57 protein-coding genes (2 of these 57 cut by a window edge) are annotated in these 57,671 nt (G+C 37.8%); 26 read left to right on the top strand and 31 right to left on the bottom strand.

Annotated elements, in window-relative coordinates; all coding sequences use genetic code 11:
• The 3 genes from J2Z26_RS18870 to speE all read right to left on the bottom strand — a co-directional run.
• Positions 1-233, bottom strand: the 5' portion of a protein-coding gene (locus J2Z26_RS18870) for a YwiB family protein (protein WP_319638029.1). It extends 214 nt beyond the left edge of the window; 233 of the gene's 447 nt are visible here — the first part of the coding sequence; its start codon is at positions 231-233; its stop codon lies beyond the left edge, outside the window.
• A gap of 657 nt (positions 234-890) precedes the next feature.
• A complete protein-coding gene (gene speB / locus J2Z26_RS18865) occupies positions 891-1,763 on the bottom strand; it encodes an agmatinase (RefSeq protein ID WP_193535201.1) in 873 nt (290 codons plus the stop codon).
• 64 nt (positions 1,764-1,827) lie between these two features.
• The gene (gene speE, locus J2Z26_RS18860) at positions 1,828-2,655 is read right to left on the bottom strand and encodes a spermidine synthase (protein WP_193535200.1); all 828 of its coding nucleotides are present in this window, start codon (positions 2,653-2,655) and stop codon (positions 1,828-1,830) included.
• Positions 2,656-3,168: 513 nt separating this feature from the next.
• On the opposite strand from speE, the gene J2Z26_RS18855 reads away from it, so the two are divergent.
• Positions 3,169-5,241: a transglycosylase domain-containing protein gene (locus J2Z26_RS18855; protein WP_193535199.1), complete on the top strand. Its 2,073-nt coding sequence runs from the start codon at positions 3,169-3,171 to the stop codon at positions 5,239-5,241.
• 304 nt (positions 5,242-5,545) lie between these two features.
• Here the strand turns inward: J2Z26_RS18855 and J2Z26_RS18850 are convergent, their stop codons facing one another.
• Together J2Z26_RS18850 and J2Z26_RS18845 are read right to left on the bottom strand one after the other, a co-directional pair.
• Positions 5,546-6,064, bottom strand: coding sequence for a YwhD family protein (locus J2Z26_RS18850; RefSeq protein WP_193535198.1), 519 nt, complete (start codon positions 6,062-6,064; stop codon positions 5,546-5,548).
• A 48-nt stretch (positions 6,065-6,112) separates the two neighbouring features.
• Complete coding sequence (locus J2Z26_RS18845; protein ID WP_193535197.1) at positions 6,113-6,784, bottom strand: site-2 protease family protein; 672 nt, start codon at positions 6,782-6,784, stop codon at positions 6,113-6,115.
• Between the two features lie 132 nt (positions 6,785-6,916).
• Between J2Z26_RS18845 and J2Z26_RS18840 the strand changes: the two genes are divergently transcribed.
• Both J2Z26_RS18840 and J2Z26_RS18835 read left to right on the top strand, forming a co-directional pair.
• Positions 6,917-7,102: a 2-hydroxymuconate tautomerase gene (locus tag J2Z26_RS18840; protein WP_193470774.1), complete on the top strand. Its 186-nt coding sequence runs from the start codon at positions 6,917-6,919 to the stop codon at positions 7,100-7,102.
• A 366-nt stretch (positions 7,103-7,468) separates the two neighbouring features.
• Positions 7,469-8,779 (top strand): NCS2 family permease, encoded by a 1,311-nt coding sequence (locus tag J2Z26_RS18835; protein ID WP_193535196.1) that lies wholly within the window; start codon positions 7,469-7,471, stop codon positions 8,777-8,779.
• A 119-nt stretch (positions 8,780-8,898) separates the two neighbouring features.
• Here the strand turns inward: J2Z26_RS18835 and J2Z26_RS18830 are convergent, their stop codons facing one another.
• From J2Z26_RS18830 to J2Z26_RS18820, 3 genes are all read right to left on the bottom strand, one after another.
• Complete coding sequence (locus J2Z26_RS18830) at positions 8,899-9,411, bottom strand: YwgA family protein (RefSeq protein WP_193535195.1); 513 nt, start codon at positions 9,409-9,411, stop codon at positions 8,899-8,901.
• A 55-nt stretch (positions 9,412-9,466) separates the two neighbouring features.
• Complete coding sequence (locus J2Z26_RS18825) at positions 9,467-10,768, bottom strand: HD domain-containing protein (RefSeq protein WP_193535194.1); 1,302 nt, start codon at positions 10,766-10,768, stop codon at positions 9,467-9,469.
• 188 nt (positions 10,769-10,956) lie between these two features.
• Positions 10,957-11,184: a YuzB family protein gene (locus tag J2Z26_RS18820; protein WP_193535193.1), complete on the bottom strand. Its 228-nt coding sequence runs from the start codon at positions 11,182-11,184 to the stop codon at positions 10,957-10,959.
• 345 nt (positions 11,185-11,529) lie between these two features.
• Here J2Z26_RS18820 and J2Z26_RS18815 point away from each other — a divergent pair, with 345 nt between their 5' ends.
• Positions 11,530-12,234 (top strand): RsfA family transcriptional regulator, encoded by a 705-nt coding sequence (locus J2Z26_RS18815; RefSeq protein ID WP_227413656.1) that lies wholly within the window; start codon positions 11,530-11,532, stop codon positions 12,232-12,234.
• Positions 12,235-12,465: 231 nt separating this feature from the next.
• Here the strand turns inward: J2Z26_RS18815 and lipL are convergent, their stop codons facing one another.
• A complete protein-coding gene (gene lipL, locus J2Z26_RS18810) occupies positions 12,466-13,305 on the bottom strand; it encodes an octanoyl-[GcvH]:protein N-octanoyltransferase (protein WP_193535192.1) in 840 nt (279 codons plus the stop codon).
• A gap of 116 nt (positions 13,306-13,421) precedes the next feature.
• Positions 13,422-14,393 carry a phosphate acetyltransferase gene (gene pta / locus J2Z26_RS18805; protein ID WP_193535191.1) on the bottom strand — a complete coding sequence of 324 codons (972 nt, stop codon included), beginning with the start codon at positions 14,391-14,393 and terminating at the stop codon, positions 13,422-13,424.
• Positions 14,394-14,659: 266 nt separating this feature from the next.
• Here pta and hemQ point away from each other — a divergent pair, with 266 nt between their 5' ends.
• From hemQ to gerQ, 3 genes are all read left to right on the top strand, one after another.
• Positions 14,660-15,403, top strand: coding sequence for a hydrogen peroxide-dependent heme synthase (gene hemQ / locus J2Z26_RS18800; protein ID WP_193535190.1), 744 nt, complete (start codon positions 14,660-14,662; stop codon positions 15,401-15,403).
• 234 nt (positions 15,404-15,637) lie between these two features.
• Positions 15,638-16,069, top strand: coding sequence for a cell wall hydrolase (locus tag J2Z26_RS18795; protein ID WP_193535189.1), 432 nt, complete (start codon positions 15,638-15,640; stop codon positions 16,067-16,069).
• 71 nt (positions 16,070-16,140) lie between these two features.
• The gene (gene gerQ, locus J2Z26_RS18790) at positions 16,141-16,623 is read left to right on the top strand and encodes a spore coat protein GerQ (protein WP_227413655.1); all 483 of its coding nucleotides are present in this window, start codon (positions 16,141-16,143) and stop codon (positions 16,621-16,623) included.
• 223 nt (positions 16,624-16,846) lie between these two features.
• Here the strand turns inward: gerQ and J2Z26_RS18785 are convergent, their stop codons facing one another.
• On the bottom strand, positions 16,847-17,218 hold the full coding sequence (locus J2Z26_RS18785) for a DUF423 domain-containing protein (protein WP_193535188.1): 372 nt from the start codon (positions 17,216-17,218) through the stop codon (positions 16,847-16,849).
• 119 nt (positions 17,219-17,337) lie between these two features.
• On the opposite strand from J2Z26_RS18785, the gene pxpB reads away from it, so the two are divergent.
• The 3 genes from pxpB to J2Z26_RS18770 are packed head-to-tail and all read left to right on the top strand — an operon-like array spanning position 17,338 to position 19,767.
• Positions 17,338-18,075, top strand: coding sequence for a 5-oxoprolinase subunit PxpB (pxpB, locus tag J2Z26_RS18780; RefSeq protein ID WP_193535187.1), 738 nt, complete (start codon positions 17,338-17,340; stop codon positions 18,073-18,075).
• A complete protein-coding gene (locus J2Z26_RS18775) occupies positions 18,062-18,820 on the top strand; it encodes a 5-oxoprolinase subunit PxpA (RefSeq protein WP_193535186.1) in 759 nt (252 codons plus the stop codon). The genes pxpB and J2Z26_RS18775 overlap by 14 nt, the downstream gene beginning before the upstream one ends.
• 5 nt (positions 18,821-18,825) lie before the next feature.
• Entirely contained in the window at positions 18,826-19,767 is a 942-nt protein-coding gene (locus J2Z26_RS18770) for a 5-oxoprolinase subunit C family protein (protein WP_193535185.1), read from the top strand.
• 24 nt (positions 19,768-19,791) lie between these two features.
• Here the strand turns inward: J2Z26_RS18770 and J2Z26_RS18765 are convergent, their stop codons facing one another.
• Positions 19,792-20,094, bottom strand: a complete 303-nt coding sequence (locus J2Z26_RS18765; protein WP_193535184.1) for a hypothetical protein — start codon at positions 20,092-20,094, stop codon at positions 19,792-19,794.
• A gap of 44 nt (positions 20,095-20,138) precedes the next feature.
• Between J2Z26_RS18765 and J2Z26_RS18760 the strand changes: the two genes are divergently transcribed.
• A complete protein-coding gene (locus J2Z26_RS18760; protein WP_209794413.1) occupies positions 20,139-20,345 on the top strand; it encodes a hypothetical protein in 207 nt (68 codons plus the stop codon).
• On the opposite strand, the gene J2Z26_RS18755 is transcribed toward J2Z26_RS18760, so the two are convergent.
• Positions 20,342-20,596 (bottom strand): YwdI family protein, encoded by a 255-nt coding sequence (locus J2Z26_RS18755; protein WP_193535183.1) that lies wholly within the window; start codon positions 20,594-20,596, stop codon positions 20,342-20,344. The genes J2Z26_RS18760 and J2Z26_RS18755 overlap by 4 nt on opposite strands.
• Before the next feature lie 339 nt (positions 20,597-20,935).
• On the opposite strand from J2Z26_RS18755, the gene J2Z26_RS18750 reads away from it, so the two are divergent.
• Entirely contained in the window at positions 20,936-22,189 is a 1,254-nt protein-coding gene (locus tag J2Z26_RS18750; RefSeq protein ID WP_193535182.1) for an erythromycin esterase family protein, read from the top strand.
• Between the two features lie 417 nt (positions 22,190-22,606).
• On the opposite strand, the gene J2Z26_RS18745 is transcribed toward J2Z26_RS18750, so the two are convergent.
• Genes J2Z26_RS18745 through J2Z26_RS18735 form a run of 3 tightly spaced genes read right to left on the bottom strand, consistent with a single transcriptional unit; the run spans position 22,607 to position 24,471 of the window.
• Complete coding sequence (locus J2Z26_RS18745) at positions 22,607-23,545, bottom strand: 3-hydroxyacyl-CoA dehydrogenase family protein (RefSeq protein WP_193535181.1); 939 nt, start codon at positions 23,543-23,545, stop codon at positions 22,607-22,609.
• Positions 23,546-23,547: 2 nt separating this feature from the next.
• A complete protein-coding gene (locus J2Z26_RS18740) occupies positions 23,548-23,991 on the bottom strand; it encodes a GNAT family N-acetyltransferase (protein ID WP_319638031.1) in 444 nt (147 codons plus the stop codon).
• 33 nt (positions 23,992-24,024) lie between these two features.
• Complete coding sequence (locus J2Z26_RS18735; RefSeq protein WP_193535180.1) at positions 24,025-24,471, bottom strand: GNAT family N-acetyltransferase; 447 nt, start codon at positions 24,469-24,471, stop codon at positions 24,025-24,027.
• Positions 24,472-24,645: 174 nt separating this feature from the next.
• Here J2Z26_RS18735 and J2Z26_RS18730 point away from each other — a divergent pair, with 174 nt between their 5' ends.
• From J2Z26_RS18730 to pflA, 3 genes are all read left to right on the top strand, one after another.
• The gene (locus J2Z26_RS18730; protein WP_193535179.1) at positions 24,646-26,196 is read left to right on the top strand and encodes a gluzincin family metallopeptidase; all 1,551 of its coding nucleotides are present in this window, start codon (positions 24,646-24,648) and stop codon (positions 26,194-26,196) included.
• A 190-nt stretch (positions 26,197-26,386) separates the two neighbouring features.
• Positions 26,387-28,612: a formate C-acetyltransferase gene (gene pflB / locus J2Z26_RS18725; RefSeq protein WP_193535178.1), complete on the top strand. Its 2,226-nt coding sequence runs from the start codon at positions 26,387-26,389 to the stop codon at positions 28,610-28,612.
• Positions 28,613-28,715: 103 nt separating this feature from the next.
• On the top strand, positions 28,716-29,438 hold the full coding sequence (gene pflA, locus J2Z26_RS18720) for a pyruvate formate-lyase-activating protein (RefSeq protein WP_193535177.1): 723 nt from the start codon (positions 28,716-28,718) through the stop codon (positions 29,436-29,438).
• 135 nt (positions 29,439-29,573) lie between these two features.
• Here pflA and J2Z26_RS18715 read toward each other — a convergent pair whose 3' ends face one another.
• Positions 29,574-29,846 (bottom strand): HU family DNA-binding protein, encoded by a 273-nt coding sequence (locus J2Z26_RS18715; RefSeq protein ID WP_193470794.1) that lies wholly within the window; start codon positions 29,844-29,846, stop codon positions 29,574-29,576.
• A gap of 270 nt (positions 29,847-30,116) precedes the next feature.
• Between J2Z26_RS18715 and J2Z26_RS18710 the strand changes: the two genes are divergently transcribed.
• Together J2Z26_RS18710 and J2Z26_RS18705 are read left to right on the top strand one after the other, a co-directional pair.
• The gene (locus J2Z26_RS18710; protein ID WP_193535274.1) at positions 30,117-30,389 is read left to right on the top strand and encodes an alpha/beta-type small acid-soluble spore protein; all 273 of its coding nucleotides are present in this window, start codon (positions 30,117-30,119) and stop codon (positions 30,387-30,389) included.
• Between the two features lie 130 nt (positions 30,390-30,519).
• Positions 30,520-32,013 carry a glycine betaine uptake BCCT transporter gene (locus tag J2Z26_RS18705; protein ID WP_193535275.1) on the top strand — a complete coding sequence of 498 codons (1,494 nt, stop codon included), beginning with the start codon at positions 30,520-30,522 and terminating at the stop codon, positions 32,011-32,013.
• Between the two features lie 44 nt (positions 32,014-32,057).
• Here J2Z26_RS18705 and J2Z26_RS18700 read toward each other — a convergent pair whose 3' ends face one another.
• Complete coding sequence (locus tag J2Z26_RS18700; RefSeq protein WP_193535276.1) at positions 32,058-32,510, bottom strand: GNAT family N-acetyltransferase; 453 nt, start codon at positions 32,508-32,510, stop codon at positions 32,058-32,060.
• A 122-nt stretch (positions 32,511-32,632) separates the two neighbouring features.
• On the opposite strand from J2Z26_RS18700, the gene J2Z26_RS18695 reads away from it, so the two are divergent.
• Positions 32,633-32,782: a hypothetical protein gene (locus J2Z26_RS18695; protein ID WP_193535277.1), complete on the top strand. Its 150-nt coding sequence runs from the start codon at positions 32,633-32,635 to the stop codon at positions 32,780-32,782.
• 34 nt (positions 32,783-32,816) lie between these two features.
• On the opposite strand, the gene J2Z26_RS18690 is transcribed toward J2Z26_RS18695, so the two are convergent.
• The 6 genes from J2Z26_RS18690 to J2Z26_RS18665 form a co-directional block, all read right to left on the bottom strand.
• Positions 32,817-33,608 (bottom strand): GNAT family N-acetyltransferase, encoded by a 792-nt coding sequence (locus J2Z26_RS18690; protein ID WP_193535278.1) that lies wholly within the window; start codon positions 33,606-33,608, stop codon positions 32,817-32,819.
• Between the two features lie 24 nt (positions 33,609-33,632).
• Positions 33,633-34,115 carry a DinB family protein gene (locus J2Z26_RS18685; RefSeq protein ID WP_193535279.1) on the bottom strand — a complete coding sequence of 161 codons (483 nt, stop codon included), beginning with the start codon at positions 34,113-34,115 and terminating at the stop codon, positions 33,633-33,635.
• Between the two features lie 105 nt (positions 34,116-34,220).
• Positions 34,221-36,416, bottom strand: coding sequence for a DNA topoisomerase III (locus tag J2Z26_RS18680; protein ID WP_193535280.1), 2,196 nt, complete (start codon positions 36,414-36,416; stop codon positions 34,221-34,223).
• Positions 36,417-36,505: 89 nt separating this feature from the next.
• Complete coding sequence (locus J2Z26_RS18675; RefSeq protein ID WP_193535281.1) at positions 36,506-37,963, bottom strand: DEAD/DEAH box helicase; 1,458 nt, start codon at positions 37,961-37,963, stop codon at positions 36,506-36,508.
• 157 nt (positions 37,964-38,120) lie between these two features.
• The gene (locus J2Z26_RS18670; RefSeq protein WP_193535282.1) at positions 38,121-39,968 is read right to left on the bottom strand and encodes a diguanylate cyclase; all 1,848 of its coding nucleotides are present in this window, start codon (positions 39,966-39,968) and stop codon (positions 38,121-38,123) included.
• A 21-nt stretch (positions 39,969-39,989) separates the two neighbouring features.
• Positions 39,990-40,397 (bottom strand): hypothetical protein, encoded by a 408-nt coding sequence (locus J2Z26_RS18665; protein WP_193535284.1) that lies wholly within the window; start codon positions 40,395-40,397, stop codon positions 39,990-39,992.
• Positions 40,398-40,601: 204 nt separating this feature from the next.
• On the opposite strand from J2Z26_RS18665, the gene J2Z26_RS18660 reads away from it, so the two are divergent.
• Positions 40,602-42,131: an FAD-dependent oxidoreductase gene (locus tag J2Z26_RS18660; RefSeq protein ID WP_193535285.1), complete on the top strand. Its 1,530-nt coding sequence runs from the start codon at positions 40,602-40,604 to the stop codon at positions 42,129-42,131.
• A 59-nt stretch (positions 42,132-42,190) separates the two neighbouring features.
• On the opposite strand, the gene J2Z26_RS18655 is transcribed toward J2Z26_RS18660, so the two are convergent.
• The 5 genes from J2Z26_RS18655 to J2Z26_RS18635 all read right to left on the bottom strand — a co-directional run bounded on the left by J2Z26_RS18655 (position 42,191) and on the right by J2Z26_RS18635 (position 46,764).
• Complete coding sequence (locus J2Z26_RS18655) at positions 42,191-43,858, bottom strand: glycoside hydrolase family 13 protein (protein WP_193535287.1); 1,668 nt, start codon at positions 43,856-43,858, stop codon at positions 42,191-42,193.
• 267 nt (positions 43,859-44,125) lie between these two features.
• A complete protein-coding gene (locus J2Z26_RS18650; RefSeq protein ID WP_193535289.1) occupies positions 44,126-44,695 on the bottom strand; it encodes a TetR/AcrR family transcriptional regulator in 570 nt (189 codons plus the stop codon).
• 5 nt (positions 44,696-44,700) lie between these two features.
• The gene (locus J2Z26_RS18645; protein WP_193535290.1) at positions 44,701-45,414 is read right to left on the bottom strand and encodes an MBL fold metallo-hydrolase; all 714 of its coding nucleotides are present in this window, start codon (positions 45,412-45,414) and stop codon (positions 44,701-44,703) included.
• Positions 45,415-45,559: 145 nt separating this feature from the next.
• Positions 45,560-46,000 carry a threonine/serine exporter family protein gene (locus J2Z26_RS18640; protein WP_193535291.1) on the bottom strand — a complete coding sequence of 147 codons (441 nt, stop codon included), beginning with the start codon at positions 45,998-46,000 and terminating at the stop codon, positions 45,560-45,562.
• A gap of 8 nt (positions 46,001-46,008) precedes the next feature.
• Positions 46,009-46,764 carry a threonine/serine exporter family protein gene (locus tag J2Z26_RS18635; RefSeq protein ID WP_193535292.1) on the bottom strand — a complete coding sequence of 252 codons (756 nt, stop codon included), beginning with the start codon at positions 46,762-46,764 and terminating at the stop codon, positions 46,009-46,011.
• Between the two features lie 129 nt (positions 46,765-46,893).
• Here J2Z26_RS18635 and J2Z26_RS18630 point away from each other — a divergent pair, with 129 nt between their 5' ends.
• The 4 genes from J2Z26_RS18630 to J2Z26_RS18615 all read left to right on the top strand — a co-directional run bounded on the left by J2Z26_RS18630 (position 46,894) and on the right by J2Z26_RS18615 (position 51,137).
• Positions 46,894-48,954, top strand: a complete 2,061-nt coding sequence (locus tag J2Z26_RS18630) for a metallophosphoesterase family protein (protein ID WP_193535293.1) — start codon at positions 46,894-46,896, stop codon at positions 48,952-48,954.
• Between the two features lie 79 nt (positions 48,955-49,033).
• On the top strand, positions 49,034-49,558 hold the full coding sequence (locus J2Z26_RS18625; RefSeq protein ID WP_193535294.1) for a DinB family protein: 525 nt from the start codon (positions 49,034-49,036) through the stop codon (positions 49,556-49,558).
• A 571-nt stretch (positions 49,559-50,129) separates the two neighbouring features.
• Positions 50,130-50,912, top strand: a complete 783-nt coding sequence (locus J2Z26_RS18620) for a CPBP family intramembrane glutamic endopeptidase (protein WP_193535295.1) — start codon at positions 50,130-50,132, stop codon at positions 50,910-50,912.
• 33 nt (positions 50,913-50,945) lie between these two features.
• Positions 50,946-51,137, top strand: coding sequence for a hypothetical protein (locus tag J2Z26_RS18615; protein WP_193535296.1), 192 nt, complete (start codon positions 50,946-50,948; stop codon positions 51,135-51,137).
• A gap of 49 nt (positions 51,138-51,186) precedes the next feature.
• Here J2Z26_RS18615 and J2Z26_RS18610 read toward each other — a convergent pair whose 3' ends face one another.
• Positions 51,187-52,905, bottom strand: coding sequence for an ABC transporter ATP-binding protein (locus tag J2Z26_RS18610; protein WP_193535297.1), 1,719 nt, complete (start codon positions 52,903-52,905; stop codon positions 51,187-51,189).
• Positions 52,906-53,074: 169 nt separating this feature from the next.
• On the opposite strand from J2Z26_RS18610, the gene J2Z26_RS18605 reads away from it, so the two are divergent.
• The 3 genes from J2Z26_RS18605 to J2Z26_RS18595 are packed head-to-tail and all read left to right on the top strand — an operon-like array spanning position 53,075 to position 57,089.
• On the top strand, positions 53,075-54,223 hold the full coding sequence (locus J2Z26_RS18605; protein ID WP_193535298.1) for an iron-containing alcohol dehydrogenase: 1,149 nt from the start codon (positions 53,075-53,077) through the stop codon (positions 54,221-54,223).
• Positions 54,224-54,243: 20 nt separating this feature from the next.
• On the top strand, positions 54,244-55,662 hold the full coding sequence (locus J2Z26_RS18600) for an NAD-dependent succinate-semialdehyde dehydrogenase (RefSeq protein WP_319638034.1): 1,419 nt from the start codon (positions 54,244-54,246) through the stop codon (positions 55,660-55,662).
• A 53-nt stretch (positions 55,663-55,715) separates the two neighbouring features.
• The gene (locus J2Z26_RS18595; RefSeq protein ID WP_193535299.1) at positions 55,716-57,089 is read left to right on the top strand and encodes a dipeptidase; all 1,374 of its coding nucleotides are present in this window, start codon (positions 55,716-55,718) and stop codon (positions 57,087-57,089) included.
• Positions 57,090-57,160: 71 nt separating this feature from the next.
• Here J2Z26_RS18595 and J2Z26_RS18590 read toward each other — a convergent pair whose 3' ends face one another.
• On the bottom strand, positions 57,161-57,671 hold the final stretch of the coding sequence (locus J2Z26_RS18590) for an MFS transporter (RefSeq protein WP_227413667.1). 731 nt of this gene lie beyond the right edge of the window; the window shows 511 of its 1,242 coding nt (coding positions 732-1,242); the start codon falls outside the window, past its right edge — the gene reads right to left on this strand; its stop codon occupies positions 57,161-57,163.

Below are 57,671 nucleotides of genomic sequence, written 5' to 3'. Positions count from 1 at the left end.
CTCATTTTCACAGCCCCTGAACGGAGGATTAACACTTCTCCATCAGCTATTTTTATAATGGTGTTTACGTTTCCTGTGTCGTTATTTTCGATAAATCGCAGGAATGTCGCTTCATCTTTTATGTAGTATTGGCCTTTAGCCTCGATTGTAACATTCTCTTTTTGATTGGCTTGACGTATTTCTGTAGTCAGTTTCACTTTAATAGGCCGTCCAGCCACTAAAGGTTGATTCACTAGCATTGCACTTCCTTATTATGTAGGTAATTAGCTTTAGATTTGGGTTTGATACAACATCTATTTGTATCAGTATTCCATATAACTTAATAAGTATAATCATTCTGTGTTGAAACTTCAATCGTTGGTAAACTTAATATAATATTACAAGAAAAAGGTCTATCAAAGTACATGGGGTGGTTATTCGCTAGAATCCACTCGCTTTCCGCGGGCAGTCCGGGAGCCTCCTCGGCGCTCCGCACCTGCGGGGTCTCCCGTTGACGTGCTACTCCCGCAGGAGTCTCGTGGATTCTAGCGAATAACCGAACACTAAACATAAGCTAGGATATATAGGGTGAAACTAATTATTGACATTGACAAATTAGTACTTAGTTATTCTAAACTAAATTTCACCAACAATGAAAATCTTTAAGAGATTGTTGCTATATATTTATCCTTGAGTGGATTGGAGCGGAAGGCACTTGACTCCTGCGGGAAGTGAGGAAAGGTCGAGACCCCACAGACGGAACGTCGAGGAGGCTCGACTTCCTCCCCGCGGAAAGCAAGTGCCTGCAGCGTAAAGGAACGCACTAGGTTTAAATTAATTAACACTATATGGAAACAAAATTAAGAAACCATACTATATTTTTCAATAGTACGGCTTCTTAAAGTTGTTCTTTACTTTACCCATCCTAAAATCATTTCACGGATGAGTTTGCTTGCTGTGTTTGCTGTTTGTTCTGAAGGATCATAGATTGGTGCTACTTCTACTAGGTCTGCGCCAACAACGTTTACTTTTGATCTTGCAATTTCGTGGATGGATGCTAGTAATTCTCTTGATGTAATTCCACCTGCGTCTACTGTTCCTGTTCCAGGTGCATGAGCAGGGTCTAGTACATCGATATCAATCGTTACATAAACCGGGCGTCCTGCTAGTGTTGGTAAAATTTCTTTTAATGGCTCAAGTACTTCAAATTTCGAAATGTGCATTCCTACTTCTTTAGCCCATTGAAACTCTTCTCTCATTCCCGAACGAATTCCAAATGAGTAAACGTTTTTAGGACCGATTAGCTCACAAGCCTTTTTAATCGGTGTAGAATGTGATAATGGTTCCCCTTCATAATCGTCACGTAAATCTGTGTGTGCATCCATATGAATGATGGCTAAATCAGGATACTTTTTATACATTGCCTTAATAACAGGCCAAGACACTAAATGCTCTCCACCCATTCCTAAAGGAAATTTATCTTCAGCTAGGACTTTATCAACAAAGCTCTCAATCTCATCAAGGCTTTTTTGCGGATTTCCAAACGGTAATGGAATATCTCCTGCATCAAAGTATTTCACTTCTTCTAAATGGCGATCTAAATAAGCACTGTACTCTTCTAATCCAATTGATACTTCACGAATACGAGCAGGACCAAAACGTGAACCTGGTCGGTAGCTTACTGTCCAGTCCATCGGCATTCCGTAAAGAACTGCTTTGCTTTCTTCAAAGTTTGGGTGACTTTTAATAAACACATTACCAGAATAAGCTTCGTCAAAACGCATTTTACATTCCTCCGTTTTTCATAGATAAGAGGCGCCTAACACAAGGCGCCCTTTTTTTATTTATTTATTTGATTAAGTCAGCTACAAATTTCGGTAAAACAAATGCCGCTTTGTGTAGCTCTTTCGTATAGTATTTAGTTTCAATTTCGTGGAAACGTTCTTCACTTACTTCAAGAGGATCATATTTTTTTGATCCGATTGTAAATGTCCAAAGGCCACTTGGGTATGTTGGAATGTTTGCAGTGTATAAACGTGTGATAGGGAAGATTTCCTTCACGTCACGTTGCACATTCGTAATTAATTCAGGCGTGAACCAAGGGTTGTCCGTTTGAGCAACAAACACACCATCTTCTTTAAGTGCTTTTGAAATTCCAGCGTAAAATCCTTTTGTAAATAAGTTAACTGCAGGTCCAACTGGCTCAGTAGAATCAACCATGATTACATCATATACATTTTCGCTTTGAGCAATGTGCATGAAGCCATCATCAACTTGTACGTCTACTCGTGGATCTTCTAATTTACCCGCAATTTCAGGTAAGTACTTTTTAGAGTACTCAATTACTTTTCCATCGATATCAACTAATGTTGCTTTTTTCACGCTAGGGTGTTTAAGAACTTCACGAATTACTCCACCATCTCCGCCACCAACAACTAATACGTTCTCAGGATTCGGATGTGTAAATAAAGGTACGTGAGCAACCATCTCATGGTATACAAACTCATCCTTTGTTGTAGTCATAACCATTCCATCTAAAAGTAACATATTTCCGAATTCTTCTGTTTCTACCATATCAAGCTTTTGAAACTCTGTTTGTTCTGTATGTAACGTACGCTTAATTTTTGCTGTAATTCCAAAATTCTCTGTTTGTTTTTCAGTAAACCATAATTCCACTTTAGCAACTCCCTTTCCTAAATAAGCATATTATTTTTTAGAGTACCCTTTAGGTAACATTTCAAACCAAAAATTAACTATTTCATCTATGTGTTTAAAGGCATTCTTTTCCTGTATTTCCATGATTCTTAGCTAACGAAAAAAGTATAGAGTAAAGTGTCGAAAATGTAAAGAATCTATGGAAGTTTTTAAATGTTTTATTGCTTTGAATGTTGACCGTTCCTTTGCGCTGCAGGCACTTGCTTTCCGCGGGGAGGAAGTCGAGCCTCCTCGACGTTCCGTCTGCGGGGTCTCGACCTTTCCTCTACGTCCCGCAGGAGTCAAGTTCCTTCCGCTCCAATCCACTCTTCAATCTCTACGAAATACCTTTAAAAATATCCAACCTAAAAAGCTAGACTTTTTTTACTAGTTTCACGTTTAAAAAGAGCTTTATAGCCTAATACTGTTAGATAGTAAGAAAAATGATCGGAAGAACTATGGCCAATTTGGTCTGTAATAGGTGAGGTGAATTCATTGGAAATCATTACGAGTGGGCGTTTAAAAAATACAATTAAGTACCTTCGGGCTTTATTTATTATTGGATTAATCCTATCAATCTTTTTCATGCTAGGTATCCTCGGCGTACTAGCCTATGCAAAATCTCAAGGTGCTCCACCTTTAGCAGTACCACAAACTAGCCTTTTTTATGCAAGTGATGGCTCCATTATTGAGGAAAGTCATCGAGGTCAAAAAAGATATTGGGTACCGCTCTCGGAAATGTCACCTACCATTATAGACGCAACGATTTCTATTGAAGACCGAAACTTTTACCGACACAACGGTTTTGATTATAAACGAATTGCTGGGGCTGCTATAGCTGATATTAAAGCAATGGCAAAGGTCCAAGGTGCTAGTACAATTACCCAGCAGTATGCTAGAAATCTATTTTTAGAGCATGATAAAACGTGGAGTCGTAAGATTACTGAAGCTCTTTATACGGTTAGACTTGAAATTAACTATAGTAAAAAAGAAATCTTAGAAGGCTATTTAAATACAATCTATTATGGTCATGGAGCCTATGGAATTGAAGCAGCATCCAAATACTACTTTGGCAAATCTGCTAATGAGCTTTCTCTCGCAGAATCAAGTATGTTAGCTGGAATCCCCAAAGGGCCTAGTCGTTATTCACCTTATGAAAACCTTGAAAAAGCGAAGAGTCGTCAAAAAATCATCTTGAACTCGATGGTTTCAAATGGATACATTACGAAAAAAGAAGCAGAAGAAGTGTATCAAACGAATCTAGCATTTTTTAAAAGTGAAGATTTAGGAAGAGAAAGAATTGCACCTTATTTTCAAGATGCTGTTAAAAAGGAGTTATTAACACAGACTAATATCGATGAAAAGACGATTGAAATGGGTGGACTGCGTGTATACACGACTCTCGATCCAAAGCTGCAAAAGGTAGCAGAAGAACAAGTAGCCAAAAATGTTAACCCAGATTCTGAGATTCAACTCGGTTTTGTGGCAATGGATCAGTATACCGGAGAGGTAAAGGCATTAATTGGTGGAAGGAACTATGAAGAAAGTCCATTTAACCGTGTTACCCAAGCAGAAAGGCAGCCAGGTTCAACCTTTAAACCTTTTCTCTATTATGCAGCACTTGAAAATGGCTTTACCCCTTCTACTGAACTAAGAAGTGAGGTAACTACTTTCCTTTACGATGATGGAAATAGCAAGTATACACCTCATAATTTCAATAATTACTATGCGAACGGTACAATTACACTAGCTCAAGCATTGGCATTATCAGATAATGTTTTCGCAGTTAAAACCCATGTCTTTATCGGGGAAAATTCTCTTGTTAATATGGCAAAAAAATTAGGTGTTACAAGTGACCTAGTAAATGTGCCTTCCTTAGCACTAGGGACTTCTACAGTTAGAGTCATTGATATGGTAAATGCTTATGGTGTCATTGGCAATGGTGGTCAAAAGATTACTCCCGTTTTTATAAAAAAAGTTGTCGATCATAAGGGTGATGTGATCTATGAAGCTGAACAAAGCAAGGAACAAGTTCTTGATCCAAACCTTGCATTTGTGACAACACATATGATGACAGGAATATTTGATGCAAAGTTAAATGATTATACCCGTGTAACCGGACAAACCATTACGAATTCATTAACGCGTCAATATGCCGGAAAAACAGGAAGTACAAAAACAGATAGCTGGATGATTGGCTATTCACCACAGCTTGTGGCTGGAATTTGGACTGGCTATGACCGCGATGAAAGAATAACATTAACCGCAGAAAAACAGTATGCTAAAAAAATCTGGGCTGATTTTATGGAAGAGGCACATACAGGAAGAAACGTTACTGCTTTTAAGCCGACTGAAGGTGTGATTGGTGTCTATGTTAATCCCGACAACGGTAAACTTGCTACAAATGCATGTCCAATATCAAGACTCACTTATTATGTAAAAGGGACCGAACCGACAGAATACTGTATGGACCACGTTGATCATTATGAAGAGGTAGAAGAAAAACAGCCAGAGGAAGATCCAGATAAGGATAAAGGCTGGTTTAAAAAGATATTTGATTGGTTTTAATCTCAAAGGCGCAAGTGCCTCGTTCAGCCCCGACAAGCAAATGTTCTGGGACAAAAAAAGTCCGCACTTTGACTTTTTATGGCACTCACTTATTTGACCTCGAGGGGCTAGGCACTGGAGCTGGATGTTATCCATATATAATTAAAAATCCCAGGAGCAATTGTCCTGGGATTTTTAGTGTCCTAGTTTCAGTGTGTGTTAACACTGTAAATTTAGTTTACTTATTTTATAAGAAAAGCTCAAGCACAACATGTGTTGTTCACGAAAATGTCATAAGTTTGTCAATATTTCTTTGTTGACAAATTTAGTTTTCAACGTGTAGACCTTGTTTAAGTTCGTCACTTGAGCGGTTCCATATGCCCAAATCATGTTTCTGTAAAAATTCGGCTAACAGCTTTTTTGATTTATCATCCATGTGGTCAACAATAATTTTGCGCTTCAATGATTTATCCATTAGGTTTACGTGCACAGGTAAAGACTTATAGCCACGACGTATCTCGCGGTCAACTGTCATTTCACAAGCCGTTACACCAGCATAATAGCCTCCATCTTGAGTAACATCAATTGTTACCCAGACAAGCCAATACGGTTTTCCATTAGGAACTTCTTCCTTATTCGGCAAAAATTTTATTCCTTTTTCCACAACGCTTCGTGCATGCATAGCTCCGATATCAACAAATACATCTTCATTTTCAATATCTACAAAAACAGGCGAGATGTTTTCAAGACTTAACGTTCCAACACCAAAGCCACCATGACCATCAGTTGAGTCATTTTTTAGAATATTAAAAGCTACCTTCTTTTTCGGTTGATCCTGTTCCATTATTCTATATCCCCCTAGCTATTATTCAAAGTTTGACTTACATGTAACCTACATCCCAAAAAGTGTACCAAAGAGACCTTGTAGTATGCCAATGACAAAAGGTATGACCGTATTGAATATTGGTTGGATTGTATATTGATCAAGTGGTGTTATGACTAGGAAAAGGAAAATAATAATTCCATAGCTTTCATATTGAGTCATTTTAGCACGTATGTCTGCAGGCATTAAATCCTCTAAAATTCGATATCCATCTAACGGTGGAAACGGCAGTAGATTGAAAACAAATAATAGTACGTTTAAGTAAATAAGCATTTCAAAAAATTGAATTGCTCCATCCTGCAGGGCAGGCGACATGGAACCTAATAGTCCAGTCCTTGCAAATAAGTAAAGTAGACAAAAACCAATGGACGCCACAATCAAATTACTTATCGGTCCAGCAACGGACACAAGCACACCTGCAAGTCTTGGATTTTTAAAGAAAAATCGGTTTACTGGTACGGGTCTTGCCCAACCAAATCCAGCAATGAAAATGAGCAGTGTTCCAATTGGGTCTAAATGAGCAAGTGGTGATAAGGTTAGTCTTCCTTGATTTTTCGCAGTAGGATCACCGAATTTGTATGCTACATATGCATGTGCAAATTCATGAACAGTAAAAGCGATCAAAAGGACTGCGACCACATATGGAATCTGTTCCAATGGAAAAGCCAAAAATCGTTCCACAAAAAATCCCCTTTATATCAGTTTATTCATTTTTCTTTATTTACCATATACTCTAAGTATACAATAATAATGTTATAAATAGAAAATACTACATACTAAACACATACCGGCCAATTTAAAGGAGAGATTAACATGCCATACGTCACTGTCAAAATGCTAGAAGGTCGTTCAGAAGAACAAAAAAAAGCACTAGTTGAAAAAGTAACAGACGCTGTATCTGAAACAACTGGAGCACCAAAAGAAAAAATTGCCGTATTTATTGAAGAAATGTCTAAAAACCACTACGCACTCGGTGGAAAACGCCTGAGTGATGAATAATTTTTTTTCAGGGAAGCCTAGATAAAGAGGCTTCTTTTTTAATTTTGAATTTAGGATATTCAACAGAGTGCATTGAAGCGGAAGGCACTTGACTCCTGCGGGAGTTGAGGGAAGTTCGAGACCCCGCAGACGGAACGTCGAGGAGGCTCGACTTCCTCCCCGATGGGAATTCGCTCTTGAAAAAGCCGGCTGTTGGGCTTTTTCATAATTCCCCGAGGAAAGCAAGTGCTTGCAGCGCAAAGGAACGGTCTAGGTTCAAAGTGAAAACAATATAAATCTACAATTCGCACTTGCAATCCACACTAAAAACGAATATTATATTTAAGGTCTTAAAAAATCGTTCGTATTTTGGAGGTTTCTTACTTTATGTTTACGTTCTTTAAGTTAAATGAATTAAATACAAACGTCAGAACAGAAGTCATCGCAGGTATCACCACATTCCTAACAATGGTATACATCGTCATTGTTAACCCTATTATTCTTTCAGATGCTGGTGTACCGTTCAATCAGGTATTCACAGCAACCATTATAGCAACCATCATCGGAACGCTTTGGATGTCACTGTTTGCAAACTATCCAATTGCCATCGCTCCTGGAATGGGGCTTAACGCTTATTTTGCCTATTCAGTTGTTGGCACAAATCCAAATATCACGTATGAAGTAGCATTTTCTGCTGTTTTCTTTGCAGGTGTATTGTTTATCATTTTATCTTTAACACCGTTTCGCAAAAAACTAATCGAAGCCATTCCCGAAAATTTAAAGCACGGAATTACTGCTGGAATCGGTTTATTTATTGCGTTTATTGGTCTTCGCTTAACTGGTATTGTTACAGCACATGAAGCAAATTTAGTTACACTTGGAAATCTTCACGACCCTGGAGTTATTTTAGCACTAGTAGGCTTAGCAGTTACCCTTGTATTAATGTCACTTAATGTGCATGGAGCTTTATTCATCGGTATGATCATTACTGGTGCGATTGCTTTCTTCACAGGTCAACTTGAGTTCAAAGATGGATTTGTTGCACTTCCTACTCTTTCTGAAGGTTTGATTGTAGCTAATCCATTTGCTGCAATTGGTGACGTGATTCAGTACGGTTTATATGCAGTTGTATTCTCCTTCCTATTAGTTACTATTTTTGATACAACAGGAACAATGGTTGGAGTAGCCCAGCAGGCTGGGCTAATGAAAGGAAATAAAATGCCTCGTGCACGTCAAGCTTTATTAGCAGATTCTGTTGCTACAACAGCCGGTGCGATGTTTGGTACAAGTCCAACGAGTGCTTATATTGAGTCATCTGCTGGTGTTGCAGCTGGTGGTCGTACAGGATTAACCACGCTAACAGTTGCGATTTTGTTCGGAGTTGCTGCCTTTTTCGGGCCACTTGTTGGAGCTGTTTCTGGAATCGCCGCTATCACAGCACCTGCGTTAATTATCGTTGGTAGCTTAATGATGGGTGCCATCTCACATATTAAATGGAATGAGTTAGATGAAGCATTTCCTGCATTCTTAATTATCCTAAGCATGCCACTAACATCAAGTATTGCGACTGGAATTGCATTAGGATTCATTTCTTACCCATTAATGAAGGTCGTTAAGGGGAAATGGAGAGAAGTTCATCCTCTTGTTTATTTATTTGCCATATTGTTCTTCTATCAATTAGCATTTCTTCCACATTAATCTCAAAAGCGCAGGATACCCGTTCAGCGAAGACCACTAGACGCTGGGTATCCGGAGCTAGATGTACTAATATACGAAAAAGGAGCTATCTGCGTAACTGCAGATAGCTCCTTTCTATATTATGAAACAACAACTTGTCCACGTAGTTTTTCAATGTACGTATATGCCTCTTCAATTTCTTCTTCTGTGTAGCGTTGTTTACTTTTTAGGGTGAAAATTTTATCCTGTACTTCTTCTTTTGCTAATCCTTCAAAATAAAGGACGGTTGATACTAATTCAAGGAATCTAGCATTCTGTCCATTTAAATCCATAATGCATTCCTTTAAAGGTGGTAGGTCTTCTAGTTGATAATGACTTAAAAATTGCTCACCAGTCTCTGTTAAGGTGTAGCGATATTGAAAGTATCCACCTTTCTTCTCTTTTACCTCATTTAAGAAACCAAGATTACATAATTCTTCAACACGTAGTGTGAGCTCTTCAGAGTACGGTCCATAAAAGTGAAAGTCATATTTTTCATAAAAAGGAAAATTAACTTTTTTTGCAATATAGATCATTTTTTGAAGCTTTTTTCGACCAATGATTTCCCCAGCCTCTGAAAAAGCCTTCATAATTTTTGCGTGTTCAGTTAACAAAGCCCCGTCACTCCCAACAATAAGTTCAATTTATATCAAGTAAGCTATGTACGTCCTATAGCTCAAGTAGCTCTTGAATTTTCTTTTTTATATTTCTTTTTGTCGATAAATCCTCAATAAAATCTTGAGGAAAATATAATTTATGATCTGTACGACGTTTTCCTGAAATGGCATCAACGATATCTGATTGACGTGACAACTCACGCAATTCACCACTTGGCATTTGCAAATGGATTGGTAGTCGTTCTTCTTCCTCACCTGGACGATAAAAATCATAAGGAAGATCTGAGGAGGAGTCCACAACTAAATAATACTCTGGATCAATACCTGCTTTTTTGAAAAGCTGGGTAAGTTCCATAAGTTTCATCATTTGCTCATTATTCGGACTGAATTCTACGTACTGAAATAAGTTACGGTTGATAAAACGGCGACATAAGTCACTTAGGATTGGGTCATCCTCTTCTTGCCACACTTGGAAATAATACAAGACGATGGATTCATCTAGCTTCACATATTCTTCTACATTCACTTCTTCTTCAAATAAAGAGTAGAAATGAATTGGATGTATTTTAAAAGAGTAATATTCTTGATGTAGTTTTTTTGCTCGATGGAGAATTTTCGATAAAATAACCTCTGAGCTCCTAGTTACAGGATGGAAATAAACTTGCCAATACATTTGGTAGCGACTCATAATATAGTCTTCCACCGCATGCATTCCGCTGCTCTTTATGACAACCTGATCTTCTTGAGGACGCATGACACGTAATATTCTTTCCATGTCAAAATGACCATAGCTAACCCCGGTATAATAAGCATCACGCTGTAAATAATCCATGCGGTCTGCATCAATTTGACTGGATATCAAACTAACAACTAGCTTATTTTTATACGTTTTAGCAATAACCTCTGCCACTTTTTTCGGGAAGGTTGCACCCATTCTCTTAAGGACACTATTAACCTCCGTATCACCTAAAATAATGGCTTGAGTAAAGTCCTCGTGGTCCAGGTGAAATACTTTTTCAAATGAATGTGAGAAGGGACCATGCCCTAAATCATGTAAAAGCGCTGCACATAAACATAAGAGGCGTTCTTCATTATCCCAATGTTCTCTATCCTTAAAACTATCATCAATAATTCGTCTGACAATTTCATACACACCGAGAGAATGGTTGAATCTACTATGTTCTGCCCCATGGAATACTAGATAAGTTGTTCCAAGCTGGCGAATTCTGCGTAGGCGTTGGAACTCACGTGTTGCGATTAAGTCCCAAATCAAGCGATCTCTTACATGAATATAGCGATGTACTGGGTCTTTAAAGACCTTTTCTTCGGTCAATTTCCCATTGGCATTTGTCATGTTATTACCTCTTCCATCTAAGCTCTTTTCAAAAATACTTCTTTAGTTCAGGTCTCATCTATGACTTGTTTTCTATTATATAGTTTAATCTTAGTCAAAAAAACCCATTTTTGAACAATTTTCTACAAAGATTTTTATTTTTAAAAAAGAAATAAAAAATCACCTTTGTAGTGTTTAAAGGCGATTTTTTAACTCTTGTTTAACTTCTTTTCTACTTTATCTATCAGCTCATCTTCGTTCGGTGCTGATAGTGGGCGATTGTTCACAAACGCAAACGATTTTTTCCGGCCAGGGCCACAATAAGATTGACAAGCGATGTCAATTTTAGCATCTGGGTCTATTTTTTTTAGACGAGGAAGCAAGGTTTTTACGTTAGTTGCCTGACAATCGTCACATATACGAAATTCATTGGTCATCTGGGAACAGGTCCTTTCTATGCTTAACACCACAAGTGGTAGACGCTCGAAATATAAACATTGCTAAGGGGTATTTTACAATTTATCGACAGCCTTTGCAAGTAGTCCTGACTATTTCCAGAAATAGTCTGTGTGGGATTTTTTATAAGTTAACAAGTTCATAGTGTAGTTTCTCGTCCAGCTACAGTGCCACTGAACGAGGCACTTCCGCCGCATATGAATAAATCTATTATCCTTTTAAGATTTTTGGTATAAACATTGTTTCTATTGGAAATGATGTAGTTAACAGAGCAATGATTACAAACAATCTTGCTAATCATATATATAAATTGGGAGTTGAGTATAATGAAAGAAAGACAAGATGCCTGGACAGAGGAAAATGATTTGTTGTTAGCTGAAACCGTTCTTAGACATGTACGTGAAGGTAGTACACAATTAAATGCGTTTGAAGAGGTAGGAGATCGACTTAACCGTACGTCAGCAGCCTGTGGTTTCCGTTGGAATGCAGTTGTAAGACATGATTATGAGAAAGCCTTGGCTCTAGCAAAAAAACAACGCAAGCAACGTCAACGTGCGTTAGGTCAACAACAACCTGTTAAAAAGAATCTATTATATACACCACCTACACCTTCTATTGAAGAGTACAGTACTGAATTTGGAACTGAAATGAATACACAGGTAGAAGCAGCACCTGTTGAAACATATACTAAGAGAGAGCCTGTAAGACAACAAGCCTCTACCTCTCTATCAATTGATAGTGTTATCTCTTTCTTGCAATCATTAAAAGGTAGAGACGTATCTGTTGATGCATTAAGTAGAGAGAATGAGAGATTAAAGAGAGAACATAATGAGCTGCTAAGGCAGAACGAGGAACTTACTCAGCAAGTAGCCAAGCTTGAACAGAGTGCTATTTCAATTCAAGATGATTATGAAACACTGATGAAAATCATGAACCGTGCAAGAAAGCTCGTTTTATTTGACGAAGAAGAGCGTCCAGCAACTAAATTTAAGATGGACCGCAATGGGAACTTGGAGAAGGTAGCTGAATAAAGTAATTAACGCTTAGGGAGTTATGGCTCCGTGGGCGTTTTTATTTGAATTATGGCGAAATTAAGTATTTTGCTAAGATTGTTAAGTATTTCATAAAAATAGTTAAGTATTTTCCGCCAATTGTTAAGTATTTTCTGGGGACAGTTAAGTATTTCCTCAAAAAAAGAAAGTATTCCCAATTACCTGGAAATACCATTTACTATAAAGCTGACCCATCCCCTAAAATAGCTTCTAAATCTCAAGTACTTTCTCATTCCGCTCTAAAATCCGCTGATAATTGTACCTAAAAAGCTCCATTTCGTCCTCATTAAGCTGCGAGGCAAAGATTCGTCCACTTTCTTCTTTCAAAGTTTGCAAAAAATAGAGCATAACATCTTGCACGTTCAAATCAGTCTCTAGCAACTCTGAAAGTGATGCCATTGTATCCGGCACAATTTCAGGAAACACAAGTTTTGTCTGTTCTCCTTTTAAGGAAAGCTGATAGAAGTCTTTTATTAACTCCGCTCGCTTCCCTCCACTTCCGGTGATGCAAAGGTAGATTTGCACAGATACTCCACCTCGTAATCTGCGCTGGGAGATGCCGGCAAACTTTTTACCGCCTATGCTTAAGTCGTAACTCCCCGGACAATACGAGCCAACAATTTCGCGAGCCTCTATGCCCTTAGCGTAGTTTCCTAGCATCTTCCTCGTTAACTCCCACATCGCATCGTACCCTCTATTTATATCAATTCCTTTTTCCGTATCTTTAAATATTAGAGATAGATTTAGAACGCCCTCATCTAAAACCACAGCTAGTCCCCCAGAGTTTCGGACAATCACTCGATAGCCCTTGTCTTCTAGGTAACTTATGCCATCTGCTAAAAAAGGAAGCTTTGTATCTTGTATTCCCAACACAATTGTATTGTGGTGAACCCATGCGCGTGCGATTGATTCTGACTCTCCACTTCCAACAGAAGCACATAATGTGTCATCAAACGCAAACGATTGGAGTGCATCAAAGTGAGGCCCTCTACTAGAATGGTCAATGATTCTCCATTCCGGCTGTTCTAAGAGTGAATGTATAGTACTCATGTTCAACTTCTCCTAAAAAGTTCGTATAAATTCCTGTCATTATACCATAGGCAGGAAACTTTTCTCAAAATCCCACACAAAAAAGGCAACCCCCAAGAGCCACCTTTTCAATATGATTAGAGTGATTGACTTGCAGTTATTAATGCCAGCTTATACACATCTTCTGCGTTGCATCCGCGAGATAGGTCATTTACCGGTTGATTTAAGCCTTGTAAAATCGGGCCAACTGCTTCAAAGTTTCCTAGACGCTGTGCAATTTTATAGCCGATATTACCCGCTTCAAGACTAGGGAAAATAAAGACATTGGCATCTCCCTGGATTTCTGAATCTGGGGCTTTCTTTTTTGCAACAGAAGGGACGAATGCTGCATCAAATTGAAATTCTCCATCTAGCTTAAGATTTGGGTCAAGTTGTTTTGCGATTCTTACGGCTTCCACTACCCTTTCTGTTTCAGAAGACTTAGCTGAACCCTTTGTTGAGAAACTCAACATTGCCACTTTAGGATCGATATCAAACATTTTGGCAGTTCGAGCACTTTCCACTGCAATTTCAGCTAGATCCTGACTATCTGGAGCAATGTTAATAGCACAATCGGCAAAAACATACTTCTCATCTCCACGCACCATGATGAATACTCCGGATGTCTTTTTCACACCTTGTTTTGTTTTAATAATCTGGAGTGCTGGTCTAACTGTATCAGCTGTTGAGTGAGCTGCTCCACTTACTAACCCCTGAGCTTTTCCAGTGTAAACGAGCATTGTGCCGAAATAATTTTCATCTAGTAAAATTCTTCGTGCATCTTCTTCTGATGCCTTACCGTTACGTCGTTCAATAAACGCTGATACGAGCTGGTCAATTTCAGGATAATTATTAGGATCATAGATTTCAACATTTTCTAATGATACATTTAATTCCTTTGCTTTCGCTTCAACCTCTGCTTTATTGCCGATTACTATCGGAACAACCACTTGCTCACTTGCTAAACGTCCAACTGCTGATAGAATTCGTTCATCCAATCCTTCTGGAAAAACGACTTTTATGTTTTTACCTGTTACTTTCTGTTTTAAACTTGAGAATAAGTCACTCATTTTAGGAACCCTCCCACAATAATCCATTATGTACCGTCATTAGAATAAAGCTTTTTTTGTTAAAAATGAACAAAATCCTGTTACAAATTATTGAAACTTACGCATTACTTACACTTCAATCGTTCCCTTTTTAGATAATTTTAACCATGAAACATGAATTTAACGAATGTTCAAGGTTTAGTCACTTGGCTATAGGAAAAACTATGTTATAGTAATTGTGGATACATAGTAAATATATATATTTTTAAAAATAGGAGTGATTATACATGAGTGAAGCAGCTCAAACGTTAGATGGTTGGTATAGTTTACATGATTTCCGTACGATGGATTGGACTTTATGGAAGAGCGTATCAAGCGATGAGCGCCAAGCCGCAATTCATGAGTACTTAGGGATGTTAGAAAAGTGGAATGTTACTCAAAGTAATGAGCAAGGCAGTCATGCTCTTTATTCAATCGTTGGGCAAAAAGCTGACTTTATGATGATGATTCTTCGCCCTACCATGGAAGAGTTAAACGAAATTGAAAATGAATTCAACAAGTCTAAGCTTGCAGAATTCACAATTCCCGTACATTCTTATGTTTCAGTTGTTGAGTTAAGTAACTATTTACCAGCTGGTGAAGATCCTTATCAAAATCCACAAGTTTTAGCACGTTTGTATCCAATCTTACCGAAAGCTAAGTATGTTTGCTTCTACCCAATGGACAAGCGCCGCCAAGGCAATGATAACTGGTACATGCTACCGATGGAAGACCGTCGTGGCATGATGAGAAGTCATGGAATGATTGGTCGCCAATATGCTGGTAAAGTTAAACAAGTAATCACAGGATCTGTTGGATTCGATGATTATGAGTGGGGCGTTACATTATTCTCAGATGATGTTCTACAGTTTAAAAAACTAGTCTATGAAATGCGTTTCGACGAAGTAAGTGCTCGTTTTGGTGAGTTTGGAGCATTCTTCGTTGGTAATTTATTAGAAGAAGATAAGATCTCAAAGTTCTTACACGTATAATAAATCCCAAAGACAGCCCATGTGGCTGTCTTTTTTTTGATTAGAAAAATGTCATATCAGCAGAATTTTTTACATACGGTTTAGGGAATGGGTATTTTTCGTACTTTATCAAATTTGTTGGAACCCATTTTCGACTCCTTCAATAAGTTATAAAGAGCAAAAAGAGTACTATTGATTTATTTGCCTATAGTTGTCGGTGAAGAATCAAAGCTCCTTGTTAAGTGAGGTGAGAAAATGGCAGTTGTCGCACATACAGAGGAAGATGTAAAACTCTTAGCAAGGCTAATGCGAGCTGAAGCTGAGGGTGATGGACAGTTAGGTATGCTAATGGTTGGGAATACCGGGGTTAATCGAGCAAGGTCAGCTTGTATCGACTTCAAAAAAGTTACGAATATCCGCCAAATGGTTTATCAGAGCCCGGGAGGCTTTGAAGCAACTCAGAAAGGCTATTTTTATCAAGCAGCTAGACCACAAGATATTGAGCTAGCCAGAAGAGTTTTAAAGGGGGAGCGTTTTCACCCCGCTGAATTTTCACTATGGTTTTTTAGGCCGGCTGCTGAATGTCCAGCACAGTGGTTTAATCAATGGAACACAGGCCGCTATAAAGCGCATTGCTTCTATAAGCCAACTTCTGAAGATTGCCCACAGGTCTATTCAACATTTTAGAGAGAGATATTATTTACACGCGCTAACTGAAAGACAAAAACTATACTTACTTTTTTGAGGAGGTTTTTTTAATGAGTCATAAAAATCCATATGATGGAATGACAAATCCATATGCAGGTTATGGTTATGGAATGGATCAACAAGGTTATAACCCCTACCAAGGTTATGCGCCAATGCAACAACAATTTGGTTTCCCAACTCAACAACAGGTACCTGGTTTATTCACTCCAGGAGCACCAGGAGTTCAACCTACATTAGGAGCAGATGTACCAGGTATGCTTCCATTAGAGCAGTCTTATATTGAAAATATTCTTCGCTTAAACAAAGGAAAACTAGCAACTGTTTATATGAACTTTAACGGCAGCCGCGAATCATTTGTAGGTATTGTTGAAGCTGCTGGACGCGATCACATTATTCTAAGTGATCCTCAAACAGGTATGAGATATCTATTATTAATGGTGTATTTAGAGTACGTAACATTCGATGAGGAGTTAGAGTACGACTACCCATTCGGTGTAGGAATTCCTGGGGCAACTACCTATCCACCTAGATAAAGAACAAAAGCGAAAGCGCCTTGGTCAGCCCCGACAAGCAAATGTTCTGTGACAGAAAAAGTCTGCACTTAGACTTTTTATGGCACAGGTTATTTGACCTCGAGGGGCTAGGCGCTGGAGCTGGACGTAGTGAAAACTAAAGGCTTAGTCAGTTGCAAGGTTACTTTTTATAATTTCCTAGACAATGATAAAGGAGAGTGTCCGAGGGCACTCTCCTTTTCCTTTATAGATGTCTAATTGCAACAATTCCAACTAACAACCAAGCAGCTAAAAATGCCAAGCCGCCTAGTGGTGTAATTGCTCCAAGTACTTTTATTCCAGTAGTACTTAGTACATACAAACTTCCTGAAAACAGAATAATTCCAATGAGCATCAACCATCCTGCTGTATTTAGCATACCTGCACCAGGAGCTTTTGCTAATAGTATTCCTACAATAAATAGTCCAGTTGCATGAAACATTTGATAAGTTACACCTGTGTTCCAGGTCTTTAAATACTTTTCTGAGATTTTCCCCTCTAAACCATGTGCCCCAAATGCTCCCAAAGCAACAGCAAGAAAAGCATTAATTGCACCTAATAAAATAAATAATTTCATGATTGTTCGTCTCCTTTTTTAAAAAACTCTAGTTATATAATAAACGAGTCATTCAAAAATTCAAACTAAGATATGGTATAGTTTAATTATCAGAATATTAATTGGTTTGGTGATGCACATTGGAATTTTCAATTCGCCCATTAGGGGATAAGGCCATTCAAATTTTATTTATCTCCCCAATCTCAGAAAAATTAAATAGGCATATACAACATACCGCAAATGCCATTAAAAGCAAGCATATACTAGGTATCATTGAGGTCGTCCCAGCCTTTGAGACCTTAACCGTTTATTATGAACCTATGAAGATATCACACACTGCTTTAGTAGAAAAACTACATAGTATTTGTAGTGCTCCTTCTAATAAAAACAGGGTCTATCAAAAAGAGATTGTTACCATTCCTGTTTGCTATGGTAACAGATTTGGGGAGGATCTACCTCATGTGGCCAAGCATAATAATTTAACAGAACAAGAGGTCGTCTCCCTCCATTGTTCCAAACAATATCTCGTATACTTGATTGGTTTTTTACCAGGATTCCCCTATCTAAAAGGGTTATCACAAAAATTACATACTCCAAGGTTAGCTGAGCCTCGTCTAAAAGTGCCAAGAGGTTCTGTTGGAATTGGCGGAGATCAAACAGGTGTGTACCCAATTGAATCCCCAGGTGGGTGGAATCTCATTGGGCAAACACCCCTAACATTGTTTAATCCAACTTCTCCAAGTCCCTTTTTAATAAAAGCTGGTGATTTTATTCGCTTTGTATCCATATCTGAAACTGAATTCTACGAAATAACCCAAGCAGTTAAAGAAAATAAATATGTTGTTAAACGGGAAGTGATTCAAAATGAAGAAGATTGATTTAAATTGTGATTTAGGTGAAAGTTTCGGTTCCTATAAGCTAGGAAATGATGAACTCATTTTAAGCGAGGTTACTAGTGCGAATATCGCTTGCGGCTTCCATGCAGGAGATGCTCATGTCATGTATAAAACGGTTTTGTTAGCTAAGGAAAAAGGCGTAGCAATTGGGGCCCATCCTGGCTTTCATGATATTGCAGGTTTTGGCCGAAGAGAAATCCCATATACTTCCGGGGAAATTACTGAAATGGTGTTGTATCAAATTGGGGCACTCTCAGCCTTCTGTAAAGCTCATGAGGTGAAACTTAGTCATGTAAAGCCCCATGGAGCTCTTTATAACTTAGCCGCAAAGGACCCTTTTATCGCAAAAGCAATCGCGAAGGCTGTTATGCTCTTTGACTCTGATTTACTGTTATATGGGTTGTCAGGGAGTGAGCTTATTAAAGCAGGGAAAGAAGTTGGACTCCGCACTGTTTCAGAGGTTTTTGCAGATCGAACCTATCAAAATGATGGCTCGCTTACTTCAAGGAAAAGTGAAAATGCTATTATATCAGAGACTGAACTCGCATTATCACAGGTGATCCAAATGATTGAAACAGATACTGTTACTTCTGTTGATGGACAGTCAATTCCAATTGTGGCTGAATCGGTATGTGTTCATGGAGATAATGAGCATGCACTACTTTTTGCAAAAGCATTACGTGAAAATTTAACAAAAAAAGGCGTTTCGGTACGTCCAATTAGGTGATTATAATGCAACTACCTTTATTTCAGGTTTTGAAAAAAGGGCTATTAACAACTTTTCAGGATAAAGGTCGCTATGGATATCAGCAATTTGGTGTGGTAACAGGGGGAGCAATGGATGTAGATTCCTTACGAATTGCCAATCTGCTAGTCGGGAATCAGATAGATGAAGTTTGTCTAGAGATCTCAATGCTAGGTCCAACACTTCAAGTCCTTGCAGATGAAGTGGTTATCTCGATTTGTGGCGCAAATTTAAGTCCCTCAATTAATAATCAACCGATGCCTCTATGGCAATCTGTCAGAGTCTACAAAAACGATATCATTAAATTTGGGAAACCAAAACATGGAATTAGATCTTATCTTGCTGTTTCTGGTGGTTTTTTTGTAGAAGAGGTGTTGGGAAGTAAGTCTTTTTACCAAAAAGCCGACCTTGGTACAAGTATTGAGGAAGGTGATCAATTAATGGGGTTTCCTTCTACTAAAAAGAAAAGAATGAAAGGCATAGCACACTCCACCCAACCACAGTATGAGAAAGACATCACTGTTCGGGTGATCGTGGGACCACATGAAAATGAGTTTTCTACTGAAAGTATTGAGCACTTTTTTAAGGAACCTTACAAAGTCATGCAAGCTGACCGAATGGGTTACCGTTTAAATAGCAATACAAAGTTAGAACATAAGAATAAGGCAGATATTGCATCAGATGCTATTCCTATTGGTGGCATTCAAGTACCTAGTAATGGTCAGCCAATTATCTTAATGGCCGACCGACAAACTACAGGAGGGTATACTCGTATTGGAACAGTCATCACCGCCGACATTCCTAAGATTGCTCAAGTACCCCCCGGTGGATCTATTCGTTTTGAAAAATGTACAATTGAACAAGCTCATAGTGCATATCAAGAAAGAGAAAAGTTTATACGCATTTTGCAAAAGCTAAGGAGGGATTGAAACAGAGTCTCTGTCCCTCCTCTTTTATCGGTTTGTAAAATATACGTTTAGGGCGTCTCTTGCTTTGGTTTGATCCTCAGGGCTTGCTTCGATTAAATAATGGTCGCCATCCAAGGATGATTTGAAGGATGTGATTCCTTGTGATTTTAAAAAGTTATCTATATCAGTTAGATGGTCACCTTGAGTTAGTAACGTTTTATGGCCTATGAATTGTTGATTAATGAATACCTCATATCTATCTTCATTTAGCTTTGCATCGGCTCCTGATTCTACTTCGTCAAATGCAAAGACATCGTTAAATCCACCATTGCCTGTAGTAATTGGCATGAAACCACCTCCATACCATATTTTTTGTCAGTTGGGGTTAATGTATGAGTGGTAGTTTTTTTCTTAATTTGAATTTAGACCGTTCCTTTGCGCTGCAGGCATTTGCTTTCCGCGGGGAGGAAGTCGAGCCTCCTCGGCGCTTCGCACCTGTGGGGTCTCGACCTTTCCTCTACTTCCCGCAGGAGTCAAATGCCTTCCGCTCCAATTCACTCAACTTACGTAAAGAGCTTGCTACTTCAACCGCCTATTAAAAATCAAATATTGAATCACCATTACCATCATCTTCTTTTAGTTTGGTGGCTTGTGCTGTAGTGATAGGTTGTTGAATGGATGGTGTTGTTGGTTGAGGCTGTTCAATCTTATTTCCTTCTTCAATAACAAGGTCACATAATGTTCGTATGATGACTAAGTGTTCTTTTACTTTTTCTTCGTTATTGGTTTGTTTGGCTTGGTCAAGTTCGGTTTGCATTTTTGTTAGTATTTTATGTAAAGGAATTTGCATGGCTGACGTTTCCCTTCTTATTTTTTGGGGCGTTTGTCTTCGTATTTTAAACAGTGGTCTCCGGATGATTGTTGTACAGTAACTGAGGGCATTGCAGATGTTTTAAAATTAAATGCGCGACAGCCCTTCGGAAATTTTGGATCCCACGTTGTATAGAAATGCTTACAATGAAAACAATTTATACGTTTGTTCAATTAAATCACAACCTTACCTACAATTCACCTTTATTGTATCTGATTTCAGTTAGATTTACATTGAAAAGAACCGACTTGTCTCATTTTTATGGGTAGTATTTTTAGAAAACAAGGAGAAACTACTCTCAAAAAGGGGTGAATAACATTGAATAGGCTTATTAATGATATTCAGCAACATTCATTTAAAATTCAGTCAGAAGATGATTTACAAAGGATTGTTGATGCTATTGGTGAACGAAAGGTCGTATTGCTAGGTGAGGCTTCTCATGGCACTTCCGAATTTTATACATATCGTGCTGAAATCACTAAGCGATTAATTGAGCAAAAAGGATTTTCAATAATAGCTGTTGAAGGGGATTGGCCTTCCTGTTTTGAAGTAAATCGATATATAAAAGGGTATGACCAAACCTATCAGAATGCTAGAGAAGCTTTGGGACAATTTAATCGTTGGCCAACATGGATGTGGGCAAATGAAGAAGTACTACAGTTAACGGAGTGGCTGAAACAGTACAATCAGAAACATGAGAAGCAAGTTGGCTTTTATGGAATTGATGTATATAGTCTATGGGAGTCCATGGAGGAAATCATAAATTATTTAGAGAAGATAAAGTCTCCTGATGTTGAAACAGCAAAAAATGCCTTTGCATGTTTCGAACCTCATAATCGAAAACCAGAAAATTATGGAGTGGCCGCTTCTTTTTTATCTGAGGATTGTGTAAATGAGGTCATTGAATTACTTCAGAAAGTCCGTACAAATTTTATACATCACCAATCTGAAGAGGCTACTTTAAACCTTCAAGTAAATGCCCTTGTTGCTGCAAATGCTGAACAATACTACCGGGCTATGGTTCAAGATGATACTGCCTCTTGGAACGTACGCGACTACCATATGGCAGATACGGTGGACGAACTCTTTCATTATCATGGTGACGATCAAAAAATAATTATTTGGGAACACAATACTCACATTGGAGATGCACGGGCAACCGATATGAAGGGTGAAGGGCTAGTGAATGTTGGACAAATCATGCGTGAAAGGTTTGGACAAGAACAAGTATATGCCATTGGTTTTGGAACTCACCGCGGTTCTGTTGTCGCTGCAATAAGATGGGGAGAACCGTTGGAGGTTATGACTGTTCCAATTGCTGAAAGAAATAGCTGGGAGGATTTAATGCACGAGGCGGGTGCATTTAATAAGGCTATTCTTTTTACAGAGGATAATAAGCACCTTTTTACCAAGCCAGTAGGTCACAGGGCAATCGGTGTTGTTTATCATCCTGAATATGAGCATTTAGGAAATTATGTACCTTCCGTGATGTCTGAACGTTACGATGCCTTTATACATATTGATGAAACAAAGGCATTAGTACCACTAAAAGTGGGAGTAGAAATGACTTAGTTAAAGGTACCTCCAATTGTAGTAACGGGTCCTCTTGTGGAGTCCGAAATCATTGATTACAGTACAAATAACGTAGTAAAAAACATGGTGACTAGCCATTTAATCATCACTTTTTTCGCTTTTTGATATAATCCGTTGGTTGATCGGATAAGCTCCCGATATAAATAAATTGACGGAAAAATTCCGCTTAAATAGGAAATACCCTTGAAAATAGCTCAAATAGGCGGAGAGATTCCGCTTATTTACTCAAGAAACATGAAATTAGGGGATTTTTCTTGGCATAACCGGAAAACCTCCCCTTATTTAGCCTCGAAAGAGCTCCATTCTGAATATAACCGGAAAATCTCCGTTTATTTTACTATCACTGGTTGCTTACTTAAGGACAAGGTAGCATATCGGTAGGAGGTATCCACTATTTCACTCAGTTTCCTTAATTGCCAAAAGCTTTATTAATTTCCGGTCACGTTCTTTGGCTGCAAGGGTTACTTCTTCTCGGTCATATTGATAGAATCCTTCTCCACTTTTTGCCCCTAATTTGTTGGACTGCACCTTTTCACTAATTGAACTAGGAGCGGTTGTACGTGCATCTAATTCTGGAAATAAGTTACCCGTCACTTTTTCCCAAATATCTAATCCTCCAAAATCGGCAATTTGAATAGGTCCATCAAAGGCCCAGCGCATACCTGGTCCATCTGCAATGACACTATCGATTGCTCTAGCATCTGCAATTCCTTGCTCTAGTAAATACATGGCTTCTCTAACTACTGCCGCTTGAAGTCTATTTGCTATAAATCCTGGGATATCCTTTTGTAAACGAACTGCATTCTTCCCACATGCGGATAGAAATTCAATTACTTGCTCAATTACCTCAGCCTTTGTTTGCTTACTAGGGACAACTTCAACTAAACGTACTAAATGGGCAGGGTTAAAAAAATGAACCACTAACATGCGGTCTGCAAATGAAACACCCTCAGCTAGTCTTTCAATTGAATAGGTTGATGTATTTGATGCAACGATTGTATTTTCACCAATTATAAATTCCAGTTTTTCATAGAGTTCTTTCTTCAACTCAATGATTTCTGGAACTGCTTCAATTATAAGGCTTGCGCCTGAGACAGCATGTATCAAATCGGTAGAGTAAGTGAGGTTACTTTCTATTCTATCGATTTCTATTTCACTAATATAATTCTCTTCAACCATAAGCTTAAGGTTTGTATGTATTCTTGTCTTAGCAAGCTGCAATACTTGCTCATTAATATCGTAAATAACAACTGGAAATGAAGCAGCGGCGAATACTTGACCAATGCCATGTCCCATTGTACCAGAACCAAGCACACAAATTGTTTGATGACTCATTCTTACTCCTCCTCAGTAGGCGATATAGGATAGATGTATTCAATTATCTGTTTATCAGCAGTAAATCCATGGCTTTCGTATAACTTAATGGCAGATGTGGGGTTTTGAGTATCAACGGTTAACCTCACTTCAGCAATACCTTTAATTTTCATTCTGTTCATTACCTCTCGCAAAAGAGCTTTTCCAATGCCTTTACCCTGATACTTCCTAAGTACAGCTATCGTTGAAATGACACCTTTCTTCTCATCGGTGATATAGCTTGATAAGAATCCCACTCTCTCACTTTTCTCATTATTACAAAGTAGGTAGAATTCCTCCGAGAACTCTGAGCTAGTAAACTCATATTTTACACTTTCTATTGAAAGTTGATCAGGACTCTTTCGCCAAGAAAATGCGTCATTATTGATTAAGGTCCAATCAGTTGCGTCATCGAGAGTCGGAACGATAAACGAGAAACCTTTAGGCAGTGAAACCTTTGATTATTTCAAGGATTTACATTGATAAGATAATAAATCGGTATGTTTTTGGAGGCCTAGCTTTTCTGCTAGTTCATTTTGTCCCTTTATATGTGTTCGCACCATTTGATCATAAATAATCGTTTGCTTTTCATTGTTAGCTCGTGCTCTCAAATGTTCGATTGAGTGGCTAACAAGCTTTGTACCAATACCTTTTCTTCTCCAGTTTGGATGGACAGTTCCATAACTATAGACGTGAATAGAAGAGTCTCCCTTTACATGACATAAGGCATTATAACCAATAATTTTTTCATCGTGTAAAGCGACAAATGTATTTTCCCTTATTTCTTCTCCTGGCTCATCAAACCATTGATTCAGTTCTTCTACGGTTGTCAGCCCTCCAACCTTTTCAACATGGTATATCTCGTTGATTATGACTGCTATTTCATTAATATCCTTGTCTCGAAACAATCTTATTTCCACCAAACGACACCTTTTTCTTAATGTATGTTGTTAAATAAAGTATAAAGGACATGGTAGTATATAACAATTTAATATTTAAATTGTCAGATTTATATAAATAGTTCTATCTATTAATGCTACGATTAATTAATCTAGATAACTGAAAACAAAGGAGCCGTGAAGATGAACGATATTTTTGATGTGGAAAAGCTGACTAGGATTCTTGACGAGGTAGAGTGGAAAAAGGCCTACGAAGACGAATTACGTAAATTAGGAGAATTTTCAAAGGAAATTAATCAACTAACCTATCAAATGTATGCAACGAGCGAGCAAGATCCTAAGCTCCAAGAAATGACAGAAGTTCGCCAAAGTCTTCTTACAAATCCAAATTTCAAAGCAATGCTAGAAGAATGGGCTATAAAAATAGAGGACAATCAATGGAAAAAACGTATACACCTGATGCTACAAGAAATCCAAAATCAAGAAATTGAAGCAGATACGAAAGTCCTTACTCTAAAAAATCAACTTGAAGGGAAGATATTCAGCAAAACCTTTGATGTAGATGGCACAACTTACAACAGTGGCCAGGTTCATTCAGCATTAATGGATCACGAGGACAGATCTGTAAGACGTAGATTAGTAGAAGCAATGAACTCCTATAGTAATGAACTAACAGAAGACTTTCGGAATCTATTAAAATTGCGGAATCAAAAAGCGAGGGAATACGGCTATACGAACTATCACCATTATAAGTTCAGTTCGGCTAATTTAAATTTCGAGCAATATAAAGAAGAATGCTTGCGCATGTTTTCCAATTGTAGGCCTTTGATAAATGAGTGGGGTAACCGCATAAAAGAACGGTTTGGTTATGAAACTCTACATGTATACGATCTATTGTATGTTGCAACAAATTTCTCAGATATTGATCAGTCTATCTTTTCAGGTGAAAAAATCAAAGTAGCTATTGAAGAAGCCTTATCTTATTTTGATTTAGATTTGAAAAATTCACCAATTGATGTACAGCTTTTACTTATTCCATATGGAGGTTTTTGTATGGAGATTTCTCCAGAGGATATTAAGCTTGTCATTAATAATCGGAATAGTCATTTGGCCTATGCAACTGGTTTCCACGAACTTGGTCATGCTTTGTATAATCAATTTGCCTCTACTGATATTTATGAATTCAAGCAATTTCAAAGTAATATCGGTCATGAAGGTATGGCAGAATTGTTTATGACTATTCCATATCAAAGAGAATGGTTGTCCAATTATTTTAAGCTAGATACTAACTCGGTTAATCAACTTGTTGAATCCAAGCACCTAGCTGATTTATTTATCTCGTTATTTTATTTCTATATTAGTTTACTAGAATATGAACTATATCAGAATCCTGATTGTGATATGGCCGAAGTTTCAAAAAGCCTTTTAAAAGAAGTCTTTGATATAGAAGGACCAAGCCAGCATCCCGCAACTCAAGTTATGCTTATTGGCTATCCAATCTATGTACAGGATTATATCTATGCTGACGGAATCCGTGACATGTTACGATATCATTTTCAAATAGACGGGATGTATAAAGAGGAGGATGTGTTTAAAAAGATAAAGAACACATTCATGGAACCAACTGAACGACTCACCTGGCAAGAACGAGTACAATCCCTTTGTGGTGAGGAATTCACTTTTACGTATTTCGAAGACTATTTAGTAAATAAACAAACGACAAAAATGAAGTGATGAATGGTCAAAATCAGCAGAAAAGTTAACAAACCTCTTTAAAGCAAGGGATATATTTCACTTGCTCAAAGGTTCACAAATATGTCACTCATTCCCTCTGTTATATCGATAGGGAACGTAGTATCTTATAAGTATAAAGCTGTTATACAAAAAATACTAACCCTGTACTAATTCAAGGAGGGAAATTAACATGAAACAATGGCAAGGCTTTACACTTGGTGACTGGACAAATGAAATTAATGTTAGAGATTTCATTTTAAATAATATATCGATCTATGAAGGTAATGAATCTTTCTTAGCACCTGCTACCGAACCTACAAAAGCTCTCTGGAAACAAGTGATGGAACTTACAAAGCAGGAACGCGAAAATGGCGGTGTCCTGGATATGGATACTGAAATTGTATCAACGATTACATCACATGGCGCTGGTTATTTAAACGTAAACCAAGAGAAAATTGTTGGCTTACAAACTGATCAACCTTTTAAGCGTTCTCTACAACCATTTGGTGGAATTCGAATGGCTGAACAAGCATGCGAGTCATATGGTTACAAAGTGAATGAGGAAGTAAGCAACGTGTTTTCAAACTTCCGTAAAACACATAATCAAGGTGTTTTCGATGCTTATAATGATGACATGAAAGCTGTTCGTAAGGCTGGTATCATCACTGGACTTCCTGATGCATATGGTCGTGGAAGAATCATCGGTGACTATCGCCTGGTAGCACTTTATGGAATTGATAAGTTAATTGAAGAAAAGCAAGCTGACCTTCGTAATGGTCCAAAAACAATGACAGAAGAAGTGATCCGCCTTCGCGAGGAAATTTCTGAACAAATTAGAGCACTAGAAGAAGTGAAGGATATGGCAAAGACATATGGCTTTGACATCTCTGAGCCTGCTACAACTGCAGTAGAAGCTTTTCAGTGGTTGTATTTCGGATACCTAGCAGCTATTAAGGAACAAAATGGAGCTGCAATGAGCTTAGGACGCACAAGTTCTTTCCTTGATATCTATATTGAAAGAGATATCAAAAATGGTGTATTAACTGAAGAAGAAGCACAAGAATTAGTTGACCATTTTGTCATGAAGCTTCGCTTAGTTAAGTTTGCAAGAACTCCTGATTATAATGAGCTATTCAGTGGTGACCCGACTTGGGTAACTGAAGCTATTGGTGGTATCTCAATCGAGGGCCTTCCATTGGTAACGAAGAACTCATTTAGATTTCTTCACACATTGGATAACCTAGGTCCGGCTCCAGAACCAAACTTAACCGTTCTATGGTCTACAAAATTGCCAGAAGCATTCAAAAAATACTGTGCAAACATGTCTATCAAAACTAGCTCAATCCAATATGAAAATGATGATATTATGCGTCCTGAATTTGGCGATGATTATGGAATTGCGTGCTGTGTTTCTGCAATGAAGATTGGTAAACAGATGCAATTTTTCGGAGCACGTGCGAACCTTGCAAAAGCTTTACTTTATGCAATAAATGGTGGCGTAGACGAAAAGCTAAAAGCTCAAATTGGCCCTACGTTTGCACCAGTCACTTCTGAATTTTTAGAGTATGAAGATGTAATGAACAAGTTTGACAATGTGATGGAATGGCTTGCCGAAACGTATATAAATACACTTAATGTAATTCATTATATGCATGATAAGTATTCTTACGAGCGCATCGAACTAGCTTTACATGATACAGATGTAGAGCGTACGATGGCAACAGGAATTGCAGGATTATCTGTTGTAGCTGATTCTTTAAGTGCAATTAAATATGCAAAAGTAAAACCAATTCGTGATGAAAATGGAATTGCAGTTGACTTTGAAATTGATGGCGACTTCCCTAAATACGGAAATAATGATGATCGTGTTGATGAGATTGCCGTTGAGCTAGTGAAAACATTTATGACAAAGCTTAGAAAGCATAAAACCTACAGAGATTCTAAACACACTTTATCTATTTTAACGATTACCTCAAATGTTGTTTATGGCTTAAAAACAGGAAATACACCTGATGGAAGACGTGCCGGAGAACCATTTGCACCAGGAGCAAACCCATTACATGGAAGAGATTCTAAAGGAGCACTAGCATCATTAAGCTCAGTTGCAAAATTACCATATGAATATGCATTGGATGGAATTTCCAACACCTTCTCAATTGTGCCAAAAGCACTAGGGAAAGAGGAAGAAACACAGGTTGTAAATCTAGTAGCAATATTAGATGGATATGCAGTTAAAAAGGGGCACCATTTAAATATAAATGTATTTAATCGTGAAACCTTACTTGATGCAATGGAGCATCCAGAAGAGTACCCGCAATTAACCATCCGTGTTTCTGGTTACGCAGTTAACTTTGTCAAACTAACTCGTGAGCAACAGATCGATGTGATTAATCGCACATTCCACGGAAGCTTATAGACTTATAATAGAGATGACAAATAAAAGAGGTTAAGCTGTATAAGCTAACCTCTTTTACTTTAAATTACAACTTTCTTTATGCTGCTAATGGGGGGTTTCTACCATGAAAGGTTACATTCATTCAATTGAGTCCTGTGGTACCGTTGATGGACCAGGATTAAGATATATTGTTTTTACTCAAGGCTGTTTATTAAGATGCCAGTTTTGCCATAACCCCGATACATGGGGAATCGGAAAAGGCAAAGAAATAAGTGTAGAAGAAATTATTGATGATTTAAAATCATATCTACCATTTATCAAAGCGTCTAATGGGGGAATTACGGTTAGTGGTGGTGAGCCATTATTGCAGTTAGATTTCTTGTATGAGCTTTTTACAGAATGTAAAAAGCTTGGCATCCATACTACCATTGATAGCTCTGGCGGATGTTATAGTCATGATGAAGAGTTCCAAAAGAAGCTTCTAAAGGTATTAGAAGTAACAGATCTAATTCTATTGGACATAAAACATATTAATAGTCAAAAGCATCTTAAGCTAACTGGTAAACCGAATGAGCACATTCTAGAGTTTGCACAACTCCTTTCAGAACTTAAAAAACCTATTTGGATTCGTCATGTACTCGTTCCTGGTATCACCGATGATCCAGAAGATTTAAAAGAACTTAAAGGCTTTATTAATCAATTATCAAATGTAGATAAAATTGAAATACTTCCTTATCACAAGCTAGGAGTGTATAAATGGCAAGCACTAGGCCTACGCTATCCACTTGAAGGAGTAGAACCACCAACTCCAGAATCGATACAAATGGCATCAGACATCCTTTTATAACAATTGTGACAACTGGGGCCTGACCCCCGGCGCGTTAAAGCTTTAACGCACCGGGGGTCAGGCCCCAAAATAGGCAAAAAATAAAACCCCCAAACAGGGGGTTTTTGATTTATTGTACTTGCTTTGTGTTTTTTATTAGTTTACTGCGTCTTTAAGTGCTTTACCTGGTTTGAACGCAGGTACTTTGCTAGCAGCGATTTCGATTTCTTCACCAGTTTGTGGGTTGCGGCCTTTACGAGCTGCACGCTCACGAACTTCAAAGTTTCCAAAACCGATTAGTTGTACTTTATCTCCGCCTTTAAGGGCATCTTGGATTGCATCGAAAACTGCGTCTACAGCTTTAGTAGCATCCTTTTTTGAAAGTTCACTAGCTTCAGCAACTGCATTTACTAATTCTGTTTTGTTCATCTTATCGTTCTCCTCTCAATTTTAACACATATTCTTTTTACCATGATTTTCACATAATAGCAATAGTTACTTGATTTCAACCCTACTAATCTGGTTGCTTTATAGTTCACATAAATAGATTAACCAAAAATAACCGATTTTAAAACACAAAATATGAAAAATATGCAATTTTTTTGTGGTTATTTATATATTTTTCAACAATAAGGGCACTCTATGAGCAAATTGATAGGATTACCATACTAGAAATAAAAAAAGATGGAGTGATCATTAATGGCTAAGAGAAGAAATCGTCTGCTTGTTCCTGAGGCAAGAGAGGAAGTAGATAGACTTAAAGCGCGTGTGTTGAAGGAAAAGGGCTATTCAGTAATCGAGCCTAATCAAGTTAAATTTGAGGTGGCAAATGAACTTGGTGTTCCTCTGAACGATAAATACAATGGGTCACTAACTTCTAAGCAGGCTGGTAAGGTCGGTGGCGAAATTGGTGGAAGCATGGTAAAGGAAATGATAAAAATGGCACAGCAACGTCTTTCAGATAAGCAATGACAAGGGGAGAGCCCCCGTCATACCTGAGACTAGATGCCTCCTTTTGCCCTTCTCTGTTTTCAAATTTAATAAGTGAAGACACATAAAATGATTGTTAAATTCAAACACTCTATTAAGAAGGAGGGCGAATATGAAAAAGGTTACATCTGTTTTTTGGATATCGTTAGTTATCGCAGTTCTATTTGTGTTATGGGGGGTTATTTTTCCTGATCACCTGACAGAAGTCATGAATAGAGCACAGAAATTTTTCATGGTTAGCTTCGGCTGGTTTTATCAACTTACAGCAACATTCTTTTTGATTTTTGCTCTATTTTTAATCTTTAGTCCTTACGGAAAAATTAAGCTTGGAAAGGATGAAGATAAGCCAGAATTTAAATATCCAACTTGGTTTGCAATGCTATTTAGCGCGGGTATGGGTATTGGATTATTGTTCTTTGGCGTATCTGAACCAATCTCTCACTTTACAAATCCACCTTCTGCAGTCCCGGGTACAGGAGCAGCAGCCCGAGAAGCAATGCGTTTTACCTATCTCCACTGGGGATTTCACGCCTGGGCAATATATGCAACCATTGCCTTAGCTTTAGCCTATTACAAATTTAGAAAAGATTTACCAGGGTTAATGAGTGCTACACTTTATCCTTTACTTGGCGACCGTGTAAAAGGCCCTATCGGGATCGCTATTGACGTTGTTGCAGTTTTCGCGACAATTTTTGGTGTTGCCGCTTCTTTAGGTCTAGGTTCTCAACAAATTAATGGAGGATTAAGTTATTTAACAGGTATTCCAAATACATTCAGCATACAGCTACTTATTATAGCGGTCATTACAATATTATTTATGGCCTCTGCTGGAACTGGTATTAAGAGGGGAATTAAATATTTAAGTAATGCAAACTTGATATTGGCAGTACTCTTATTTTTCATCATGCTTTTTATGGGACCTACCGTGTTTCTTTTAGATTTGTTTACGACTACATTTGGAGGTTATATTCAAAATCTACCGAGTATGGGATTGCGACTTTCTCCATTTAATGAAGAAAGGGCGGCATGGACGCAAGGCTGGACCATCTTTTACTGGGCATGGTGGATTGCTTGGGCTCCTTTTGTAGGTACTTTTATCGCTCGCGTTTCAAAAGGAAGAACTGTTAGAGAGTTTGTTATCGCAGTGCTTGTGATTCCTACGATTGTTTGTACAATCTGGTTCGCAGTATTTGGCGGAACTGCAATCTATTTTGATTTTAATTTTGATACAAACATTGCTGCTCAAAGTCTAGAGACAGCACTCTTCTATGTTTATGAGCAATTACCACTTACTCTTGTTTTAACAATCATTACTTTATTTTTAATTACAACTTTCTTTATCACATCTGCTGATTCCGCCACATTCGTTTTAGGGATGATGACAACAAATGGTGATATAAATCCAGCTAACATGGTGAAATATACATGGGGGATTATTCTTGCACTATCAGCAGTTGTGTTAATGATTTCTGGTGGTCTTGCTGCAATGCAAACAGCTATCATTGTAAGTGCCTTTCCACTAGCAATTGTCGTTATATTAACCTCAATTGCACTACTTAAAAGCTTCAAGAAAGAGTCTAAAGAAGCAAAGACTGCTACAAAGTAAAGTAAAAAACTTGGATACCTAGGTGTGTATCCAAGTTTTTCTTTTTAAAGTGTCAAAAAGTAATGAAAGTACTCTTCATCCTTCTTATATCCTAATGATTCATAAAGTTGTTGTGCACCATGATTATCAGGAGCAGTTTCTAAGGAAATTCCTTTTGCTTTTGTATCCTTACCAAATTCATGGGCAGCAAGCATTAATTCCTTAGCAATTCCGTTTCTTCTTGCAGAAGAAGCTACAAACAAGTCATTTAATATCCAAACTTTTTTCATTGAAACAGATGAAAAAGAAGGATATAGCTGTGTAAATCCGTATGATTCTGTTTTATCTTCATTACATGCAAGAAAGATGACAGATTCATTGTTTGTTAACCGAGTTTTGATGTATTCTCCTGCACCCTCTTCATCGGATGCTTGATCATAAAACACTCGATACTCGTTAAATAATGGAGCAACTAAATGTACATCCTCAACACTTGCTCTTTTTATAAAAAATTCCATTTTGCACCTCTTTATAAAGTTAGTTATAACAACATTCACCAAGGACGTTCAAATTCCTTCACATAGCTAAATAAAAGTTCGGAAATACTTTAACTATGACTCTTACTTGGAGGTGGTATTTCATGAATGAGAAAGAAAACAGAGTCGGCCAATCAAACCACGATCAATACAAGGTTGTGAAAGGTCCGAAGGCTAAAGAATCTGGTTATGAAGTTAGTTATGAATACACAACAGGAAATGAAACTGGAACTAACAGCAAAAATAAGCAGTAAAAGGTTATGTACCTTTTACTGCTTATTCTAATCATTATTCCCCTTTATGAATAGCCTTGATTGCTTTTCCTTCCAGGAATGCATGACCGAAGTGATAGTGTCCAACTGTGTCAAACCCATGTCGTGAATAGATTTTTTCTACTTGTTCATTAATCGGATAAACCCATAGATTTTCAAAATCCTTGGCTGAAGTTAGCTTTTGAATATAAAAGATTAGATGATTAATCAACCCTTTACCACGATACTCTTTAATCGTTGCTACACTTTCAAGTTGCAGGTGCTTCCCATGGATAAATAAACAGGCTGTTGCAACAGGAATCCCTTTATATTTTAGTAAGAAATGCTCGTAAGCTGATGATTTATATTCAAATTCAAAGGCTTTTTCTCTTACTTCCTTACCTCCAAATTCAGTGATTGCACACTCAACTTTTAACGCATCTGGATAATTAGATTCGTCAACAACTTCAATCTTAATTTCTGGAATTTCTTCTAGTTCAATTAGTTTTCCATTCCATAATTGGATTGCATTTTTAAATGTCTCGAATTGCCAGCCTTTGGCTAGTAGAAATTCTATAATGGCTTCACATTCTTCTACATTATAAATATAGTATCGTGGTGGAAGGTGTCTACTCCGGAAAAATCCTAGGACTTGGTTGTACACTACTTCCGGTTGAACAGGACTTTTATTTAAATGAGCATGATTTGCATCATAATGTAATGGGTTCTCTTCGTTATAGAATAAATAACCCCATTCTTTCTCAATCATATTCGAGAACGTTTTCTTATAGGCAATACTTTGCTCCTGAACATACTGCATACTAACCATTGCCATAGCTCCCTTATAATTTACTTATTTTAAAACACCTTGTAACTGCCTCTTGTGGTGAAGGTCATGCTCGATGAATTCTTGAATGATATAAATCAAAGAGTATGGCTCTCCTGTGTGAGGACAGTGAGTATGGCCGCCTACCGGTAAGCTTTTAGTTATCACTTCTTCTGGCATATCCTTTAACACCTGAACTAAATGATTTCTTGTTAGGATAACTTCATCTAGTAAATCATCTTTTGAAATACCTGACGTTGCATAACTAGAAGCCAACTTATTAAAAGATTCAAATTCCGGAAACCCAAAAGGCTCACCATCTTTAACTAATGGAACGACAGTAGCTATTATATAGTTATCCCAATTCATAAAGTGTGAAATCATTTCACGAACAGACCATTTCCCTTCAGCAATAGGCTTTATCCATTCTTCATTCGATAATTCTTTTAATGAAATTAACCACTTCGAAAACTCTCCATAACTAGTAATTACAGCCTTTGTATCTCTCATTCTATCTTCCCCTTTTGACTAAGTAATTTAACACTCTAAAGCGCCGGGGGCCTAACCCCCGGTGATTTAACGCGTTACAGCGGTGGGGGTCAGGCCCCACTGGACTTATTTGTCTAGTTTTAGTTTGGCTAGTGCGTCTGCTAGGGCTGAGTTGGCAAAGTCGTTTTCTTTTTGTTGTTGTTTCATAAAGTTGTTAACGTCTCGTTTGGACACTTTTGTATTCTTATCTTTCTTCTTACGTTCATTAAAGGTAGAGAGCTTTTCTCTGTGTCCACATTTACACGTAAAAGTTTGCCCCTCTCCTTCACCACGAAGCTCTAATCGTTTATGGCAATTCGGACATCTAGCATTTGTAACTTTTGCTATGTTTTTGCGGTGACCACATTCCCGATCCTGGCAAACAAGCATTTTGCCTTTTTTCCCATTCACTTCAAGCATAAGCTTCCCACAATCCGGACATTTAGTTCCTGTCACGTTATCATGCTTAAACTTTTTATCACTATACTTTATTTCAGAGACAACTTTTTTTGTATATCCCTTCATCTCTGTGATAAAAGCATCTTTGCGAAGAGCACCTTTTGAAATAGCTGATAGCTTTTGCTCCCATTCAGCTGTTAAAGTCGGCGATTTTAAATCTTCGGGTACTAAATCTAAAAGTTGCTTACCTTTAGATGTTAGCCAAATTTCTTTACCCTTCTTCTCTATTAAAAAGCTATTAAATAATTTCTCAATGATGTCTGCTCTTGTAGCTACTGTTCCAAGCCCACTTGTTTCAGAAATCGTTTTTAGCAGCTCTTTGTTATTTGTATTCATGTATTTTACCGGGTTCTCCATGGCTGAGAGTAAACTAGCCTCATTAAATCGTCTTGGCGGTTGTGTCTCACCTGTCGTTTGACGAATCGTTTTAATCTCTAACCAGTCACCTTTTGAAATACTAGGAAGTAATTGCTCCTTAACATCCTCTTGTTCGTCATCTTCATCCGTATAATTTTCATAAACTTCTTTCCATCCGTTCGATAAGACAACCTTCCCCTTTGCTGTAAACATTTGGTCTCCAACTTTCACTGTAAGGGTTGTTTGTTCATATTCAAACGGTGGAAAAAGTACAGCTAAAAATCTTTTTACAACCAGATCATAGATTTTTCTTTCTTTATCACTCAAGGAACTAAGAATCGCATGCTGTTCAGTTGGAATGATGGCATGGTGATCTGTTACCTTACTATCATCTACAAAGGACTTATTACCTTTAATCGGTTGACGAAGTAGCTTTGCTGCAAACTCCTTATAAGGACTAATACGACATGCCTCTATTCGATCTTTTAACGTATCCACAATATCAGAAGAGAGAAAACGTGAATCTGTTCTAGGATAAGTTAAAACCTTATGCTGCTCATATAATTTTTGCATAATTGATAACGTTTCTTTTGCTGAGTACCCAAATATTTTGTTCGCATCTCTTTGAAGCTCTGTTAAATCATAAAGTTGTGGAGCGTAGCTTTTCTTGTAGCTTTTATTTACGTCTACTACGTCAGCCTTCTTCCCTTTTAAGCTCCCAATAATTTCATCTGATTTAGCTTTATCAAAAAGTCGACTATTTTTTGTTTTCGCATCCTGCCAAGTAAGCTTTAATCCCTGATTATTCTCAAGCATAATTCCATAGTATGTACGAGGTGAAAAGTTTCGTATTTCTTCTTCCCTTGTTTCAATGATTGCTAATGTTGGCGTTTGTACTCTACCAGCAGAGAGTTGAGCATTATATCTAGTTGTTAGGGCACGGGTAGCGTTCATTCCTACATACCAATCCGCCTCTGACCTCGCTACTGCTGATGCATAAAGGTTTTCGTATTGTTTTCCGTCTCGTAAGTTTTTAAAGCCATCCTTAATTGCTTTATCCGTTACAGACGAAATCCATAGTCGCTTAACCGGCTTTTTCACCAGGGCTTTTTCAAGGATCCATCTAGCAACAAGCTCTCCTTCACGACCTGCATCAGTTGCTATAATAATTTCTTGAACGTCTTTCCTAGTTAGTTGAGATTTCACAGCTTGATATTGTTTACCAGTTTGCTTGATAACAACTAGCTTTAGGTGATTAGGAAGCATAGGTAAATCTTCTATTTTCCAGGACTTATATTTTTCATCATAAGTTTCTGGGTCAGCCAAAGTAACTAGATGACCTAGTGCCCAAGTTACAATATACTTCTCTCCTTCAAAAAATCCATTTCCTTTTTTGTTACACTGTAAAACCCTCGCAATATCACGGGCAACTGAGGGTTTTTCAGCTAATACAACTGCTTTACTCATAAAAACATCCTTTCAAAAATAACACTTCAAATATGAAGTTTCCTCTTAGTCACTATTAAACATTATACTACTTACTCACTTGAATTAGTCTATTTCGAGCGTGAACGTCCCCGACCTTGAGTTCCACTTTGCCCTGAAGATCTCCCTTTAGATGAACGACCCATGACTGATTGACTTCGTGAACCTGTTCTTGAACTTCTTCCACTGTCTGGTCTTTTTGATTCCGATCTAGAAGTTCTTGTACTGTTTTCGTTAGATGCTCGATCAGATCTTTTATCTCTTCCCTCTTCCTTTGAGCTAGGTCTAGCCTGTCTGGTTGATTTTTTCTGCCTATCATTACTTTGTCTATTGAATGATCGCTTTCTATCTCCCTCTTTGGCACTCCCTCTCTTCTCAAATTCGTCTCTAGTTTCATTTGATAGACGTCCGTTCTCTAATTCTACGCTTTGCTTATCTAGAGTAATTTTAATTTCTTTTTCAATCATCGTTAGATAATTTCGGTCCTTAGGTGCAACAAAAGTTACTGCTACTCCCTCTTCACCTGCTCTACCGGTACGGCCAATACGATGAATGTAGCTTTCCACATCTTCTGGAATATCGTAATTAAATACATGTGTAACTCCTGTCACGTCTAAGCCACGTGCAGCAACATCGGTTGCAACTAAATACTGCATCCCAGCTTCTCTAAAACGCTTCATTACTTGTTCACGCTTCGCCTGTGAAAGGTCACCATGCAATTCATCTGAATTATAACCATTAGCCTTCATGGCTTCATTTAACACACCAACTCTTCTTTTCGTACGACAGAAAATAATCGCTAGAAACGGCTGATACTCGTCTAACATCTTAAATAATGCTGCCTGCTTCGCGCGGTCTGTTGTTTCAATCACTAGTTGTTTAATTCCTGATACCGTTAACTGCTTTGCTTTGACTTTTATATCGATTGGATCCTTCATATATCGCTTTGCAAGTGACTTCACTTGGTCAGACATTGTTGCAGAGAATAGAAGCGTTTGTCTCGTTGATAGCGTTTCGTATATAATCTCCTCTACCTCAGGTAAAAAGCCCATATGCAACATTTGATCAGCTTCATCTATTACTAAAGTTGACACTGTAGATAAGTCCACTGTATCCCTACGTATATGGTCTAAAAGTCTACCAGGTGTTGCAATGACAATTTGAATTCCTCTCGTTAATTTTTTTACCTGGCGATCTACATCTTGACCACCATAGACAGCAAGAATATGTATGTCCTCCATTTTTTCCAGCAACTTATTCACTTCAGCTGTTATTTGCAGAGCAAGCTCTCTTGTTGGTGTAACAATTAACGCCTGAACCTCTTTGTTTGCTGGATTAACCTTCTCTAAAATAGGTAGAATAAACGCCAACGTTTTACCTGTCCCTGTTTGGGCTTGCGCAATGACATCCTTCCCCTGAAGCACCTCCGGAATTGCTTGCTCCTGAATCGACGTTGGCTCCAAAATCCCACTCTTCTTTAAAACACGATCTAGTTCTTTTCTAATACCTAGCTCTAGAAAATTTTTCACTCAAAACACCTCATCATTTTTAAAATCCGACACAGTTGTAAAATACTCCTCATTATAGCATTTTCTACAAGTGTTAATATTATTTGCGGGAACCTAGACAGTTTTTCTATAAAAAAAAGGTGACTCAACTAATGAATCACCTCTTTCACTTCAAAGATTAACTTGTCATTTCCAATGATTGTCGATATAAATCATCAACAAGGGTTAGGAAAGTGTCTACAACCTCTTCATCAAACTGTGTTCCTTTCCCTTTGTTAAGCTCATTTATTGCTTTCTCAAGAGTCAATGGAGCCTTACGGTAAGGCCTTGCAGATGTCATCGAATGAAATGCATCAACCACCCCAATAATCCGAGCACCTAGTGGAATTTCATCTTTCCTTAATCCGTTCGGATAACCTGTCCCATCTGGTCTTTCATGATGATAAAGAACGTAAGGCAGAATATCTTTTAACTCTTCAACATTCGCTAGAATATTGTAACCAAGAACCGGATGTGTTTTCATGATATCAAACTCATCTTTAGTAAGGCGCCCTTCTTTATTTAACACAGAATCAGGGACCCCAATTTTACCTACATCATGTAACAGCCCTGCGATAGAAACACGGTGGACCTCTTCATCTTTTAAGCCCATACTACTCGCTACTGTAGCTGCATACCTGGAAACCATCTCAGAATGACTATGTGTATACGAGTCCTTTATCTCTACCGCTCTTGTTAATGAGAGTACTGTATTAAAGATCCATCGTTGGTCTACGAGTTTTCGTTGATACTCCTTGTTTGTAGCTATATTCATTTCACTTGCTAAAATCACCCGATTTTTCCCAAGTCCTTTTGCGGTATACATGGCCTGGTCAGCTAAATGAACAATATTTTCTTCATCGGTGTCATCAGGATATAATGCAATTCCAATACTTATTGTAATTGGCGTAAGAACACTTTTATTTCCATGGATTGAAACCTTATTTCGAATTTGGTCAGCTACCACTTTTGCCTTTTCACTATTCGTTGCCGGCATGATTACAACAAATTCTTCGCCACCATATCGACAAACAATATCAGTTGAACGAACATTATCAAGGATTAGGTTTGTAATTTCTTTTAAAACTTTATCACCATACATATGGCCTTCATTATCATTTAATTTCTTGAAATTATCTACATCGCAGAAAAGAAGGGCCATTGGCTCACTCGTTTTCTTAGAATCTTGAATGGACTCAGCTAACTTATGCTTAAAATAAGCACTGTTAAAGGCACCTGTTAAAGGATCGGTTATACTTTTATAGTACCTGTCCTCTAAGTTAACAACCATATCATTAAAAGCATGGGCGACTTCGTTAATCTCCTGACTCGCATTCAATTCAAGTTCTTCATAAGGCTTTCCTTGTTGAATGGTAAGAGCAGCCTCCCTAAGGGTCATTAACGGCCATACTAGTAAACGTCTAATGCTAAACCATAAAACAACTAATAATATGATACTTACTGCTAATCCTCCAACCATTGTAAAGAGAATTCTCTGATTTACTAGTTTCATATCATCTGTATTATCAAGTAATAGTTCAATTGCTCCTGTCACCACACCATCTTCTAACAGCGGCGATACAAGTCTCACTTTAAATACACCATTTTCTTCAAAGTGGGCAACCATTGTTTTTCCTTCATTAAAAGTTGGTGCTAAAACCTGCTCGGTATCGTTTCCAAGTTTACTACGATCTGTTGAGGCAGCTACTTGATGCTTACCCTCTATTGCTGTATAAAGATTTAATTCAAGGACTTTTTCTTCTCGGTGTTTAATATAATCAAAGGTTTGTTGAACATCATTAATAGACCTGTTTTCTTCATACCTTCCGTTAATTGCTGTTGTAATTCCTTTAAGTTGACTAACATACGTCTCTTTTACAGCATTTCTTAGGGTATGTGAGCCTTGAAGCACGATCGTTGAAATGGTAAGGATGATGACAATTGTAAATATGGATATAATCTTGGCTTGCAAACTTAGTTTTCTCAACACATTTCGCTCCTACTAGCTCTACTTAATCTCAAACTCTACTGTTTCAGTAACTCCATACGGTGTATGGTCATTGTTATGCAAGGATACTCGAACAACATATTGACCTTTCTCCAAGTTTTCCAGAACATAGGATTTTTGCTTCACACCTTGCTTTTCTCCATTATCTAAATAGAGATGAATATGTCCTTCACCATTCACTTTTTCAGAACCATAATTCTGTGCTGATATCTTCAAATCTGTATCGATCAAAACTGTGGCAGTATCACCATCTACTTTTATTTCAACCGCTAAGCGTGGCTTTACACTATCACTAGTCACATTTTCTTCTTCAACTATCACAAAATCAGTAGCTGAATTGTGACTACAGCCCATGAGACCAATTGATAGAAATACAACTAGTAATATTGAAGGATATACCCTTTTCATAAAACTTCCCCTTTATATGATATTCATTATGAATATTGTAATAATTCGGTTTCAATTATACTATTTTAACCATATGAAAAATAGTTAATTTAATATTAATAATTTATTGTTTATGGGTGTAATTGGAATTATCATACATCATCTACTGGTATTTGGGAATATTAACCGTTATATACTAGTTATTCTGGAAGGAGCAAGTATAATATGGATCAATCAGAGTCTAAGTTACCTCAAATGCCGGAACCTTATTGGAGGTCCTCCGTTGATTTACAATCATTCCCTAAGTTAACAAGTGATCAAAATGTTGATGTAGCCATTGTTGGTGGGGGAATAACAGGAATTACGGCGGCATACAAGCTTTCGAAAGAAGGAGTAAAAGTTGCCCTTATTGATGCTGGAACGATTTTAAATGGAACAACCGGACATACAACTGCAAAAATCACCTCTCAACATGGCCTTATTTATGACCAATTTATTAGTGACTTTGGAGAAGAAAATGCAAAGTTGTATTACGAATCCACTGCACAGGCCCTAGAATTTATTAGGGAAACAATTCATGAAAATAATATAGATTGTGACTTAACTGAAGAAGATGCTTATATTTATACAAATTCAGATGATTACATAAGTAAATTAGAAAAAGAATTCGCAGCCTATCAAAAGCTTGGTATTAATGGAGAGCTGCATGATAGCATTCCTCTTCCTTTTCTAAAAGTCAAAAGGGCATTATCAATAAAAAAACAAGCTCAGTATCATCCTTTAAAGTATTTAAACCACTTAACAAAAATAATCACAGACAATGGTGGAAGCATCTATGAAAACACAACTGCAGTAGATATAGAAAATGGACCAAAACCGACTGTCATTACGAGAGACGGATTCAAACTAAATTGTAACTATGTGATTGTTGCTTCCCATTTTCCCTTCAATGACTTTACAGGTGCTTATTTTGCAAGAATGTACGCTGACCGATCCTATATATTAGGTGTGACTGTAGAAGAAGAGTTCCCTGGTGGTATGTATTTGAGTGCTGAAAGTCCAACCAGATCACTTCGCTACACTGAAATGAATGGTGAAAAACTAATTTTAGTTAGTGGTGAAAGTCATAAAACAGGTCAAGGAATCAGCACGATAAAGCACTATGAAGCACTCGAACAGTTTTCAAAGGACACTTTCAAGGTAAAAGAGATTCCATATCGTTGGTCAGCACAAGACTACACTACATTAGATAAGTTACCTTATATCGGACATGCTACTTCTATTCACGAAAATATATTAATCGGAACGGGTTATTTTAAGTGGGGAATGACAAATGGTACAACAGCAGGTTTATTATTAAGTGACATCGTATTAAACCGAGAGAATCGATATAAAGATCTCTTTTCGCCACAACGTTTTAATGCTGATAAAAGCATCACGAAGTTCGTCTCTATTAATGCAGATGTAGCAAAGCATTTAATTAAAGGAAAGCTAGAAAACGGCAACAAAAGTCCAGAAGACTTAGCTGTTGGTGAAGGCTCTGTCGTTTCTGTTAATGGAAAAAGAGCAGGTGCTTTTAAAAATAATGATGGAGAGCTGTTTGTGGTAGATACCACTTGTACTCATATGGGCTGTGAGGTTGAATGGAATAGTGGAGATTGTACGTGGGATTGCCCATGTCACGGATCGAGATTCTCCTTTGAAGGAGAAGTTGTCGAAGGCCCGGCTAAGAAACCACTGAAGCGAATTGAATAAAGATAAAGAAGACTAGTCACATCAATTGCGACTAGTCTTTTTATGCTTTTACTATTCATTTATTTCAACAAATACACTCTTGCTTCATATGGCTTTAGAACAAATTCATCTAGATCTGATTTTGCACCTTCATAATTTGTTAGAAGTTCTTCTGCCTGATTAAATGTTAGGTTTTCTGGCACTTCAAATACATTCTTATACTCGCTGAAGTTACAAATCACTAAAGCTTTTTCATTTTCTAATGTACGTGTGTATGCAAACACGGACGGATGACTTTTCATCACAAGGTCAAAGGTACCATATTTAAATACTTCCTGCTCTTTTCTCAGTCTAATCATCTCTTTATAAAACGCTAAGATAGAGGTTTTGTCATTTAGTTGTTCTTCTACATTTATTGTTTCATAGTTCGGGTTAATGCCAATCCAGGTTTTGTCAGATGTAGTAAAGCCACCATTTTTTGAACGATCCCATTGCATTGGCGTACGAGAATTATCTCGACCCTTCTTCTGAATAATCTCCATCACTTCTTCATGAGAACGTCCTTTTCCTGTCTCAATGTGATAGTAATTTATCATACCAACATCATTATAATCTTCAATGTTCGGGAACGACACATTAGTCATACCAATTTCCTGACCTTGATAAATAAATGGTGTACCTTTCATTAAGAAATATAAGGCACCTAGCATTTTAGCACTTTCTTTCCAGTAAGTGCTATCAGAACCCCATGTAGAGACACTTCGCGGTTGGTCATGGTTTTCTAAGAATAGGGCATTCCAGCCTCTACCTTCTAATCCAACTTGCCACTTTTCTAATGTCTTCTTTAGTCCAACCACGTCTACCGCATGGTCTGTTCCTTTATCCCAAAGTCCTAAGTGTTCAAACTGAAAGATCATATTAAAATAACCTTCTTTTTCTCCCACCCATTTATCTGCATCTTCTAAACTAACTCCGTTTGCTTCACCAACAGTCATCACATCATAGTTTTTAATCGTCCTTTGTGAAAACTCTGTTAGGAACTCATCAATTCCATCTACATTCATCATATAATCGAAGCAAGGAACAACATCTAAATCTTTTGGATTCGGCATATCAGGAAGACCTGGCTCTTTTTTTATGTGAGAAATAGCATCTACCCTAAACCCATCAATTCCTTTATCTAACCACCAGTTGACCATATCATAAAGAGCTTCACGAACTTCTTTATTTTCCCAGTTTAAGTCAGGTTGACGAGTTGAGAAAATATGCATGAAGTATTGGTCGGTCTCGTCATCATACTTCCAAGCAGGACCACTAAAAATGGATTCCCAATTGTTTGGTTCTTTGCCATCTTTACCGTCTCTCCAAATGTACCAGTCACGTTTTGGGTTATCTTTAGAAGAACGTGACTCAATAAACCATGGATGTTCATCACTTGTATGATTAATAACAAGATCTAGGATTAGTTTCATTCCACGTTTATGAACTTCAGCTAATAGTTCATTGAAATCTTCCATTGTGCCAAACTCATCCATAATGTCTTGATAGTCACTAATATCGTAACCGTTATCATCATTAGGAGATTTGTACATTGGACAAATCCAAATAACATCAATTCCAAGATTCTTTATGTAATCTAACTTTTGCGTTACACCCTTTAAATCTCCGATACCATCTCCATTAGAATCCATAAAGCTACGTGGATAAATTTGATATGCTGTAGCCTCTTTCCACCAGTACTTACTCAAACTAATACACTCCTCTATAAACACTTATTTTATGTGCGTTGAGTCCTTTTAAATTACTTTGTGCAAACGTTTCCGCAATTAAGTAAAAAAAATATTTCTTACAGCCTATTTACATTATATAGTAATATTGCGAACTGAAAAGTAGATATTTTGTTACATTTCACCTTATATAGAATAACAGGTTTTTCCCATAAATAAAAGGAGACAATTTTGTCATTTATTGTCCCCTATATTCTTTTAGAATAATTGCACATTTGCTATAGCTCTCTAGCTTTTTTTCATTGTCTTAATACCTGCGAGAAAGGTATCAATCAGTAACTGAAGGCTTTTATCCAAGTCAAGAGGCAACCCGAATCCCCCTTTTTGCTCAAGGGAGGCAAATCCATGTAAAATACTTCGAAGGCCACGTACTGCATGAATGACGGCATCATCCTCTAAGTTATATGCTGTTAAAATTCTACTTGTTAGTTCCACAATACGGCCACCCGCTTTTTGGAGTTCCACACTCGAATCTGGAGCTTTTAAGGTTGCTTCATATAAACCAGGGTGGTTTCTTGCAAAAGATATATAAGCCATTCCGATTTCCCTAACCGCATCATCGCCTGATTTCCCTATGGCTGCATCCGCCATCTGCTGGTAAAGCTGCTCTAATCCATATAGTGCAATTTTTTCACGCAAACCTGTTAAGCCATCAATATGGTTATATAATGAGGGTGTTTTAATATTTAGCGTTTTTGCTAATGTAGCCAGTGTAACTGCTTCTAAGCCTTCTTTGTTCGCTATTTCTATTGCTGTGTTCATGATTGTTGTTACGTCCAAACCTACTCTTGGTGACATAATACTTACTTCCTTCCTATATTCGCTTCAGCTTTATTAATAACCGTATCCATTTCTTTTCCTGTTAAATGAATCATATTTCCATGGCCTATGGCAAGGATTGAAGGGTTTAGTTCCTTAATTTTCTTCGCACTAGCTAGTGCAAGTTCCTTATTCCATGTTGCCATTGCTGGAAAAGGAAAGAAAGGCTGCAATTGCCCTGAAACAGCAAATCCTCCCTTCGTTTGAAAAGCATCACCAGCTATGATGACCTTACTTCTTGTATCAAAAAAGGACATTGAACCTGGAGTATGACCAGGAGTAGTGATAGCTACCAGAGAGCCAATACGGTCTCCATCATTTAATAGGACATCCGGTTTTGTTTTAATATTTTTTGGAACACCACCACGAATCGGTATCGTTGGCTCATCTGGATCTAACGAGACATCACCAGCTAACAGTCTCGAATCCCTTTTAGATATAAAAACAGGTACATCTGGAAGGCTGTTTTTCAACTCATCTAGTGCACCAACATGATCACCATGAGCATGTGTGAGCAGGATTTTTGTGATCGGCTTTCCAATTTGTTGCGCTGCTTTCAAGATTGCTTTTTTGCTAAAAGGTAAGGCTGCATCTATTAAGGTTAAACCATCACTCTCCTCAACTAAATAACAATTCACAGGAAACAAGTTTGGCATAAACGCTAGTTGGTAAACTGATTTTTCACGTATAATTTTCATAGTATCTATCAACCCTTCTAATTTAATTAGCCTCAAAACTAACACCATTAGTTTTACTATAAACTAATGGTGTTAGTTTTTCAATAGTTAACTTCACTTTTTTTCCAAAATTAATGATAAAGGGTGCTCCTTAAGGAACACCCACCTATGTTTTACTCGTATTTATTCTTTTTATCACCTGATTTATAACCTCAGAAAATACTAGTCCAAATGCAATCGCACCCGATATCATAAAGGCCTTAGCAGCTACTTCAAGGGCAATGCTGTAATCATTTTCAACAAATTTCCGCATTGCATCATAGGCAAGTCCCCCTGGAACTAAAGGAATAATTCCAGATACACTAAAGATGATAATTGGTGTCTTATAATACTTCGCAAAAAACTGACTAATAATGGCCACCAATACAGATGCAATCAATGTCGAGAGTATAGCATCCATATAGTATGTATCTAGCCAAATATAGGTCATCCAGCCACACATCCCTACAAAACCACATTGAAGTAAGGATTTCCTGGGAACATTAAATAAAATTCCAAAGGCAGCTGAAGCTAAAAAACTCATGATAAGTTGTATGATCATCATCATTCACACTCCTAATAAAAAGCCAATACTACCGCAATGCCTGTTCCAATTGCAAATGCTGTTAAAAAGGCTTCTGCTCCCTTAGACAATCCAGATACTAAGTGTCCTGCAATCAAATCTCGAACTGCATTAGTAATTAACAAACCCGGTACAAGTGGCATTACTGATCCAATAATTATTTTATCAACTTCACTTCCGACTCCTATTGTCACAAATACCAATGCTAAAATACCGATTAAACTAGAAGCAAGGAATTCAGCAAAAAACTTTATTCTTACAAAGTAATGAACATAGAAAAGGGTAGTAAAGCCTAGTCCACCTGTAATAAAGGCAGGTATAAAGTCTGACCATCCACCTTGAAACATGATTAGAAAACAACCACTAGCAATCGCAGCTGCAAGAATCTGAACCCAAATCGGAAACGCAAAATTGCTTACTTCAACTTCTTTAAGCTTCTCTAATGCTTGTTCTAATGTGATTTCACCCGTACTTATTTTTCTAGAAATACTATTAACACGTGTGACCTTATATAGATCTGTAGAACGCTCCGAAATTCTGATCAATTTTGTAGGCTCAAGTCCAGTCATAGAAAAAATGATACCTGTAGGCGTTACATAGCTATGAGAATCAGTCATCCCATAAGAGGAAGCAATTCGGGTCATTGTATCTTCAACTCGGTATGTTTCTGCTCCGTTTTGCAACATTAATTTACCTGCCAGTAAACATACCTCAAGGACCTCATATGATTGATTTGGTTTTGTTTCCATCATTATCACTCCAAATTCCGTATAGAAATTTAGTTTTACCTGAGTATATCACAGCAGGTATGTCAACTCACAGAACAAAATCCGTCGAATAGGATAGTAGGAATCAAAAAAGATTGGAGAGGTCAATTCATGAAGATTCCAACTATTTTATGCGGACCGATCATTCGTCGTGTTGAACCTAACCAAGTATGTATTTGGATTGCGCTAAGTAAGCCTCTAAAAGTAGGGGCTAAAATATATACAGTTGAACGTAATTCTTCTAGTGACTCCTACACATACCAAGAAATCCGAACTAAATCTAATGTGGAAACTGTTCAGCTTGGTGAAAACTTATATATAAGCTTATTAAAGCTGAATCCGTCGCAGGATTCACTTCCAACTGATACTCTCTTAGCTTATAATCTATTTTTTAAAAAGGGAACCAATGTAGTTGGCCTTGGGGCCTTTAATTTACTTTCACCTGATAATCCGGACTCCATTGTCTATGGTGATTTAGATTTACCGACCTTTTATATTAGCAGTGGTCAACATTCAAATATACTATATGGTTCCTGTCGAAAGCCCCATGGTAAAGGGGATGATGTTTTAGTTCAAGCCGATAAAAAGCTAGAAGATTCCTATTTCAATTTAGAAAGAAGACCGACTAGCCTTTTCCTAATGGGGGACCAAATATATGCTGATGACATTGCAGATCCTTTATTGCCATTCATATCAAAGCTTGGTGAAGCACTTATAGGACAACGAGAACAACTTGAGGAGATTGACCCCAGGCTTACTCCGTATAGTCACAGACTAGATAAAGTTCAAGGCAGAAAATTTATTATGAATCAGTTATGCAATTTTACTTCCAAACATTCACATAATCACCTCATGCAATTAGGAGAGTACGCAGCTATGTATCTATTAAACTGGAGTCCAGAGCTCTGGAAGCTTCTCTATGAGCATCCATTTGATAGCTTTGAGGAAGCTGTTGAAAATAACAACATTCATTTTGTTTTCCCTGAAGATAGCGATAATCGAATAAAAGAGAAGGCAAAAGTTGAAGCACAATATAATGAGCATGTGGAAGCCCTCGTTGAGTTTCAACAACATATATCAAGTATCCGTCGATTACTTGCCAATACTCCAACCTATATGATCTTTGATGATCATGATATAACAGATGATTGGAATATTACAGCTGATTGGAAAAATGCTGTTTGGAATGCTCCGCTTGGAAGGCATATTATTTCGAATGGCATGGCTGCCTATTGGGCTTTCCAAGGATGGGGGAATGACCCAGAACTCTTTTCCAATCAATTTATCAAAGCAATTGCCTCTTATTGTAAGTCAATGAATGTTAAATCTAATAACTATCGGGAATTTACGGAGGCACTATGGTATTTTAACGACTGGCATTTTGTGGCTCCGACTGTACCCAAAGCAGTATTTCTAGACACTCGAACAATGAGGGGCTATTTACCTCTTCCTAAACCAAAGAAGATAGGCACAAAGTTTCTGGAATCAGTTCAAGGACCTGAACTTATAACTGAAAAAGGGTTTCAACGAGTAAGTGAAGTTTTACAGGAAGGTGGTTGGACACCAAATACTCCTTTAATCATCGTATCACCTTCACCATTATATGGAATTGACATTATTGAGTCATTCTTACTCGACTATCTATCACCATTACGTTTAGTTGGATTTGACGCAACTAGCACATTTGATTTGGAAGCTTGGAAATTTAATGGTAAAGGAATTACAAATTTCTTACATGCAATTGCCGACTGGAATCCTAGTCAGTGCTTTATCTTATCAGGAGATGTCCATTACGGATTTATGTTAGACACTAAAATTGAATTTAATAATAAAAAAGAAACAAAGATTCACCAACTCACAAGCAGTCCCATTAAGAATATGAGCTTTTCAGGAGTATTAGGCCCACTTATCAAAGGGGTAGTAGGCATCACTTCCTTTACCCGTAAAAAGAAAACGATTCACCGATTTTGTAGTCAGGACTTTTCAATTGCTGATGAAACAAATAGTACACCATGCCCTTCTTCATTTATGTGGAAAGAGACCGTTCAGTATGTTCCAACATCTAGTGGCTCATTCATTGAAACAACTAATAATCTTGGGCTACTATCCTTTACTCTGGATACCTATGAGAATGAGTTATTAAATGAAAATTCCTCATTAGATGAGTCTTAAAATCATTAACACCATATAATTCCAAATTTTATACTACTGTTGTAAAATAAGTGCAGTGTATGAAAGGGGATGAAGATTAATGAATAGACCTCAGCAAGGGGAATATAACCCATACTTCGAAGGATATCTAAACCTAGTTCCAGATGGTGATATTTTAGAAGTGTTACAGAAGGAAAAAGAAAAAACAATTAGCCTAGTTAGGGACCTATCAGATGAAGACGCAAGATTCCGATATGGTCCACATAAGTGGAGTATAAAAGAAGTAATCGGGCATATTGCTGATACGGAAAGAATCATGAGTTATCGTCTCCTTCGGATTGGCCGTGGTGACACTACTCCTTTAGCAGGCTTTAATGAGAATGATTATGTTTTAGCAGCTAATTTTGATGAGTTCACGGTTCAAGAACTGCTTGAATACTTTCAAATGACCCGCAACGCTACAATCTCTTTAGTGAAAACCATGTCACCTGATTCCCTGACTAGAGTCGGTCATGCGAATCAGAGTGAAACTTCAGCACGAGCAATTGCCTATATTATTGCTGGTCACGAAATTCATCATCGGCAGATTATTAACGATCGATATCTTACTACTTTAGGTATTTAAGAGTTAGGAAGAGTGTTTAAGAAGTAGAAAAGTATAGAGTTCGCGTATGAGACGAATTCGTCTAAATGAATTCGTCTTTTTTCCATTGATCTGTAGTTTCTGTAGCTTTAGCAGAAGGTTATTACGACTCGTTCCCGGGTTACACTGAATTTATTGGCCGAATCCGAGCGTTATTCAGACTGGTTTACGAGCCGCACCCACCAACCCGTCCGAATCCGATCGTTATTCTGACTGGTTCCTGATCTACACACACCAACCTGGCCGAATCCAATCGTTATTCTGACTGGTTCCTGATCTACACACACCAACCTGTCCGAATCCGAGCGTTATTTAGACTGGTTCCTGATCTACACACACCAACCCGTCCGAATCCAATCGTTATTCTGACTGGTTCCTGATCTACACACCAACCCGTCCGAATCCAATCGTTATTCTGACTGGTTCCCGAACTACACCCACCAACCTTTCCAATTCCAACACCCATTTACAAAATTTAACATAAGCATTATAGTTTATATTGAAAAACGAAAAACTCTATAAAATATTTTAGTACCATTAGGAGTGAGTTGCTATGTACTGGTACATACTCATCTTTTCTATTTTGATTTGCTTACCTGGTATTATTTTTTCTAGTATTAGTGAAAGCAAAATGAGCCAATCTAGTAAAAATAACCAGGGAGATAGAGTAGGACCTTTCTCTATCATTCTAGTATTACTCCTAGTTGTTAGTGTTCTATCTGCTGCCGGGGCTTATTTTGTCTTAAAAATGAATATGCTAGATCCTTTTCTGTCGAGTTTGCTAAAAGGAAACTTTGATAAAAACGAATTTTTTTATATCCTCTTTCTAAGTGTTTCACTTGGAATACTCGTTGCCTGCATAAATATGTTCTATTATTACTTCGTGTTAAAAAGGCAAGTAGGGAATGTGGTCTATTCAAAAATCAATCAACTCTATGCCAATGTGGGTATTCTTACTAGAGTTTTCTTTGGTGGGGTAGTAGAAGAAATCATTTTCCGATGGGTAGGAATGAGTTTTCTCATATGGTTAGGTAGTCTAGTAGTTGGAGATATCAATACATATATTATTTGGGGCTCCATCCTTATCATGAGCTTTTTATTTGCACTTGCTCATCTTCCAGGTGCAACAGAAGTCCTCGGTGGGAAGATTAGTATACCGGTACAGGTTTATGCTATAGGAATGAACGTTGTTGTTGGAATTGCTTGCGGATGGGCCTTTTGGGAAGTTGGAATTCTTGCATCAATTATTATACATATGCTTTTCCATTTACTTTGGTATCCAGTTCAACGCTATGTTTCAAGTAAAGATATGATAGTTAATACTTATAATAACTAAACACAATTTACCCTATTTTAGGAGGAGTACACATTGTTAAAAAATATCATGGGGTTCTTTCATTTTGAAATGGTGGTTACAGTCATTCCTGGATTAGTATTTGGCTATCTTAGATGGGATCTTCCTTTGTACCTCTGCATCGGGATATTTGTCCTTTGTATTATCCTTTATTCTTACTTCAAAAAGAAGTATAAAGAAAGCAAAGGAGCGAACGAAAGCTTATAAGATAAAAAAGGACGTAATCACGATGACTGCGTCCTTTTCTACTACAAACCTATTGATGTTGATACTGCACACGATGAAGATTAGCAAAAATGCCACCTTGCTCAATTAACTCATCATGACCGCCTTCTTCTGCAATTCCATCCTCTGTCACAACAACAATTCTGTCTGCATTGCGAATGGTTGCAAGTCTATGCGCAATTACTAACGTTGTACGATTTTTAGCCAATTCTGTTAAAGCCTTTTGAATAATCATTTCTGTTTCAGTATCTAGTGCTGATGTTGCTTCGTCTAGAATAAGAATTGGTGGGTTCTTTAAGAACATCCGTGCAATCGCAAGTCTTTGCTTTTGACCTCCAGATAGCTTCAAACCTCTTTCCCCAATTTGAGTTTCATAGCCATCAGGTAAAGAATGAATGAAATCCTCAAGATGTGCTCGTCTTGCTGCCTCTGCTACTTCCTCTTGAGTTGCTCCTAATCTTCCATACGCAATGTTTTCACGTAGAGTTCCTGTAAATAAAAAGACATCCTGTTGCACTATTCCAATCTGTGAGCGTAATGATTTTTTCGTTAACTCTCTAATATCCATCCCATCAATGGTAATAGAGCCTTCATTCACATCATAAAAACGTGGGATCAGTGAACAAATCGTCGTCTTGCCCGCTCCTGATGGACCAACAAAAGCTACCGTTTCACCAGCAGGAATCTGTAAATTGATTCCTTGTAAAACAGGACGATTGTTCTCATAACCAAAGGTAACGTCCTTAAATTTAATATCTCCACGAAGATACTCAACTTCTACTGCATCCTTTTTATCAAGAACTTCTGGTTCCATATCAATTAATTCTATGAACCTTTTAAATCCTGCCATACCTTTAGGGTAAAGTTCCATTAAGGCACTGATTTTATCGATTGGCTTAAAAAGTACGTTTACATAAAGAACAAACCCAACAAGGTTACCGTAGGAAAGCTCTCCCGTAAAGCTTAACCACGCTCCGAATACTAGAACAACAAGCGTGAAAAAGCGTGTCATCATGTATATACCTGATGAACTAAATGACATTACTTTATAAGCAACTAGCTTTGCTAAACGGAATTTTTTATTATCTTTTGAAAATCTACCAATCTCAAATTCTTCATTGGTAAATGATTGAACGACACGTACGCCTGATACACTGTCTTCTACTCTTGCATTTACATCAGCAATGTCACTATACATTTGCTTCCATGCTTTGTTCATTCGGATATTACAATACGTAATTAACCAAACAAGTAACGGTACGATTAAAATAGCAACAACCGCAAGTTTCACATTGATTGTAAGCATAATCCAAAATGCCCCAACAAACGTCATAACCGCTATAAATAAATCTTCTGGACCGTGATGAGCAAGCTCACCGATATCCATAAGGTCATTAGTCACTCGGCTCATTATATGTCCAGTTTTCGTATTATCAAAAAAGCGAAACGACTGCCTTTGAACATGGTGAAACAGCTGATGCCTCATATCTGTTTCAATATTAATCCCAAGCATGTGACCCCAATAGTTCACGATAAACTGAAGAAAAGTACTACTTACATACATTACAAGTAGGCCTAAACTAACAAGAACGATTGCATTCCAATCTCCTGTTGGAAGTAATGAATCTATGAACCATGCAACCGCAAGAGGAAAGGCTAGCTCTAAAAGTGCTACCACAATTGCACTGCTAAAATCGAGTGCAAAGAGCTTTTTATGCGGTTTATAGTACTGAAAAAAACGCTTTATCATTGCTGTAATCTCCTTAGTCAAACCTTAAATTATATAAGGATTATAGATTGTAACCAACTATTAATCAACCATATTTATTTCAATTTCCGAATTAATATTTACCAGATAAAAACAGAAACCTGTTATAATAAATTGAAAATACAAACAATTTTCCCAGGGGAGAAGATATATGAAGGTCTCTACTTTTAAAATTGCTAATAAGCTTATTACAGGGGAAGGTAGCATCCAAGTTTTACATCAAGAGACTACAAGATTAGGGATGAAAAACCCGCTAATTGTCACAGATGAAATCTTAAGAGATCTAGGTGTGGTTGAAAAGATTACTCAGCTATTAACTGGAATAAGCTTTGGAATTTATACAGGAGTTAAACCAGAACCAGAAATCTCAATTGTTGAAGAGTGCAGAGAATTGTATAACAAAGGGTTTCATGACGGTCTCATTGCACTTGGTGGGGGAAGTGCTATTGATATTGCGAAAAGTGTATCGGCTGCAGCACAATTTGAGGGAACTATCCACGAATTGATTGGTACTGATTTGGTCCCGAAAAAAGGTTCTCCCATTATTGCGATACCTACCACAGCTGGAACTGGTTCGGAGGTAACGAACATTGCCATTTTATCAGATAAAGAGGCTCAGCTAAAAAAGGGAATTGTGAGTGATTTCCTTCTACCAGATGTCGCAATCGTCGCACCAGAAATGACCGTAACAATGCCAAAGTCAGTAACTGCCGCAAGCGGTATTGATGCACTTGTTCATGCGATTGAAGCCTATATATCTGTCAATGCTTCACCAATCACAGATTCACTTGCCATAGGTGCAATTAAGCTTATTGCAAAGAACTTACCGAAGGCTTATGCAAATCCTGAACATATTGAAGCAAGAGAAAATATGGCTACAGCAAGCTTAATGGCTGGTATGGCTTTTGGAAACGCAGGTGTAGGAGCGGTTCATGCATTAGCCTATCCACTTGGTGGTCGATATCATATTGCGCACGGGATAAGTAATGCATTATTACTCCCATACGTGATGGAGTGGAATAAAATTAGTTGTGTTGAGAAGTTCCGTGATATTGCAGAAGCACTTGGTGCTAAAACTGACACGCTTACTGATGAAGAAGCTGCCGATAAAGCTGTTGAGTTAATGAGACGATTATGTACGACAGTAAACATTCCAAAGGGGATGCGATTATTTAACGTACCTGAAGAAGAAATTCCAGCGATGGCTGAAGATGCATCGAAAATAACAAGACTGTTAAAAAATAACCCTCGTAAGCTAGATAAAAGAGAAATTGAAGAGATTTATCGTTCTGCGTATTAAAAGAAAGGAGTGATTTTCGGGTGGAAAAGTACTCTATGTATATAAATGGTAAATGGGTTGGTGAGAACCTAAATGTTATTGAGGTAGAAAATCCAGCTACAGGTGAAGTGATTGCAACCGTTCCATTAGGAGGAGCAAAAGAGGCTAAGCTTGCAGTTGATGCGGCCTACTCAGCCTTTAAAGAATGGTCACAGTATTCCGCTTATGAGCGTTCAGAACTGATTTGGAAATGGCATAACCTAATTGACCAACATAAAGCTGATTTAGCTAGAACAATGACAATGGAGCAGGGTAAGCCTTTGAAGGAAGCTTTAGGAGAAGTAGGGTATGCTAATGGATTTCTATCATGGTATGCAGAGGAAGGAAAACGGATTTATGGTGAGACTATTCCTGCTACCACAAGGAACAAGCGCTTATTCGTACATAAACAACCAGTAGGGGTGATTGCAGCAATTACTCCTTGGAATTTTCCAGCTGCAATGATTACAAGAAAAATAGCCCCGGCATTAGCAGCAGGGTGTACTGCAGTTATTAAACCAGCAGAACAAACACCATTGACAGCACTTAAGTTAGTTGAATTAGCAGATCAGGCAGGCATTCCAAAAGGGGTACTAAATGTTGTAACCGGGGACCCACAAGCCATAGGTAAAGTGTGGCTAGATGATATGCGTGTCCGAAAGCTAACTTTTACAGGTTCTACAGAGGTAGGAAAACTATTAATGAAAGGTTCTGCTGATACGGTTAAAAAAGTTTCACTCGAGCTAGGTGGCCATGCTCCTGTCATTGTAATGGAAGATGCAAATCTAGATAAGGCTGTTGAAGGGGTGTTAGCTTCTAAATACCGGAATGCAGGACAAACGTGCGTATGCTCGAATCGTGTGTATGTTCACGAATCGATTCATGATACATTTATTGAAAAATTCACTGAAAAAGTGGCTGAGCTTAAAGTGGGCAATGGACTTGAAGAAGATGTTCACATTGGTCCACTTATTGATCAAGCTGCCATCGATAAGGTGGTAAAGCATATTGAAGATGCTAGGTCACAAGGGGCAGTTGTTAAACATGGGGGGAATGTAGTTTCAAATCTATTTTTTGAACCTACGATCCTCTCAAATGTGACTGATAATATGCTGTGCATGCGTGAAGAAACCTTTGGTCCACTGGCTCCGGTTACTACTTTTACAACTGAAGAAGAAGTAATCGAACGTGCCAACGACTCTGACTACGGCTTAGCAGCGTATGTATTTACTGAAAATATCACAAAAGGAATCCGTATCTGTGAAGCATTAGAATATGGAATTGTTGGTCTAAATGATGGATTACCTTCTACTCCACAGGCTCCTTTTGGTGGTTTTAAACAAAGCGGTATCGGACGTGAAGGCGGCCATCATGGAATTGATGAATATTTGGAGATAAAATATATTTCGGTAGGATTATAGCAAGTAGGGGGAGGTAATTCTCCTCTTTCAATAAACAATAGGAGGAACAACTAATGAATCCAAAAATACAAGATTACCTACATACAAATAGAGAGGCTCACCTCAAAGAGCTTACCGAATTCCTTTCAATTCCAAGCATCAGCGCATTGCCTGAGCATAAAGACGATGTTCGTCGTGCAGCTGACTGGACAGCACAAGCATTAGAAAACATCGGGATGGAAAATGTTAAGGTTTATGAAACAAACGGTCATCCAGTTGTTTATGGTGACTGGTTAAAAGCAGAAGGAAAACCAACCGTGCTAATTTATGGACATTATGATGTACAGCCTGTAGATCCTCTTCATCTATGGGACAGTCCTCCATTCCAAGCAGAAGTCCGAGATGAAAAGCTTTATGCAAGGGGAGCAAGTGATGATAAAGGACAAACCTTTATGCATTTGAAAGCAATTCAAGCTGTTCTAGAAACAACAGGCACTTTACCTGTAAACTTTAAGTTTTGTATCGAAGGTGAAGAGGAAATTGGTAGTCCTAATCTTCCATTATTCACTGAAGAAAACAAAGATCTCTTAGCAGCAGATGTTCTTGTTATTTCAGATACTGGCATGATTGAAAAAGGAAAGCCAACCATTTGCTACGGTCTAAGAGGACTTTGTGGACTTCAAATTGATGTACGAGGAGCAAAAAGTGACTTACATTCTGGTCTTTATGGTGGTGGAGTGCAAAATGCGATTCATGCCCTTGTTGATATCGTAAACTCTTTCCATAACGAAAATGCAGAGATAACCGTCGAAGGCTTCTATGATAAAGTACTTCCGCTAACCGATGAGGAAAAAGAAGCATATGCCGCTTTAAACTTTGACGAAGAAACAGTTAAACAGGAACTTTCTGTGTCTGATTTATATGGTGAAAAAGGATATACATACCTTGAACGTACGTGGGTACGTCCAACTCTAGAGGTAAACGGCATATATGGTGGCTTCCAAGGTGAGGGGATAAAAACAGTTCTACCGGCTGAAGCTCATGCTAAAATTACCTGTCGTCTTGTTCCAAACCAAGATCCAGAAGAAATTGTAGAGCTGTTACAAAAACACATTAAAGCTCACACTCCACCAGGGGTAGAAGTAACAACCAAATTATTTGATAAAGGTGCACCATTCCTAACACCATTTGATCACCCAGCTATTCAAGCGGCAGGAAGAGCGTATGAAAAGGTTTACGAGGTTCCAACTTCCTATACGCGTGGTGGAGGATCAATTCCTATCGTTGCAGCCTTTGATCAAATTTTAAATGTACCGATTGTACTAATGGGCTTTGGGTTACCAACTGAAAACTTCCATGCACCAAATGAACACTTCCATTTAGAAAACTTTGATAAAGGAATGCTAACTCTTTGTCATTACTGGTATGAGTTAGAGAAATCAATTTAAAAATGTTCCATGTGGAACACTAGGCTATGCAAAAAGGATGAACCTGATAAAAGGTTCATCCTTCTAGTTTTCTATCTCTTTTTCTTCATGCTATTCATATAAATGAATAGAATAGGCAATTGCAGAATTGCTGCAAACGAAAGCCCAATTCGAAGAGTGAATTGACTTGCAGCCGCACCGACTACTGGTCCTCCTACAATTTGACCAAATGCATTCATTTGACTAGACATTGATAAAACAGTTGCACGGACACCACTATCTAAGTTTTGATTAATCCATGTATCATAAAGTGGCCCGGTAATCACACCAGCCATACAAAGAAGTAAAAAGCTTATCAGAGCTAACGTAAAATTACCCGCTAAGCTAAAGCCAATGATACAAAGGATTTTTACAAACGTGAAGATAGCCATATACTTCGCGACATATGTCTCACTTTCTAGTTTTAAATACTTTCTTGCAACCATTGCGGTGAAGAAACATAAAACATTTGCTAGAATACTAATGATTCCAAACCAAACGGGTAGTGTGACTTCACCTAGGCTAGGAAACTCAATATTCGTAATCAAATGCGCCTCCCACAGA

The sequence above is a fragment of the Cytobacillus luteolus genome (assembly GCF_017873715.1).
In the GTDB taxonomy this organism is placed as follows: Bacteria; Bacillota; Bacilli; order Bacillales; family Bacillaceae_L; genus Bacillus_BV; species Bacillus_BV luteola.
Note: the sequence above shows the minus strand (reverse complement) of the source record. Positions and strands in the feature narration are given on the sequence as shown.

What these genes read in the sequence shown, in the direction of transcription:
- speB (WP_193535201.1), bottom strand. Translation starts at nt 1,763, where the DNA reads ATGCGTTTTGACGAAGCTTATTCTGGTAATGTGTTTATTAAAAGTCAC.
- J2Z26_RS18850 (WP_193535198.1), bottom strand. Translation starts at nt 6,064, where the DNA reads ATGGAACAGGATCAACCGAAAAAGAAGGTAGCTTTTAATATTCTAAAA.
- J2Z26_RS18840 (WP_193470774.1), top strand. Translation starts at nt 6,917, where the DNA reads ATGCCATACGTCACTGTCAAAATGCTAGAAGGTCGTTCAGAAGAACAA.
- J2Z26_RS18835 (WP_193535196.1), top strand. Translation starts at nt 7,469, where the DNA reads ATGTTTACGTTCTTTAAGTTAAATGAATTAAATACAAACGTCAGAACA.
- J2Z26_RS18825 (WP_193535194.1), bottom strand. Translation starts at nt 10,768, where the DNA reads ATGACAAATGCCAATGGGAAATTGACCGAAGAAAAGGTCTTTAAAGAC.
- J2Z26_RS18820 (WP_193535193.1), bottom strand. Translation starts at nt 11,184, where the DNA reads ATGACCAATGAATTTCGTATATGTGACGATTGTCAGGCAACTAACGTA.
- J2Z26_RS18815 (WP_227413656.1), top strand. Translation starts at nt 11,530, where the DNA reads ATGAAAGAAAGACAAGATGCCTGGACAGAGGAAAATGATTTGTTGTTA.
- lipL (WP_193535192.1), bottom strand. Translation starts at nt 13,305, where the DNA reads ATGAGTACTATACATTCACTCTTAGAACAGCCGGAATGGAGAATCATT.
- pta (WP_193535191.1), bottom strand. Translation starts at nt 14,393, where the DNA reads ATGAGTGACTTATTCTCAAGTTTAAAACAGAAAGTAACAGGTAAAAAC.
- hemQ (WP_193535190.1), top strand. Translation starts at nt 14,660, where the DNA reads ATGAGTGAAGCAGCTCAAACGTTAGATGGTTGGTATAGTTTACATGAT.
- J2Z26_RS18795 (WP_193535189.1), top strand. Translation starts at nt 15,638, where the DNA reads ATGGCAGTTGTCGCACATACAGAGGAAGATGTAAAACTCTTAGCAAGG.
- gerQ (WP_227413655.1), top strand. Translation starts at nt 16,141, where the DNA reads ATGAGTCATAAAAATCCATATGATGGAATGACAAATCCATATGCAGGT.
- J2Z26_RS18785 (WP_193535188.1), bottom strand. Translation starts at nt 17,218, where the DNA reads ATGAAATTATTTATTTTATTAGGTGCAATTAATGCTTTTCTTGCTGTT.
- J2Z26_RS18775 (WP_193535186.1), top strand. Translation starts at nt 18,062, where the DNA reads ATGAAGAAGATTGATTTAAATTGTGATTTAGGTGAAAGTTTCGGTTCC.
- J2Z26_RS18770 (WP_193535185.1), top strand. Translation starts at nt 18,826, where the DNA reads ATGCAACTACCTTTATTTCAGGTTTTGAAAAAAGGGCTATTAACAACT.
- J2Z26_RS18765 (WP_193535184.1), bottom strand. Translation starts at nt 20,094, where the DNA reads ATGCCAATTACTACAGGCAATGGTGGATTTAACGATGTCTTTGCATTT.
- J2Z26_RS18760 (WP_209794413.1), top strand. Translation starts at nt 20,139, where the DNA reads ATGAGTGGTAGTTTTTTTCTTAATTTGAATTTAGACCGTTCCTTTGCG.
- J2Z26_RS18755 (WP_193535183.1), bottom strand. Translation starts at nt 20,596, where the DNA reads ATGCAAATTCCTTTACATAAAATACTAACAAAAATGCAAACCGAACTT.
- J2Z26_RS18745 (WP_193535181.1), bottom strand. Translation starts at nt 23,545, where the DNA reads ATGAGTCATCAAACAATTTGTGTGCTTGGTTCTGGTACAATGGGACAT.
- J2Z26_RS18730 (WP_193535179.1), top strand. Translation starts at nt 24,646, where the DNA reads ATGAACGATATTTTTGATGTGGAAAAGCTGACTAGGATTCTTGACGAG.
- pflB (WP_193535178.1), top strand. Translation starts at nt 26,387, where the DNA reads ATGAAACAATGGCAAGGCTTTACACTTGGTGACTGGACAAATGAAATT.
- pflA (WP_193535177.1), top strand. Translation starts at nt 28,716, where the DNA reads ATGAAAGGTTACATTCATTCAATTGAGTCCTGTGGTACCGTTGATGGA.
- J2Z26_RS18715 (WP_193470794.1), bottom strand. Translation starts at nt 29,846, where the DNA reads ATGAACAAAACAGAATTAGTAAATGCAGTTGCTGAAGCTAGTGAACTT.
- J2Z26_RS18710 (WP_193535274.1), top strand. Translation starts at nt 30,117, where the DNA reads ATGGCTAAGAGAAGAAATCGTCTGCTTGTTCCTGAGGCAAGAGAGGAA.
- J2Z26_RS18705 (WP_193535275.1), top strand. Translation starts at nt 30,520, where the DNA reads ATGAAAAAGGTTACATCTGTTTTTTGGATATCGTTAGTTATCGCAGTT.
- J2Z26_RS18700 (WP_193535276.1), bottom strand. Translation starts at nt 32,510, where the DNA reads ATGGAATTTTTTATAAAAAGAGCAAGTGTTGAGGATGTACATTTAGTT.
- J2Z26_RS18695 (WP_193535277.1), top strand. Translation starts at nt 32,633, where the DNA reads ATGAATGAGAAAGAAAACAGAGTCGGCCAATCAAACCACGATCAATAC.
- J2Z26_RS18690 (WP_193535278.1), bottom strand. Translation starts at nt 33,608, where the DNA reads ATGGTTAGTATGCAGTATGTTCAGGAGCAAAGTATTGCCTATAAGAAA.
- J2Z26_RS18685 (WP_193535279.1), bottom strand. Translation starts at nt 34,115, where the DNA reads ATGAGAGATACAAAGGCTGTAATTACTAGTTATGGAGAGTTTTCGAAG.
- J2Z26_RS18680 (WP_193535280.1), bottom strand. Translation starts at nt 36,416, where the DNA reads ATGAGTAAAGCAGTTGTATTAGCTGAAAAACCCTCAGTTGCCCGTGAT.
- J2Z26_RS18665 (WP_193535284.1), bottom strand. Translation starts at nt 40,397, where the DNA reads ATGAAAAGGGTATATCCTTCAATATTACTAGTTGTATTTCTATCAATT.
- J2Z26_RS18660 (WP_193535285.1), top strand. Translation starts at nt 40,602, where the DNA reads ATGGATCAATCAGAGTCTAAGTTACCTCAAATGCCGGAACCTTATTGG.
- J2Z26_RS18650 (WP_193535289.1), bottom strand. Translation starts at nt 44,695, where the DNA reads ATGTCACCAAGAGTAGGTTTGGACGTAACAACAATCATGAACACAGCA.
- J2Z26_RS18645 (WP_193535290.1), bottom strand. Translation starts at nt 45,414, where the DNA reads ATGAAAATTATACGTGAAAAATCAGTTTACCAACTAGCGTTTATGCCA.
- J2Z26_RS18640 (WP_193535291.1), bottom strand. Translation starts at nt 46,000, where the DNA reads ATGATGATGATCATACAACTTATCATGAGTTTTTTAGCTTCAGCTGCC.
- J2Z26_RS18635 (WP_193535292.1), bottom strand. Translation starts at nt 46,764, where the DNA reads ATGGAAACAAAACCAAATCAATCATATGAGGTCCTTGAGGTATGTTTA.
- J2Z26_RS18630 (WP_193535293.1), top strand. Translation starts at nt 46,894, where the DNA reads ATGAAGATTCCAACTATTTTATGCGGACCGATCATTCGTCGTGTTGAA.
- J2Z26_RS18625 (WP_193535294.1), top strand. Translation starts at nt 49,034, where the DNA reads ATGAATAGACCTCAGCAAGGGGAATATAACCCATACTTCGAAGGATAT.
- J2Z26_RS18620 (WP_193535295.1), top strand. Translation starts at nt 50,130, where the DNA reads ATGTACTGGTACATACTCATCTTTTCTATTTTGATTTGCTTACCTGGT.
- J2Z26_RS18610 (WP_193535297.1), bottom strand. Translation starts at nt 52,905, where the DNA reads ATGATAAAGCGTTTTTTTCAGTACTATAAACCGCATAAAAAGCTCTTT.
- J2Z26_RS18605 (WP_193535298.1), top strand. Translation starts at nt 53,075, where the DNA reads ATGAAGGTCTCTACTTTTAAAATTGCTAATAAGCTTATTACAGGGGAA.
- J2Z26_RS18595 (WP_193535299.1), top strand. Translation starts at nt 55,716, where the DNA reads ATGAATCCAAAAATACAAGATTACCTACATACAAATAGAGAGGCTCAC.